Origin of the sequence: Arthrobacter ginkgonis (assembly GCF_039540195.1) — a bacterium.
Lineage (GTDB): Bacteria > Actinomycetota > Actinomycetes > Actinomycetales > Micrococcaceae > Zafaria > Zafaria ginkgonis.
In genome coordinates this window covers 1-56,453 of sequence record NZ_BAABEO010000036.1, presented here as the reverse complement: position 1 = coordinate 56,453, position 56,453 = coordinate 1, and the positions used below count along the sequence as shown (strand labels likewise).

Genomic DNA, 56,453 nt, shown 5'->3' with positions numbered 1-56,453 from the left:
CTGCCGCCGGAAATGGTGTGGCACACCCCCAGCAGCAACGCGTTGCTGCCGAGCGTGGCAATGAGCGGAGTGATTCCGAACCTCGTCACAGCGATGCCGGTCGCCCAGCCAATGAATGCCGCCCCCGCGAGGGCCAGGACGATGCTTCCGAGGATGCCGACACCCGGCCGGGACGGCATCACCGTCACGATGATGGTGGAGAGGGAGAAGACGCCGGCCACGGAGAAATCCAGTCCTCGTTGTTGGACGACCAGCGTCTGGCCCACCGCGGCCACCGCCAGGATGCTGGCGAAGGGCAGGAGGGAGAGCAAGGAGGCGGCCGTGAGGACCCCCGACGACATGGTGACCGCGAGCAGAGCCACGGTCGCCCAGAGGATCAGCGAATAATCCCCCATTGCCGCGCGCGGGGCGCGTACCCCACCGGCGCCTCGGTTCCAAATCTGCTTGGTTTCGGTGATCATGCCTTCGACCTCAGTCTTGAGTAGAAACCGGCGGCCAGGATGGTCAGCCCGCCCAGCAGGTAGTGTTGCCATGCTTCGTCCAGTGCGAGGAAAACCGTCACGGTGTTCAACTGCTGGATCAGCAGCGCGCCCGTCAACGCTCCAACGAACGAGCCCCGACCTCCGAAGACACTCGCTCCCGCGAGCACGACGGCGGTGATGCTCGGCAAGGTGTAGCTGATCCCCGCGCTGGCGTCTCCAGATCCTGTCTGTGTCATCAGGACCAGTGCCGCGAGCACGACGATGCCGGAAGCGGCGACATAGGCGGTGAGCAGGGTCCAGCGGATCCTGATGCCAAGGCGCTTCGCTCCCGCGGGACGTGAGCCGACCGCGCGGAGTCTGAGGCCCCATGCCGTCCGCCGCAAAGCGAACTCCAGCCCCAGTCCGAGGACCACGGCGGCGACGGCTGCCAGGGGAACGAAGCCTGCGGAGGCCTCCAGCCAGACCAGAAGATTTCCGTTGATGGCCCCACCCGGCTCCGGGCGGAGCACGAGCGAAATGCCTTGGAGCAGGGTAAAAGTGATGAGCGTGCCAATGACCGGAGGAATCTTCGTGAATTCGATTAGCGCCCAGTTGGCCGCGCCGGTCGCGAGGCCGATGAGGCACAGCACCAGGATGCCGACCGCCAGTCCTCCATAGCTGGACAGGCTGGCAGGCAGGACGAACGAGGCCACCACGACCATAAGACCGGCTAAGGGACCCACGGACAGGTCGATCCCGCCGGTCATCATGACCACCTGCTGCGCCATCGCCACGAAAGCGTAGCCTGCGAAGAGCATCAGCAAGGAGTTGAGGTTGAAGGCGGTGAGGTAGAACTCGTTCTGGGACGCGGCCACTGCGCCCAGGACGAGGGAGGCCACGGCCAGGATCGCGGCCGGGAAGTAGTCGCCCGTCAGGAACCGGCGGGCGCGTGACCGCTCCGTTGCGGCCGCAACGGACCGGGTGGTGGTGGATGTCAGGACCGCGTGCGTGATGGCCTTTTCCGTGAGTTCTTCGCCCTCGAGTTCTGCGGCCACCTGCCCTCGGGAGAAGACCACGACCCTGTCGCAGAGGCCGCTGAGTTCCATTGCGTCCGATGAGAGGACTAAGGCCGTTCCGCCGGAGTCCGCCGTCGAGCGGAGGATTTCGTAGATCTCCAGCCGGGCCCCGACGTCGACGCCTTGCGTCGGTTCGTCGGCCAAGAGGAGCGTGGGTTCGGAGGCCAGGCTGCGGGCCATCACGACCTTTTGCTGGTTTCCCCCGGACAGGCTCTCGATGGGCGCATCCAAGGAACTCATCTTGATGCCCAGCACCGCGCGCAGGTTCTGAGCGGCGGCGACCTCCTGCTTGAGGTCAACGATCGAGGCCCGCGAAAACTTGGGTAGTGTCCGCGCCGTGAGGTTGGCCAGGATGGGCATGGAGGTGAAGATTCCCTCGCCATGGCGGTCGTTCGGAACGAAGGCGATCCCGTGCTCGGCCGATTTCCAAGGCTTGCCGAGGGGTACCTCGCGTTCGCCGACCGAAAGCCGGCCGCGGGCTTTGCCGAGACCTGCCAATGCCCTCAAGAAGTCCCGTTGCCCCTGCCCCTCGATGCCGGCCAAACCGACGATTTCGCCCCGGTGCAGCGCGAGCTCCTGCACTGAGAAGTTCTCACCCACGAAATCTTGGACGACGACGGCGGTCTCGCTCTCGCCGGTAGGCTTCCTTTTCTCGGGAAACAGGGCGGCAAGATGTTTTCCGGCCACGAGGTTGACGATTTCCCGATCCGTCTTCTGATCGGCTGGGAACGTGTCCTTGATGGCCCCGTCGCGCAGGACGGCGATCCGGTGGGCGATCCTCTTGACCTCGTGGATGCGGTGGGAGATGTAGACGACCGCGCACCCCTGCTCGGCCAGCCGGCGTACGGTGGCCAACAGGATCTCGACGTCGTCCTTGCTCAGGTGCTCGGTGGGTTCATCCAGGATGACCACCTTGGGATTTCCGGCCAAGGCCTTGGAGATCTCCAGGACGAACCGTTTGTCCGGCTGAAGGTCACGCACCGGGACCGCCGGCGGCAGCGGATTCTCGGAGGAAAACGCTGCGGTCAGGCTGCGCGACCACGCGGCAAGTCCCGCGAACTTCGGCCGTTGTTTCTCGGGCACGCCGAGGTAGCAGTTTTCGTCGACCCGCAGGTCGGGGATCAGCGCCGGGTCCTGGTAGACGATGGCCAGGCCAGCACTGCGCGAAGCCTCCGGGTCGCTGCCGTCCATTCGCTGGCCGGCAATGGTGACGGTTCCGGCGTCGGGCAGCAGCGAGCCTGCCGCAACGGACATCAGCGTCGACTTCCCTGCTCCGTTCTCGCCGACGAGGCCCAGGATCTCGCCTGGGAAGAGTTCCAGGTTGACGGCTTTGAGCGCGTGGACGGGGCCGAAGTGCTTTTCGATCCCGGCAAGCTCGAGTACGGGCCGCCTCTCCTCCCCCGTTTCCTCCGGGCGGGTACCACCTTCCGGAGCCAGAGCAAGGTCAGCCAAGACAGTCTGGTCCGACTGGGCGTCACGCATGTTCGCCAGCCCCCACGCCCGCGCGGTCCGAGCTGGCCGTCTGCCGGTGCCAGGCGTCGGCCAGGCGCAGGAGCCTAGCGTCCTCCCAGTGCGGAGCAACGAGCATCATGCTGACCGGCAAGCCATCCGACAGGCCGAGGGGCACGGCGGTGGCCGGGTGTCCGGTGATGTTAAAGGCGCACGTGTTCTGCAGCATGTCCAAGGCGCTGCCGACGACGGTGCTGATGGAGGCGTCGCGTGGCGGGATGGTGGTCGCCTTCTTCGGCAACGTCGGCATGAGGAGCACGTCGTAGTCGTCAAAGGCCCGGTCGTAGGCTGCGCGCAGGCCGAGGGCCAGGTTCTGGGCCTTGGCGTAGTAGCGCGCCCCGTGGGTCCGAGACATGTAGTCGGCGATGTAGGAGTAGAGCTTGTGGGTCGGCGAGAGGCGGGACCCGCGGAGTTTCAGGGCCTCCCGCACGGCGTCCATCATGTCCGCCGGGTAGTGGCCGCGGAAGTTCAGGCCGACCCCTTCGCCGGTGGCCATGGCGTGGATGCCTCCTTCGATGAAGATCGGGAAGGCGATCGAGGGCGCGTCCCGATGGGCCGGGATGCTGACCTCCTCGACGACGCATCCGAGGGACCGCAGGCCAAAGGCCGTGTCGCGAACCAGTTCGTCGACGTCGTCCTCCGAGTGGCCGGGCCAGCCGAACCCCTCGGTGAGGACACCAACGCGCAGGTCCTCCACGTCGCCCGTCAGCGCTTCCCGGTATGCGTCGACCCGAAGATCCCACTGCTGGCGGGGATCCAGCCCGTCCGGTCCAGCGATGACGTCCAGCACCAGGGCCAAATCCTCGGGGGATCTCGCGATGGGGCCCAGGGTATCCACGGTGGCTTCGATGGTCATAGCCCCCGTGTAGGGAACCAGCCCCCACGTGGGCTTGTGCCCGTAAACGCCCGTCCATCCGGCGGGCATGCGGATCGAGCCGCCCTGGTCACTGCCGATGGCCAGGTCCGCCTCGCCCGTGGCCACGAGGACGGCCGAGCCGCTCGAGGATCCGCCGCTGGAACGGGAGGGGTCGTGGGGGTTCCGCACGGGACCCGGGTCCGACGTGTGGCTGGCTCCCGAAAGGCAGAAGCTCTCGCAGGTCGACTTGCCCACGATCGTCGCGCCGGCGTCCAAGAGCCGCCCGACCACGGTTGCGTCTTCCGCCGGGATGAAGCCTTCGAGCGCGGCGGAGCCGTTTCTCATGGGAATTCCGGCCACGCTGACCGAGTCCTTGATGACGACGGTTTTCCCCGTGAGGGGACCATCCTGCGCCCCGATGATCTTTGACTTCCAGGCCCAGGCGCCCAGCCGGTTCTCTTCCGGGTCCGGAAGTGAGCCGGACGGCCGAGGGTACTTCACGTCCGGGGAAGGGACGTCGAGCTCGTCGAGGCGTCGGTAGGCGTCGGCCATTCCTTCGATGATTTTCTTGAACTCGAGGATCTCCTCCTCGGAGTTCCCGAACCCCAGAACGGTATTGGTTCGCCGCAGTTGCTCGGCCGTTGGTATCTTCCTAGCCATTGTCATCTCCTTGCTCCGTGGCCCGGCTACTTCGCGAAAATCTCGCGCATCTCTTCCGGCGTCAGGTCTGCCGACATATCTGCGTCGGCCGGCAGGTCCGGATCGCAAACCGGCATCTTGCCGTTCAGGGTGTCGATGAACACCGGGATTTGGACCATTGACGCCTCCGTGTTTTCGATGCCCTGGGCGGCGGCGACCGCCTTGCGCAAAGCCACGACCGAAACATTGGTCGTGCCTTCCACGGAAAGGAGCTCGAAGCCAGGGTGGTCCTTCTTCAACTGGTCCCAGGCACAACCGACCTCATTGGTGCTCGCGGTGGCGGCCACGGGCACCAGTTCCTGGCCTGCGGCATCGTAGGCTCGAGCGAGGCTCTGAATTCCCGCGCCGAAGTCCGTCAGGATCAGCCCCGTGTCCGGGTACCGGGTCATCATGCCCGCCGCTGCCTGCTGCATCCCGGCAACGGTCCAATCGGTGTTGAGGGGTTCGTCCTGCGCCAGAGTGATGGACGGTGCGGCATTCGCCTTGTATCCGTCGAGGAACGCGGTGCTCAGCGGGTTTCCGGGAGTGCCGCCGAGCATGGCCACCGTTCCCTTCCCACCGAGGGCCTTCTCGGCCCACGAAGCCCATTCCTTGCCCACCTGATCCGTGTCTTCGGCGACGAACACCTCGTAGTCCTCCCCCGGCGTCCCGCCGGGGTTTGCGATGTACGGTACGACGACCACACCGGCCTTGGTGGCTTTACGCAGGGTGGGGAGCGCGGCGGGGCCGAAGTCGTCGAACGTGATGATGGCATCCACCCCTTGGGCGACGAGTCCGTTGATGTCCGATGCGTACTTCTGGGGGTCGGAATTGGCATTGGTGTAGATCGTCTTCGTGATGTTGGGGCACTTTGCGGCTTCCTTCTCGAATTGCCGCTTCACGATCTTGCGCCAGGCGTTCCCGCCGAACCCGTCGGCCAAGGCTACGGTGATTTCCTTGTCGCCGCAGAATTCGGTGATGTCCGGGCGGCCCTCGAGGGGGGCGCTGACGACGGCGGCCTCGGAAGCCGCTGCCCCGGACCCGGCCGCCGCGTTGGCGCCGTCCGTGGAAATGTCACCGCATCCGGTTGCCGCCAAGGCACCGGCAGCGAGGAAGGCGCTCCAGAGGACTCGCCGCGAACGATTTGATGATGTAGTCATGGATTCCCTCGAGCTTGGAGAGCGCTGTGGCCGCGTCTTGGCGCGGCCACAGCGTAGGACGGAACGGATGGTTAGCTGCGTGCGGAGAGATTTCCGGTTTCGCGCAGGGGGGCGCCCTCTTCGAGCGTCTTTTCGAGCTCGTCTTCCAGAGCGAGCCGGGCGTCGCCGGCGGCTTCGTGGGCTATTGTCTGCCGGGGAGTCACACTCGGCGCACCACCGTGGACCCACGGAGTGGGAGCGGAGTTGAAGTTCAGCGAAAGCACATCGGGACGCGAGTAATGGCCCACCGGGTCGGCGGCGAACTTGGTCAGGGCGATTGCCCCCAGGTCCAGCTCCGCGTAGAGGATGCCCTCTTCGTCCTCGGCAAGGGGCTCGACGAGATCCTTGCCGTCCGGGCCGATGATTCGCGCCCAACCGCCGCCGATCCCCATCTGCTGCCTCTTCAGTTCGGTGTCGCAGAAGAGCTCCTGCGCCGCCTCTCCCACCACGGACGTCGAACAGACCACGAAGGTCTGCCCCTCGACGGCATACATGCGGGTGGCCAGGTCTCCGACTTCGATCTGGAACGTGTGGACGTCGGGCTTGAACATCTGCAGGCTCGGCCAGGACGCGACGTGGATCTGCTCGTGTTGGCTGTACATGGCGTACTTGGTCAGGGTCTGGAAATGCTCCCAGCAGTTCAGCGCACCCACGCGGCCGATCGGCAGGTCAAGCACCACCAGGTCGGAACCGTTGCCCTCACCGAACATCGAACGCTCCACATGCGTAGGCTTGAGCTTGCGACGGTTCTTAATTAGCGTGCCATCCGGCCCGATCGTGGCCTGGGACATGAAGAGGCTGCCGCCGCCACGCTCGCTGTAACCCATGACAACCGTGATGTTGTTGTCCGCAGCCGCCTTCTGCAGGCGCTGCATGTGGGGACCGTCGACGGTGATCGAGTTCTCGTGGTAGCGCCGCTGGAACTGCATGACCCAGAACTGCGAGTCCAGCCAGATGTACCAGGGGTAGCCCGGGATGAAAAGCTCCGGGAAGGCGACCAGTTCCGCCCCGTTGCGGGCGGCCTCTTCGATATAGCCGATGGACTTCTCGATGCCGGCATCAACATCCAGCCAAGCGGGCTCGGCCTGGACCGCTGCCACCTTCGTGAGCGCCGTGTACTCAACCATGAGCTTCTCCTTCACATTGCCTAAACATCGTAGAAACAAACGTTCGCTTTAGTTAGGATGTACCATCCCGCCCACAGCATTGGTGGCGCGGATCACATGATTAGAGCGTAGGCCCAGGAATGGGGGGAAATCTTGCTTTTTCCGTTCAGGAAAGTTGTCAAGAACCGCCATCCAGCCTTGTCGCTAACCGCCACATCGAGTGGAGTCGCCATGCGAACAAGAAGCCATTCCGCCGCAGGGATCCGCAGCGCGCGGGCCACCTCGCACGACGAATGGGCCCACGTGGCCAGCCAACATTTCGTCCCCTTGGAACCCTCCCCACTGCGCCAGCATGCGGGCGGATTCCGTGCGGAAATCGCAACCGCCCCCTGCGGCGACCTGCAAATCTCCTCCCTACAGGCCAGCGGAGTGCACGTGCGTCGTGGAGCTAGGCAGATCCGGGAGTCCAGCCCGGAGCTCGTCCTGGCCGGGTTCCAATCCGCCGGCGTGGCCGCGGTGCAGCAAGCCAACCGGACCGCCGTCATCAGAGCCGGCGAATTCACCTTCTTTGACACATCACGCCCATACGAGATCGAGGCGTCCCAGGAATTCAGCCAAGTAGTCATCTCGTTCCCTCGGGACCGGTTCTTTCACCAAGTGCCGGCGTTCGATCGGCTTACCGCCATAACGCTCGACGCGTCCCGCAGCTCAAACGCCTTGCTGCTGCGCATGGTGGACCAGTTGGCCACGGACCGGCCCCGAGGGTTGGCCCACGAACTCGACGCCATCGCCTCCGCCCTGGAACATGTCGCGGTCGCCACTCTGCGCGCCCTCGTCGCGGACAACACCGACATGCCCCGGACGCACCAAACACGCGCACAAATCGTCCATTACGTCATGCGCAATCTCCGAGACCCCTCCCTGAACGTCGCCCGCATAGTGGCCGACCTGCACCTGTCTGAAAGCACGGTCTACCGGGCCTTCAAGGACTTCGACACTTCACTGCCCGATTTCATCTGGCAGAAGCGGCTGGAAGGCATCCGGGAGGATCTCCGCGCGGTCGGAACGCGCCCCGGCGGCTTGGGTCAGGTCGCTTCAGCGTGGGGTTACTGCGACTACTCGTTGTTCAGCAAGAAGTTCAAGGCCTCCACCGGCCTTTCCCCCCGTGAGTACGTGAAATCGTTCCGCTCCGAACCTTGCACCGACCGCGGGGCCAATTAGCTTCCCCCTTACTGATCGAATTTCTGTTGACAGCCCACACAAGCGCACCTGTACCGTAGAACAAACGAACGCTTGTTAGGAAGAAGGCAACAAACCATGTACTTCTATCTCCTTTTCGGCCGCCGGCTTGATCAGCGGCTGAATCGTCCGCACGCCGATTTGTCTTGGACCAGCCTGACGGAACGGCTCGCCGCAGGGCTGGCCGCCGACCAGAAGATCGACTACGGAACACCCGCGGAAGGAGTCCCCGAAAGCAAGCTCAGCATCTTCGGAAGCCACGTGACCGTGATGACCTTTAGCGAGCGGCGCATGGCCGAACGCGCCGAACGGCTGGTATGTGAGCATCTGGCCCATTCGGCAACGGGCAAAGGCGCGTCGTGGGACGTCCGCGGACGCCTCCTCAAACAGGTCGACCGATACGGCCCCTCTCCGTCGGGAAACGGTGCTTTCCCTGCCCATGCAGCTATGTTTCAAGTCAGCTGGAAGGTCCCGGAGGACCTGATGCCCGGTTTTTCCGCATGGTACGAGGAGCACCTGCGCTGGCACAGCCACACCTTCGGGACGCTGGACGCCCGCAGGCTGGTGGGCGTTGACGCTCCCGCACGGCTTATCTCCTACCCCTACGACATGACCGCCATGTACTGGTTCGAGCAGCCGCAGGAGGTCGTCGACATGTGCGTGGACCTGGTCGAGCGCGGCAAGCGGGGCTGGCCCGATGTCGCCCAGTGGAGTGCCCGGACGCTGAGCGATCGGTCACCCTTCATCCGGATCTCCGAGTGACGCACGCCGCCGTCCACTCACAGCCAGCTAAAGAAATGAGGAATCACATGACCCTGTTGTTCAGCCCGCTCACGCTACGGCGGACAAGCTTCAAGAATCGCGTGTGGGTGGCGGCCATGTGCCAATACTCGTCAGAGGAAGGCATGCCGACCGACTGGCACCTGGTCCACTACGGGGCCATGGCGCGGGGTGGCGCTGGACTGGTGATGACGGAAGCAACCGCCGTCCATCCGGAAGGCCGGATTTCCCAGGCCGACGCAGGCATCTGGACCGACGAACAGGCTGTCACCTACCGCAGGATCACCGATTTCATCCGCGCTCAGGGGGCCCAACCGGCGATTCAGCTGGCCCACGCGGGACGCAAGGCGTCGGTGACAAATACGTGGTCCGGCAACTCGTACGTAGGCCCCGCCGACGGCGGGTGGGAACCCGTGGCCCCTTCGCCCATCGCGTACCCTGACGGCGATAAGCCCGTGCCCCGCGAATTGACCGCAGCCGAGGTGCAGGAACTGGTCGAATCGTTTGCGTTCGCCGCCTCCCGTGCTGTCGGTCTCGCCGGATTCGAGGTGATCGAAATCCATGCCGCACACGGTTACCTCATCCACGAGTTCCTGTCCCCTCTGACCAACCGCCGCGACGATGCGTACGGGGGTTCCCTGGAGGGGCGGTGCAAGTTCCTGCTTGACATCGTCAAGGCTGTCCGTGAAGCCGTCGGACCCGAGATTCCCGTTCTGGTGCGATTCTCGGCCACCGACTGGATCGAGGGCGGATGGAGCGTGGAAGACACGGTGCAGTCGGCGCAGTGGGTCCGCCGTGAGGGCGCGGATCTGGCCGACATCTCCACGGCTGGCCTGTCCACCGAGCAGGACATCAGGATCGGTCCCGGCTATCAGGTCCCCTTTGCCCGCCAGGTCAAGCGGGCGGCGGGAATGGCCACGGCCGCCGTCGGATTGATCACGGACCCGCGCCAGGCCGAACAGATCCTCGTGGACCAGTCGGCCGACGTGATCATGCTGGGACGCGAACTGCTTCGGAACCCCCACTGGCCGCTGTGGGCGGCGCACCAGCTCGAGGCCGACGTGGCGTGGCCGAATCCGTATCACAAAGCCAAGTTCCGGCGGTCGGCAGCGCGGATCTGACACGCCAAACGGAAGGGGCCCCGTCCTGGGGAGATCGGTACCGAACCGAATCCTGGGACGGGGCCCCTTTATTGTGCAAGGAGACTGTTGGCTCACCAGCCCGCGACCGCGCGGAGCTTCCCCTTCACGATTTTTCCGCTCGGGTTGACGGGCATGACGCCGTGCTCCACGAACTTGAACACCTTGGGGATCTTGTAGCCGGCGAGGTGGTCGCGGAGGTAGGCGCGCAGTTCGTCCTCGGTGGCACTCTGGCCCGTCCGGAAGGCCACGACGACACGGACCTCCTCGTCCCATTCGGTGCTGGGAACCCCCAACACCCCGCACTCCATGACCGCCGGATGGGCATACAGGAGCTGCTCGATCTCCGCGGCGTAGACGTTTTCGCCGCCGGTCTTGATCATGTCCTTGGACCGGTCCCGGAAGAACAGGTACCCGTCGTCGTCGCGGACTCCCAGATCGCCGGTGTGCAGCCAGCCGTCTCGGATCGCGTCCGCTGTGGCCTCAGGCTGGTCGAAATAACCGAGCATTACGCCGGGGCCACGCACACAGATTTCGCCCAATTCGTTCGGAGGAAGCTCCACTCCGAACGGGTCAAGGATCCGGGCCTCGACGAACGTGTATTCCTTCCCGATGGAGCCGTCGAGTTCGGGCTTCAGGATGTCCTCGGGGAGCAGCCGGGAGACCATCGGCCCGGCCTCGGTCAGCCCGTACCGGAAGAACATCCTCAAGCCCGCCACCTTCTCCAGCACGGCCTTCTTGTCCGGCATCCGGAGCAGGCCGCCTCCGCTATGGAGCTGCTTCAGATGCTGCTGGACCCCTGGACGGTCGAAGATTCCGGCGTTGAGCAGCCGGCGGATCATGTTCGGGATGATGAACGTCGAGTTGACGCCTTCCGTTTCAACGACCCGGGCGAATTCCTCTTCCGAGAACTTGCGCATCATGACGTTGGTTCCGCCGGTGACGTAATGCGGGAGCACCACGCACAGCAGCGCGGCGGAATGGAAGACCGGGGTGATGCTGCAGCCGACGTTGTCCGGGGCCTGGCCCAGGCCACAGTCCACCAGTTCGTTGATGGCGTTGTTGATCGATCCGTGGTGTGAGAGCACCACGCCCTTCGAACGGCCCGTCGTCCCGCCGGTGAACAGGATCAGCAGGGGATCCTTGGGGGCGATGCGCACCTCGACAGGGGCACCTGAGTGCAGGAGCTGCTCGTACTTTGGTCCTTCGGTGAAGCATTCGGGCTCGCTGTCGACCGTCCAACTCGCCGAGGCGGCTTCAAGCAGCTGCCTGAACTCGTCTTCCACCAGGATGACCGCCGGTTTCGTCAGGCTGACACCGGCGGCAAGCTCCTGGGCCGCCCACCGCCAGTTGTAGGCGGTGTATACGCCGCCCACCAAGGAGATCCCCAGAAGGGTCTCGATCGCGAAATTGCTGTTCGCGCTGAGGACTCCGATCCGTTCGCCCGGCTTCACCCCCAGGGACTGGAGGCCCCGGGCCAACGACTCCGCCCGTTCGGACAGTTCACCGTGGGTGAGGCGGCCCTTTTCGTCGACGAGTGCCGTTCCCTGTGGATTCCGGCGGGCGTTGAGCCGGACAAAGTCAGCAAGTGTGAACACGTTTGCTCCTGTATATCGTCTGGTGGTGGATCCGTCCGGCCCGTCCACGGGGGGCGGCCCCTTCCGGGGCGTTCCGAACATGGTATGGCCGGCCCGTTTTTAAGCGAAGGCTGGTGCCGTGTGTCCTAATGGGACGTCGTCGCGGCGACCGCGGCTGCCGCGTGTCGCTTCATCAGGGCTGTGCGGCGCACCACGCAGACGAGTTCGTTGTTCTGGTTGTAGCCGCGGTGCTCGATGCCCACGATCCCGGTGTCCGGGCGGGACTTCGACTCGCGCTTGTCCAGCGCCTCGGTCTCCACCCGCAGGGTGTCGCCGAAAAAGACCGGCTTCGGGAACTCGATCTCGCGGAAGCCCAGGTTGCCGAGCGTGGTGCCCAAGGTGGTCTCCTGCACCGGGATGCCCGTGACGACGCCGAGGGTGAAGATGCTGTTGACGATCTGCCGCCCGAAGATGCTGTCCTTGGCAAACTCCGCGTCCAGGTGCAGGGGCTGGACGTTCATGGTGAGCGTCGTAATGAGCAGGTTGTCGGTTTCGGTGACTGTGCGGGTCACTTCGTGCTTGATGACCTCGCCGATGGTGAAGTCCTCGTAGTACATGCCGGCCATGGTCGGCCTCCTTTCGGTGGTGCTGTCAGTTGCGGGCCAGCGCCAGCGCCTCGCGGGCGTGGTTGGCGTGGGCCAGATCGATGTGGTCGCCGCGGTAGGACACCGCCCCGTGACCGTTGCGCTGGCCGTCTTCGAAGGCCTCGATGAGTCCGGCGTAGTAGTCGCGCAGCGTCTCGGTGAGCCCGTATTCCTCGTTGGCGACGGGGGCGTGGGACGGGTGGATCAGCACCTGGCCCGTGTAGCCGAGTCCGCTGTTGTCCTGCGCGAAGCGGCGCATGCCCTCCAGGTTCCGGACCTCCTGCCACAGGCCCAGCACGATGGTGCGAATCCCGGCGGCCCGGGCCGCGACGACCACCTTGCTGCGCAGGTAGAGGGTTTCCAGGCCTTCGGCGGTCCAGCGGAAGCCCACCTCGCGGGAGACATCGGCGTCCTTGGCCGCCGCTGCCATCACGCCGCCCACGCGGGGGCCGGCGAGGATCTCGTCGACCTTGCTGATGGACGCGGCTGTCTCCAGCGAGGGGACCAGTTCCACGGTTCCGCGGTCGAGGCCGTGGTCCAATTCGGCCGCGGTGACCAGGGCGTCGAAGCGGACCACGTCATCCCGGGAGAAGAGCTTGGGCAGCAGGAACGCGGTGAGGTTCCGGTGCGTCACCTCGGCGACGTCGCGGCCGAAGAACGCGGTGTCTAGGGCGTTGGGGCGGATGAGGATGCCCTTGGTGCCATCGTGGGCCTCCAGCGCGTCGCGGGCGTTGGCCCGAGCCAGTTCCTTCTCCTGCGGCGGAACGGAGTCCTCGAGGTCGATGATGACGGCGTCGGCGTCGGAGGCGAGGGCCTTGTCGATCCAGTCCCGCTTGTGGCCGGGAACGAACAGCAGCGAGCGGTAGGGTTTCATGCCGCGGCCTCCTCGGTGATCTTGGTGAGCAGGGTGCCGGCGGCCAGGGAGTGGCCGATGGTGGCGTCAATGTCGCCGACAACCCCGGAGACGGGGGCGGGGATGGGGTTCTCCATCTTCATGGCTTCCAGGACGAAGAGCACCTCGCCCTTCTCCACCCGCTGGCCGGGAGCAACGTTGATTTTCACGATGGTGCCCTGCATCGGCGCCTTGACGGTGCCGTCGCTGACGGCCTCGCGCTTGGCCCGTGCCTGCCGTGTACGGCCGCCGGCGGCGCTTGCGGTGTCCGCCGCCGGTGCCGCCGGCGCCGCTGCGCCGTACCCTGCGCCGGTGCCGTAGTCGCTAAACGTGGGGATGATATAGAAGCGTCCCCCCACCTCCACGGTGGAGCGGTCCGCGGGTTCTTCCTCGGTGAAGTCGACGGTTTCCTCCAGCCACAGGGTGCTGAAGCGCACCTGGCGGAAATCCGGGTGGGACACGATGGTTTTGGCGGCCGGGGCGGTGGTCGGGACACCCTCGATCTTGAGTCGGTCCAGCCCGTCCAGCAACCGCTCGATGGCGGTCTCCCGGTCCGGGCCGTAGGCGATGAGCTTGCCGATGAGGCTGTCGTAGTACGGAAGCACGATGTCTCCGGAGACGTAGCCGCCGTCGAACCGCAAGCCCTCGCCTTCAGGCGCCTCGAGCACGTCCACCGGGCCCGGCGCCGGGAGGAACTTCCCCTCGGCGACGTCCTCGGCGTTGATGCGGGCCTCGATGGCCGCGCCCTTGGGAGCCAGGTTGTCCAGGATGGAGAGCCTCTCTCCCGCGGCGACGCGGATCTGCTCCGCGATGAGGTCCACCCCGTGGACCATTTCCGTGACCGGGTGCTCCACCTGGATGCGCGTGTTCATCTCCAGGAAGTAGAACTTCTCGTCCTCGACGAGGAACTCGACGGTTCCGGCACCGACGTAGCCGACCTCGCGGGCGAGGCGGACGGCGGATTCGCCCATGGACCGGCGCAGCGCGTCGGACAACCCGGGTGCCGGGGACTCCTCCACGAGCTTCTGGTGGCGGCGCTGGACCGAGCAGTCGCGGTCGCCGACGTAGACGGTGTTGCCGTGGGAGTCGGCGAAGACCTGCACCTCGACGTGGCGGGCGTGGGTGAGATACCGCTCGAGGTAGACCTCGCCGTTGCCGAAGGCCGCGGTCGCCTCGCGCACCGCGGCGTCGAAGGCCTCCTGCGCCTGGTCGGCCGAATCGATGCGGCGCATGCCGCGTCCGCCGCCGCCGGCGGAGGCCTTCACCAGCACCGGGTAGCCGTGTTCGGCCCCGAAGGCCTCAACCACGGCAGCGCTGGCGATGGCCCCGTTGGACCCCGGAGCCAGCGGCACTTGAGCGTTCACGGCGACCTCGCGGGCGGCGACCTTGCCGCCCATCGTGGTTATGGCATGGGCCGAGGGACCGATGAACGCCAGCCCGGCAGCGGCCACGGCTTCGGCGAAGGCGGCGTTTTCCGAGAGGAAGCCGTAGCCCGGGTGGATAGCCTGGGCGCCGGACTCCACGGCCGCGGCGATGATCTTCCCGATGTTCAGGTAGTTCTCGCTGGCCGGCCCCTCCCCCAGGTCAACCGCGGCGTCGGCGACGCGCACGTGCAGGGATCCGGCGTCGGCGCTGGAATGGACCGCCACGGACTCGATGCCCAGGGAACGGCAGCTGCGGGCCACGCGCACGGCGATTTCGCCGCGGTTGGCAATGAGGATCTTAGTGAACATGGGTGTCCTTCGTGCTAGGCGCCGACGCTCAGCGCACGGTGCAGGTGTTGCGGCATGCGCCGATGCCGGAGATGGAGGTGGTGACGGTGCTGCCGTCACCCAGGAATTCCTTCGGGTCCCGCCCGTCGCCGACCCCACCCGGGGTTCCGGTGAGGATGACGTCGCCCGGGTGCAGGGTGGTAATGGCTGAGATGTAGCGGATGAGGTCCACGGGGCCGAAGACCAGGTCGGCGGTGCCGGACTTCTGCTTGGTGGCGCCGTCGACGGCGCATTCGAGCAGCAGGTCCGGGGCGGTGCCGGCCTGGTCCGCAGTGAGCAGGAACGGGCCCAGCGGCGTGGTTGCATCGAACGTCTTGCCCTGCAGCCACTCGGGCGTTCGGCGCTGGAAGTCGCGGGCGGAAATGTCGTTGGCGACGGTGAAGCCGGCGATAGCGGCGGAGGCCTCCTCCTCCGTGGCCCGGCGCACCGTGCGTCCGATGACGACGGCGAGTTCGGCCTCCCAGTCGACGGCATCGGATCCCGGCGGCAGCACAATCGAGTCGTTGGCCCCGACGAGGGCGTCGGCGAACTTGGCGAAGAGCGTCGGGTGGGTGGGCAATTCGCGCCCCATCTCCAAGATGTGCTCGCGGTAGTTCAGACCCACGCACACGATCTTTCCCGGGGCGGTGACCAGGGGCGCGAAGTCCGCATCCTCGAGCGGAAGCCGGTCGCTGCCGTCGTACAGCCCCGGTTCCGGCGAGCCGGCGCGCAGCCACTCCCCGACGTCCTCGAACGGCAGCAGCATCAGCTGTCCCTCCATCTCCACCGCCGCCGCTGTCCCGCCGTCGACGCGGACCGTTGCCAGCCTCATGCCGCCCGCCCCCTGCACATGATGTGGGTTTCTTCCGTGCCGCGGTGGTCGGGTTTCGTCCCCTCGCCAACTGTTCGCACTACTCACTCCTCAATCGGACGTTGGGACGGCGGATTGGCCGTCCAAACTGACATCAACACGTTACGAACAAGCGTTCGTTCGAAAGCTTAGTATGACGCGGATCATGGTGCAAGGGACTGCTTCAGGCGGCGGGCCGGCGCGAGGGGAAACCGGAAGCTTGGCCCGGCACGCGCAGCCGCCACCAGGGCACCTCCTGCGCCACACGCCGCAGAGCCGGCTTCTCCGCGTCCGTGCGTGGCGCGAAGGAGCCGGCTCTGCCGGTGGTTGAACCGCTACGGGGTGGCCGAAATGGCGGTGCCGGGGCTAGCTCTCTCGGGTTCCGGTTCCGCGGAGGCGCCAAGATAGACCTGCTGGACTATCTTGTCTGCCTTCAGCTCCGCCGAAGTGCCGGAGGCCAGCATCCTCCCGCCGCTCATGAGGTAGCCGCGGTCGGCCAGGCCCAGGGCCGCGTGCGCATTCTGCTCGACAAGGACGATCGTGAGCCCGGATTCGCGGCGCAGCTCGCCGAGAACGTCCATGATCCGCGCGGTCATCTGCGGCGCGAGGCCGAGACTGGGCTCGTCCAGCAGCATGACCTTAGGCCGGCTCAGCATGGCCCGCCCGATGGCCAGCATCTGCTGCTCGCCGCCACTCAGTGTTCCTGCCAACTGGTCCGACCGCTCCGCAAGGCGGGGAAAGATGTCGAAGACGCGCTCGACAGTGGCCTTGGCGGCGCCGTCGCGCCGGGTCACGTAGCCGCCGAGCACCAGGTTGTCCCGGACCGTCAGGGACGAGAAGACCTGGCGGCCCTCGGGAACCAGCACGCAGCCGATCTTCACAACGCCGGCCTGCGAGAGCCTGTCCGTCGCCTGGCCCCCAATCCTGATGGTGCCGCGCCGCAGCCTGTGGGAACGGGCTACGACGTTGAGCAGGGTGCTCTTGCCGGCACCATTTGGGCCGATGATGGTGACGATCTCTCCCTCGTCGGCGTCGAAGGAGACGTCGAAGAGCACCTGTGCGCGCCCGTAGGAGTAGTCGAGGTTGGCCACTTCCAGCATCCGGCTCATCGCACAGCCTCCGTTTCAAGGGCCTGGACCGCGGTCGGAGCCTGGGCGCGTTGGGTCGTTTCGCTAGCAGGGACGCCCAGATAGGCGTCGATCACGGACTGGTCGGCTTGGACCTCGGCGGGCGCGCCCACCTTGAGGGTGGCGCCGAAGTTGACGACGTGGACCCGGTCGGCGGCGGCCATGACGAACTCCATGTCGTGTTCGATCACCAGGACGGCAATGCCTTCCCGGCCGAGCTGGCGCAGCAGGACCAGCAGCGACTTCTTCTCCGCCTTGTTCAGACCCGCGCACGGCTCGTCGAGCAGCAACACCTTAGGGTTCGCGACCAGGGCCCGGGCGATCTCGATCTTCTTCTGCTGACCCAGCGAGAGGTTTTTTGCGTCCTCGGCGGCCAAATGGCCCAGGCTCAGGCGCTCCAGCACCGCATGGGCCAGCCGGTCGAGCTCGCGTTCCTCGCGCAAGGCCCCCCGGGTCGGGACCGAGGAACGGAGCATTCCCACGCGGCCGCGCAGGTGCGCTCCGACCTTGACGGTGGACAGGACGTCCATGCCCTCGAACAGGCAAGGGGTCTGGAACGAGCGGCTGAGGCCGTGCCGGGCGACCACGTGGGCGGGTTTTCCGGTGAAGTCCTCGTTTTCGATGGACACCGCCCCGGCCGTGGGCAGCAGGTTGCCCGAGAGCAGGTTCACCAGAGTGGACTTGCCGGCGCCGTTGGGGCCGATGACCGCCAGGACCTCGCCCGCGTGGATGTCCAGGGTGATGTCGTTGACCGCCGTCACGCCGCCGAAGCGCTTGACCAGTCCGCGGGCGGAGAGCACGACGCCCCCGGCTTCGTGTCCTTGCTCGGCCCGCTCGGCGTCGTCCCGGGCGCGGGCCTGGGTCATCGTGACATACTCCGCTTCGGCCTCTGGCGGGGCCCCCAGTTCGGTGGGCCGGCCGTTCCGGCGCAGCCGCCGGGCGGCGGCCTCGACGACCCCGACGATGCCGTCGGGGCGGAGAATGAGGATCACGACGAGCAGGAAGCCCAGGACGAGCGTCTGGCCAGCACCGACCGCGGCCGAACCGAGCAACTGGGTGAGCACGCCCTCGATGCCCTGGTGGAGGAACTCCAGGACAACGGCGCCGATGATCGCCCCCCACGGCGACCGCATACCGCCTAGCACGGCGATCACCAGGACGTCGATCGCCGTCACGACGCCGAAGGGCGGCGGGTTCACGTACATGACCTGGTGCGCGTAGAGGGATCCGGCCAAGCTGCTGATCACGGCCGAGGCGATGAAGACCCGGGTCTTGGACGAGCCGATGTCGATCCCGGCGGAGGCGGCGGCAGCCTCGTGGCCACGGATGGCCTTCAGTGCGCGGCCTTCGCGGCCCACGGCGAGCCGGAGGCAGCCCCAGAGGACCAGGCCGACGATCAGCCAGTTCAGGATGAAGTGCTGGCCGGTGTCGAAGAGGTCGACCCCGAAAACGTTCAAGGCGGACAGCGGAAGCCCGGACGAGCCGCCGGTAATTTCCAGGTTGTTGACGAGCAGGAAGAACACCTCGCTCAGCGCGAGGGTGGCCATGGCCAGGAAGTGTCCACGCAGGCGAAAGATCGGCCTGCCTAGAAGGTAGGCGGCCACCGCGGCGACCGCGGCGCTGGCCACGATGGCCAGGAGGCCGGCCCAGCCGAAGTTCATAGTCAGGAGGGCGCTGCCATAGGCCCCGATTCCGTAGAAGGCGCCGACCGCCAGAGAGAACTGTCCGGCATATCCGGTCACCAGGATCATGCCCAGAGCCAGCAGTGCCATCAGGCCCACGCTGGCGCCGATCCCCTGCCAGTAGGGGGCCAGGCAGAGTCCGGCCGCGATCACGGCCAGGATCCAGATGAGGGCACCTGCTCCATGGCGCCATCCGAGTCCGTGGGCTCGGGGGCGGGCCCTGTCGGCTGCGCGCTGGGCGGGTCCGGTCGTTTCAGCACTCGGGGTCTTGGCAAACCTAGACACGGTCGGCCACCACCTTTCGGGTCAGGCCCTGGGGGCGCAGGACGAGCACGGCGATGAGCAGCGCGAAGACGATGGTCTCGGCGTGGGCCGTCGAGATACCGCGGGCGGCGACGTTCTCCACCAGTGCGATGAGGAATCCGCCGGCAAGGGTCAGGCCAAGCTTGTCGAAGCCGCCCAGGATGGCGGCGATGAAGCCCTTGAGGCCCAGTGTGAACCCCGCCCCGACGGTGATGAACGACGTCGGGACCTGGGTGGCGAGCACTCCCCCGGCGACCGCGCCGGAGACGGCGAAGGCGATGGTTGCCATTACGGTGAGATTGATGCCCACGACGCCGGCGGCGTAGTTGTTGACGGCGCAGGCACTGAGCGCCTTGCCGGTCAGGGTGCGGTCGAAGAACAGCACGAGTGCGATAAAGGCCACGACCGTGATGCCGATGACCCATAGGGCTTGTTGCGGCAGGGCGGCCCCGAGGACGCTGACCGGTTCACCGGAGGTGATCGGTGCGAACTGGCGCGGTCCGGTGCCGAAGATCAGCTGGAGGATGGAGCGGATGACGATGCCAACGCCCAGCGTCACGATCGTCTGGACCAGCAGTCCCTGCTTACGGAGCGGGAAGATCGCGAAGTGGTACATGAGGACGCTCGCAACGGCACCGGTGACAGCGCCGACGGCGATGGCGGCCAGCGGGGGCATCACCGCCGAGGCGACGACGGCTCCGAAGGCGCCGGCCACGGCGATGTCGCCCTGGGCGAAGTTGACCATTCCGGTCATTCGGTGGATCACCACGTAGCCGATTCCCATGGAGCCATAGATGGCGCCCACTGCTAAGGCGGAGAGCACCAGCTGCAATCCAACGTCCATGACAATCCCTTCATTGAAAACTGATGACTTACTTGGGCCGCGAGAGAGACGAGACTTATACGAACAAGCGCTCGTTCGACAATGACCCTAGGTTATGACCTGGATCACGTCAACCGTTTCCGCCCGGCAGCGGGAGGACCCGCCGCGCCCCTTCCGCTGCCGCGACCCGGGCGGCAGCGGGCTCAACCCTCCTGGAGCCAGTCCGGATCGGGGAGGCCAAACTGCCGAACAGGAAGGAACATAGGCTCGCTCACCAGAAGTTCGACCCTCGTCCGCACGAGTCGCATCCGAGAGATGCGCCAAGCCTCGCCGACACGGCGGTATTCCTCCTCGTAGAGTCCGTAACCGCGGATTCCGTGAAGGCCTGGGATTTTGGCGCCCCGATACTCCCGGCTGTCGCGCGGCCAGACCAGGTAGTCGTGCATCGACCAGACGCCCCTGATCGAGTGGTCCCCCGTCGCGACCAGCCGCGGCATGAAACCCTGATGCACCGATTCGACGTCGCACAGGAACGCCGATACGCCCGCAACAAATCCATCGGCGTCGTTCGCCGCAAAGGGAAATCCGTCGAAGGTCGAGTCGTCCGCGAAAAGTGACCTGAGCCGCGCCCAGCGCTTTGCATCCAGATGCCGGAAGTAATCGCTCTTCAGGTTCCTGACCGCGTCAAAGTCGGCGGAGGTGAGACCCCTTCCGAGGGGATCCAAACCCGGTTCTCGCAGGGGATGCTCAGTAGGACTTTTCGACATGGAACTCGCCTTCCTTGACCCGCAGGACGGTCAGGCCGACCAAGTCGGACGGACCATGCACTTCCGGCGAGAACGAGTAGATCGCATTGACGCCCACGATCTTGTCCGTGGAGCCCTCTAGGGCATCGCGGATTCCCTCCCTAGCGGCCTGCACGTTGGAGGGATCCGGCGCGGCGGTCTCAAGGGCGTTCTCCAGCAGAATCGCCCCATCCCAGCCATTGGCCGCATACTGGCCCGGCATCTCCGAGTACGCCTCCTGATACTGGTCGACCAGGTTCTTCGTCACCTCATACTGGGGATCTGTCGCGTCCAGCGTGTCAGCGGCAAGCACCTTCGACCCCTGGAGCAGGGTCTCGTTGGTGGCGGCGCCGCCACTTTCGACATACACGGGAGAGCCGGCGCCCGGGGAATTGAACAGCGTAGGGGCGAAGTTCATGGCCGCAGCGCTCTTCGCAACAATGGCGTTGGCAGGGTTTGACGCCCAGACCAGCAACGAATCGGCGTTCGCCGGCTTGATCTTGGACAGCTGCGCGGTCACGTCCGTGGCGGTGGCATTGAACACCTCGCTGGCCACCAGTTCGATGCCAAACTTCTTAGCCACTTCCGGGGCGATGCTGGTGGCAGCCTGCCCATAGCCGTCATTGGTTGCCAGCAGAGCGATCTTGCTCCACCCCTGTTCCTTCGCGTAGGCGAACTGCCCTTCCAAGGACAGCGTCGTCCCTGTGTACTGCTTGAACATGTACTTTGCCTCATCGGCAGGCTGGATGATGTTGTCCCCGGAAGCCAGCGCGATCACGGGAACCTTCAGCGAGTTGGCAAAGGACCTGATGGCGACCGACTCGCCCGTGGAACTGGGACCAAGGACCGCGACGACCTGCTCCTGGGTGGCCAGCTTGCGCAGCTGGTTGACTGAGGTGGCCTCATCGGTAGCGCTGTCAAGTACGACGAGTTCGACCTTCTTGCCGTCGATGCCCCCGTCGGCGTTGACCTTGTCGAAGTAGAGCTCAATGGCCTTCTTCTCCGGCTCCCCCAGGGCGGCGTAGGCACCGGTCAGGCCCACCAGCACGCCGACCTTATAGGTTCCGGCCTCCGCGGCTCCGCTGGACGAACCGCAGGCGGACGCGGACAACGCCAGGGCGCCCGCCGCGACAACCGCTGCAGCCAGTCGCAATACCGACCTCGTAGATTTCATAGCCAAGGCGAACTTCCTTCCTTCGGACGTGGGATCGAGGGCGAGAATCGCTTGCACATGATCCGCATCACATTTGATGGACTTGATTCAAACGAACGAACGCTCGTATGTCAATTGCTCATGGAGTTCCCGGCGCTTCGATCCCCAGTAGTCCCACGCAAAGCGGCCCGCCCACCCCGTAGGGTGCGCGGGCCGCACGGCGATCCTGCGGGATCGCCAAGGCTTCGCTGAATCACTTACGCCGACAAGCTGGAACGGCGTGAATGGATGGATCAGCGCTTGGATGCCGCCGTGGTGTCGGCGGGGATGCCAGTGAGCATCAGGTCATGCAAGCCCGGGTGGTCCTGGCTGACCGCGCCCAGCGTGTCGATCAGCCGGGCAACGGCTGGGGTTCGGACGCCCGCCCGGGTGATCTGTCCTCCCTGCACCATGTCATTGCGCTCACGGCGCCGGTAGGCGTGGGCGGAGGCCAACACCTGAAGGTCCTCCTCGTTCACTGGCAGCAGGTCCAGGACCCTGGAGAGGGCGGATCGGTCTGATGCTGCGATTTCCACCACGGCATCCAGCGCCTCATCCGGGAAAACCGTGTGCCGCATGCCGACCGGCAGGCCCGGGTCCAACGCGTCGTTGTCGTACGGTTCGAAGGTGTGCCGGCGGACCCGCACCGACTCTTCCGCAGCGGCGGCACGGTCGGCAAAACGCCGAACCCATTCATGGCCCTGCGAACGCTCGACGGAATCCTTGTATTGGAAAGCCAGCAGCACAGTCTCCGCCGGTTCCCGACCGTCCGTGTTGTCCTTGAGCGTGCGGGAGCCCTTGTTGGACTGATAGAACAGGCCCACCCAGAAGGCGTTCTGAGCGTCGGTGTGGGTGTATCCGCCAGGTCCGTCACTGAGCCGGTAGGCTTCCATGGCCTCGTCCTGATCGAGATATAGCAGTTCCGCGACGCCTTCAAGAGCGTAGTCCTCGGGCGCCAAGCGCTGGATGCTGAGGGGGAGCCGCCAGTAGGGCAGCTGCACCGCTTCCACATGGTGCAGGGTGTAGGCCCAAATTCCCGGCATACGAGCCATGATCGGGGCGTGGACGTTGGCCCAGTAGGAGTCGAACTGCTCCCTTGTCAGCCCCTTCGGTCGCTTGAGAGTGATCAGGGAGGCGACGGTTGCCTCGTTCTCCATCGTCGCGCGGTCAGTCATGAGTCGGTCTCCTAAATAGAGGGGGGTAGGGGCTAGAAGCTGGTGCTGAGACCGCCATCGACATCCAGGATTTCTCCCGTGATGTAGGCGGCGGCATCACTGAGGAGGAACAGCGCTGCGTTGGCTACTTCAGTCGGTCCGGCATAGCGGGAGAGCGGAATCTTTCCCTCAAGGGCAGCCTGGGCCCGTGCCGGGTCCGACGGAGAGACGGCAGCGTGGAAGGCATCATTCATTGGAGTGTCGATCAGGCCAGGGGCAATGGCATTCACCCGCACTCCATAGTGGGCTCCTTCAAGCGCCGCCACCTTTGTCAGGGCATGGATGGCGGCCTTTGATGCGCAGTAGGCGGCGTAGTTGGGCACTCCCCGACTGCCTAGGATTGAGCCGGTGTTGACGACGGCTCCATGGCCCGCCTGCCGCATATGGCTCATGACGTGCTTGAGGATGATGAACGATCCTTGGGCATTGACCTGCATGATGCGTGCGAAGTCGTGGACGGCAAGCTCGGTGATGCCCACCAGAGGAGCACCAATGCCGGCATTGTTGAGGCAGGCGTCGAGGGAACCGAACGCCTCCATCGACTCCTGGACTGCGACACTGACGTCCGCTTCATCGGTGACGTCAACGACCCTGCGGATGAGGCGGTCTCCTGCGAAAGGGGCCAAGGCCTCATCGAGAGCCCGTGCATTGATGTCCAGTGCGGTGACCCGCGCGCCGGCCGCGAACGCTTGTTGAACCATGGCCAGGCCCAACCCACTAGCCGCTCCGGTGATAAGGACGTTTCGGTCCAGCAACTGCTGGTGGGCTTCCTGACCGACTGGGTTCACGAGGGGAATCCTCACAGTGTCTCTCCTGACATGCTGGGAACGGTGGAGCGGGCGCTGCCCCTTCGTCGTTCGGTGATCCGGGGAGCGGTCTCGATGAGCAACAGCCCGAGGAGGGCGATGGCGCCCACGCAGAGGGCGGCGATGAGCGGGGCGGTTGCAAGGCCTGCCGATGCCACGAAGTTGCCAATGAGCGCAGCTGCGATACCGCTGCCGATGATTTCGCCTGCGCCGACCACCAGGCCGTTCGAGGTCCCGAGGAAGCCACGGGGGGCTGCCTCCGCGACGATGGGGCCGCCGACCAGGCTCAGTATGGCGAAGCAGAAAAACGCTGCGCCAAAGAGGATTGCGAACAATGCTGCCGGGGAATTACCCACCTGTGTGATGAACAAAAGGCATACGGCAGCGCCGATGCCCTCCACGACCAGCATGAGCCGGCGTCCCCAGAGGTCGGACAGCCCGGCCAAGGCGACCTGCCCGGCGAAACCGCCGAAGCCGATGGCAGAGGCAATGAGTCCCATGTCGGTCACCGAGACGCCCACCACGCTCGTCAGGTAGGAAGGGATCAACCCTCCCAGGACAAACATGGCTGCCAAGGCCAGGATGGTCGACGCGACGGCGATCGCCATGTTTCTCCGACGGAGGACACGGAGCAGGGAGCTGAACTGAAAGGCTTCTCGAGCGGTGGCCTTTGGCCCCGCGTCCGTGGCCTGCATAGGGTAGTTCGGGACGTCCTTTTGGCGCTTGGCAAGCAGGAGCGCAAACAGCAGGCCGGGGACGGCAGAGAGGAAAAAGACCCAGTGCCAGCTAGGCACGACCGTGAGCAGTTGCGTTGCAATGATGGGTCCAATACCCAAGCCAAACAGCGGAAAGGCACTAATCAACAGCCCCATATTGAGACCGCGCCGCCGGGGGTGTGAGGCCTCCACAGTGGCGGAATAGAGGGCGGGCACGAAGGCGCCCTCGGCCATTCCCAGGATCACACGGACAGCCATGATGACGATCAAACCGGTGAAGACGCCGGTAAGTGCGCTGCAGGCGCTGAAGATCAGGAGGGCGGGAATCATGATTCGACGCCGACCCCACCTGTCGGAGGCCGTCCCTGCGATGAGTGCAAACACTCCAAAGACGATCCCAAAGGCAGCGGAAATGTTGCCCAGGTCGCCAACGTCCAGCCCCAGGTCCGCACTCATCACCGGGAACAGGGTCGGGAGCAGCCAGCGGTCAAAACTGGTTGTGCCGTAGGCCAGCGCCAACAGCAGAAGCAGAGTCCATTCGTGATGCCGCCCATGGAGGGGCGTGAGTTGCTTAACGGTGCTCATTGGACGCTTTCTTGAAGGTATGCCGACGAATAGTTGGAGGTCTGCGGGGAGTGGGTGTCCGTCTCGGGCTCAACGGCAGACCGATCGGCCGGTCCTTCGCTGATGATGGGAAGGCGGGGACGGTCGTTGAAGACAAGCCGAAGGACGTCTGCCCGGGCATAGTGGCCCGTCGGATCGACCATGTTGCGCGCGAGATCGGTGTCCGCAAGCCGGATCTCGGCGTAGACAATCCCTTCTTCGTCCCCCGGAAGTGGAGAGGTCAACTCCGCGGAGTCCGGCCCGAAAACGGCGGCGATGCCGCCTCCCCCCGTGTAGATGGGGCAAGGCGAACCGTCGGAGGCGGGAAATGCGAGGGCTCCCTGGTCAGACATGATTTGGGACGACGTCACGACGAAAACGCCGCCCTCAAGGGCATATGTCCTGGAAGCGCCCTTGAGGGTTTCAGGACTCATGGCAGGGGCATTGCCCATAATGCCGAGGCAGGGCCAACCTGCCACGTGGATGCGCTCGTCCTGCCCGAACAGCGCGTACTTCGTTAGCGGCTGGATGTGCTCGAAGCAGTTGAGCGCTCCTACCCGTCCCACGGCCGTATCAACAACGCGCAGGCCCGACCCGTCACTCTCCCCGAAGAGAGAACGTTCGACATGGGTTGGCTTGAGCTTCCGCCGGTGCAAGGCGATCTCCCCATCGGCGTCTATCACCACTTGGGACATGTAGAGGGTGCCAGCGACCTTTTCGCTAAAGCCCAACACCACCACCAAGGAGCATTCACGCGCTGCGGCTGCGACGAGGCGAATCTCCGGGCCGTCGACGGCGATGGAGGCAGCGTGATACCGGGCAACAAATGAAGATTGTTCGTACACCGGGTGCGAGAACAAGAAGACAGGAAACCCAGGGATCCAAGTCTCAGGGAAGGCAACCAGATCGGCACCCTGGGAGGATGCCTCACGGATGAGGTTTAGCGTCTTTTGAACCGTTGCATCGGCATCCAGCCAGACCGGTTCGGCCTGAACCGCTGCGATTTTGATGGTTTCCATGGATGTTTTTACCTGCTTTTGGCATTCGTGGAGGCGCTGGGAGTGCGCTCCGTCACTCTTTGATAGTGCGAAATGCTATCCTCGGCTCGGAGGCCCCAGTCGACTATTCCTGCGCCCCGATCGACGATCTCTGCGGGAAGAATGAAACATGTTTGTCACCTGCGGCGTTGTCCACGGCAATCTGCCGGTCCCATACTTGTATCCATGAGCCCCTTGAAGGTGGCCACCGTGGAGGAGTGGGAGGCGGCCAGCAGCCTCAGCTTCGCGCCCCTGAATTGCCGAGAGGCCAGTCCTGGTTTCACCGGCCAGATGGATACCCGGGAGCTGAGTCCCCGCTTGTCCATCTCAAGTACCTCTAGCGGTGGCATACGAATCAGTCGAACGGCTTCCTTGGTGCGGAGCCATCCCTCCGATGATCTGCTGATGACACTGCAACTCGCGTCGGAGGGACAACTTACCCAGAACGGCCGGTCCTCGAGCGTGCCCGCGGGCGCCGGCGTTTTCTACGAGACGCGGCGCCCCTACGAGATCGACAACCGGCAGGACGGGCAACGCCAGTTCACAGTGCGAGTGGCCAGAGCCGCCCTGGATGTCGCCGACTCCGCCGTGTCACGCACCTGCGGCGAAGTCATCAGCCCACGCTCCCCCGAACTGCGGGTGCTCCGAACCACCATCGCATCGCTTCACGAGGAATGCGAGGAACTCAGCATCGAGGCGAGGGAAGACCTGGGCGACCATGTCCTCGACATGATTGCCTCGCTCATCCGGCGCCAGGCACGGCCGTCCATGAGCACTCCCCGACTGATGCGCGGCTTGATGGCACACATCGAGGAAAACATCCACTCGCCCGAACTGAATGTCACCAGTCTGGCGGCCGCGTGTTTCGTCTCCGAACGATCCGTCTACGAGGCGTTCGCCGGCATGGGTTACGCGCCGGCCGCCTACATCACAAACCTGCGCATGCAGCAGGCCGAGCGGTACCTGATGGAAGGGAGGTCGGTCCAGGTGACGGCAGGGCTATGCGGCTATTCAGACCCTTCCACCTTCATCCGTGCCTTCCGGCGCGTCCACCACACCACCCCCAAAGCCTGGGTGGACGGCAAGCGGGGTCGGTAAGGCCGGGCACCCAGCCGCCGGCCCCTTACCAGCCGGCCGCCATCGGCGCAGCCCGAGTGGCCGGCTTCGGCGTCCTCGCCGGCTCAACCTGCCCGGCCTACACGCCGTCCCAGACGGAAGGCTGCGGCCTCAGGCCTGCGGCATGCCGTTTGCGCCGCTAAGCATGTCGACGTTGCTGAGGGCACGGCCGAGGAGATCCCGGAACCACGTGTGCGCTGTGGAGCGGGTTACGGTGTCCTGCCAGTAGAGACTGACGTCGAAGCCGTCGACCTCCACCGGCAGCTCCTTGATGGCCACCGGCCACAACTGGCGGAACAGGACGGCGACCCGCAAGGGGACGATCGCCACCAGATCGGTGTTGGCCAGCACCCCGGGAAGCACGGAGAAGTGATGGACCCGGAGGCTCCCCCGCCGCTCCACGCCCCGTGCGGCCAGCGCGGCATCGGCCTGGGAATGTCCGCTCGACTGGTCGATGAGGACGTGCCGCAAGGCACAAAACTCCTCGATCGTCAGGACTTCGCCGCCGCGGTCCAACCGCGTTGGCAGCAGGCAGACGTACCGCTCCCGGAAAATCACCTTCTGCCGGGCTTGTCCGGGCAGAGCCACGCTGGCGATCGCCGCGTCGACTTCGCCCCGTTCCAGCCACTCGGCGACGCGGTCGATCTGCATGGGAACCACGTCCAGGGCAACCCCTGGCGCCTCGGCTTCCAGGCGGCTCATGACCGAAGGCAGAAATGCCAGCTCGCCCAGATCGGACAGGCACAACCGGAAGGTGCGGGTGGACGTCGAGGGGTCGAACGATTCCCAGCCTTCCACCGCTCGATCGATCTGATTGACGGACCGGCTGAAGACCTCGAACAACTCGGTGGCCTTGGCAGTGGGGACCATGCCCTCCGGCCCCCTGACGAACAAGGGGTCATCGAGTTGACGCCGCAGCTGGGACAGCGCATAACTGACTGACGGCTGGGTCACCGAAAGCAGGGAGGCTGCCCCGGTCAGGCTTCGGGTCTTGTAGATGACGTTGAAAATCCGGACAAGCCGCAGGTCGAGGTTGGCCATCCGCCGATCATATCCCTCGACCCACTCCCCGAATGCGACTTCTCAGGCCCGGCCCTCTCATCGCCCGCGGAGGCGCCGGCCGCACCGCGGACTTTCTATTCATCAAATCTGTCTATGATCGAAAACAAAAATATCAATTGGTTCAATTTAATCACTGTCTTTAGGGTTGGAGAAAGATGCCATTCCGTGGATGGAGAAGCCATGACCAGAACACTGCCAACACCCTCGACCCCCAGCGCCGGCCAGCGCGCCCGCATCAACCCAACGCTTGAATTGGGACCCTTCCCGCACGGGCATATGGGAGGAACGAAGTGAGGACGGCAATCGTTGGCTCCGGCGCGATGGGACAACTCTTCGGCGCGCGCCTCTCGATGGCTGGCACCGAAGTGGTCTTTCTCGACACCAATCCAGGGACCCTCGAGGCGCTCAATAGCCGTGGCGTGACGCTCCATACGGATCTCGGCGTTGAGCGAACCCCCGCGAAGGCGGCACGCGCCTCTGAACTGGAGGGGGAGTTTGGCCTCTTCATCGTCTTCACGAAGGGATTCCACACGCAGGCCGCCGTCGACTCGGTGAGTCACCTCATCGGTGCCGAAAGTATTGGTCTGACGCTTCAGAACGGTCTGGGCAACGCAGAGGTCCTGCAGCAGGCCTTCGGAGCAGAACGGACCCTATTGGGCATGACCGACTTCCCTGCCGATATGGAGGAACCGGGGATAATCTCCAGCAACAGCCGGGGCAAGGTGCGCTTGGGATCGATGAGCCAGAACTCGCCAGCGGAAGAAATCGCTCAGCTGCTGGACACGGCCGGGCTGCACGCAACCGTTGATCAGGACATCCGCGTGCCGATCTGGGAGAAGGTCACGTTCAACGCGGCGCTGAACACCCTCAGCGCCGTAACCGGAATGACTGTGGGACAGATTGGGCACGATCCCCACGCTCGGAACCTGGTCCGCTCGGTGGTGGACGAGTGCACGGCGGTCGCGCAACACGAGGGCATCGGTGTGTCCCGGGAGCGGATCGAGAGGTCCTTGGCTAATGCCTTCGCCCACCATACTCACCACAAGACGTCGATGCTGCTGGACCGCGAGGCTGGCCGCCTGACGGAAGTGGACACCATCGGCGGAGCCGTCGTCCGACTCGGCCGGAAAGCCGGTATTGACGCACCGGTGCTGAGCACCCTGTGCGAACTCGTCCGGGCCATCACTGCCCCTCCGGCAGGCAACTGAAACGCAGGTGGACGCTCGCACGCGATGATGCATCGGGGTCCCGGCCAAACGGCCGGAACCCCGATGCATCATCGCGTGCTACCGAACCGCGCGCTCGACGCGCCGGTCGGCGTCAACCACTCCGAGCTCGCGTAGGGCGAACCGGGTGTAGATGCGGACGATCTCATCCAGTCCGAGCCGGCCTCCGGGCCGGTACCAGCCGGCAATGTGGGTGGCCTGGGCGACGAAGCTGTAGACGTGGAGCCGCGCATCGATCACGTCGGCCAAGCCCGCAGCACCCGCTTCGATGACAAGCTTGCCGAGGAATGCTTCGTACTCTGCGCGCTTGCTCACCACGACCAGACGGGCTTCCTCTGGCAGGGAGCGCAATTCCGCGTTGCCGATGAAAACCTCTTGGGCCCGCTCCGCGTGGAAGGTGAGGTGTTCGGCGAGAGCCGCCTGCAGAACGTCCACAGCATCCCCCTCCGCACCTTCGACGGTAGCGCGCACACGCGCCAGCAGGTCGTCGATGATTCCACCCATGATCTGCAGCAGGAGGTGCTCCTTGCTGTCGATGTGGTTGTAAAGGCTGCCAACCTTTAGTCCGGCGGACGCCGCGACCTGGCGCAGGGTGGTGGCGTCGTAACCGCGTTCGAAGAACAGCTTCGCGGCGCCTTCCCGGATGGCTTGAGCGCTATTCCGCTCGGTTCGCACGGTCACTTCTGCTCCCTTGATGGTCGGCTAGGGGAAAACTTAGTTTAACAAGTCGAGTGGTCGACTCGACGCGGCCGTGGCATTGACAGCGAAAATCGCGTCCGCAAGACTTAGATTAGCGTACAAGCGTTCGTAAGTCTTGAGGAGATCCCGTGAATTCCAGTGTTGGGCTTTTCGATTCGGTGATTCTGGGCGGCCAACCGCTCACCAACCGAATCGTTTTGCCACCCCTGACCCGCAGCCGCGCCACTGATGAAGGCCTCCCGACTCCACTGATGGAGGAATACTATGCCCAGCGGGCCGGTGCTGGTCTGGTGATCAGCGAAGGAGTCGTCGTGACTCCCCAGGCCTCCGCCTACCCCCGGGTCCCGGGGCTGTATTCGGCCGAGCAGACCGCAGCTTGGTGTCCGGTCGTCGAGGCGGCGAAGCGTGAGGGCGCCGTGGTCTACGCCCAGCTCTGGCACGTAGGGCGCCAGTCCCACTCCTCGGTGCAGCCCGACGGCCAGCCGCCCAAGGCGCCATCCCCGATCGCCATCACCGGCTACCAGTACCGGAGCCTCAACGGCAGGATCCCCTACGAAACGCCGCGGGAACTCACCTCCGCGGAAATCGCTGACATTGTCCGGGCCTACGGAATCGCAGCTCGGAACGCCGCCCGCGCAGGCTTCGACGGAGTCGAATTGCACGCCGCGAACGGTTACCTGATCGACCAGTTCCTCAACGACGGTTCCAATCAGCGCACCGACAGCTACGGAGGCTCGCTTGAGAACAGAATGCGGTTCCTTTGCGACGTTATCGCGGAGATCACCAAGTACCTGCCCAGTAACCGGATCGGCGTCCGGCTCTCGCCGTCGTCGGAATGGATGGACGCCCACGACTCGGACAAGCGCGCTCTCTACTCCGCAGTGATCCGCCAGCTCAACGACTTCGGTCTGTCCTATCTCCACCTGGTCGAGCCGGAAATCGCCGGTTCAACCACGGTCGACAGGCCGGCACAGTACATCCCCACCGCAGAACTCGCTTCGCTGTTCGAGGGCGTCGTCATCGTCGCCGGTGGCCACAACAGGGCCTCGGCCGAGGCCCTGTTGGCAGCGGGAACGGCCGACCTGGTCGGATTCGGCCGGCTCTTCATCGCCAATCCGGACCTTCCGCATCGATTCCTCATTGGCGCGCCGCTGGAACCGCTGCGGCCCACCGGCCTGTACAGCGGTGGACCCGAGGGCTACACGGACTACCCGACCCTGGCCACCGCGGCGCCGTAACCGCCTGCTACCCCGCCGCCAAGCCCATCACCGGACCGTAACCATAGGAGCCAACCCCGTGAGCAACACATCCCTCAACGTCCTCGTCACCGGAGCCGGTGGCGGTATGTGCCGTGGTATCAATGCGCGCCTGGCCGCCGCCGGACACACCATCATCTGCGTTGACATGAACCTTGAGCTCAGCGAGAAAGCCGCCATGGCCGTGCGGAACGCCGGAGGGAAGGCCGCGGCGTTCGCCGCAGATGTCGCCGACGAAGCCGCCGTCGAACAACTCCGAGCGGACGTCGAGGCCACGGTGGGCCCCGTCCAGGCGCTGGTCAACGCCGCCGGGATCCTTGATCGCAAGTACCTCGCCGACAGCACCGCCGAGTCCTTCCGAAAGGCGTTGGACGTTAACCTGGTGGGGCCGTTCCTCCTGATCAAGGCCTTCGCCCCGGCCATGGTCGATGCCGGATGGGGGCGCATCGTCAACATCGCCTCGATCGCCGGCACCACGGGCTACCCCTACCCCAGCTACGCCGCCTCCAAGGCCGGACTGGCCAACATGACGCGCTCCCTGCTCGAGGACTTCTGGGGAACCGGCATCACCATCAACTCCATCTGCCCCGGCGTGGTGGACACACCCATGGTGATCCAGGAGGTCCGGGACCAGGTCCGCCGCCGCGTGCCCACCCAGTCCATCATCGACCCCGAGGAGATCGGAGCCCTGACGGCGTTCCTGCTCACCGAGGATGCCCGCAACATCAACGGGGCCGACCTCCTGATCGATGGCGGGGCCACCCAGCTCTTCAGCCTGGTCAACAACCATGCGGACTGACTCCATCGCCGTGACCGGCCACGCCCAGCGGGAGGCCTGGCAGCGCCGGGTGCTTCCGCCCGTGGAGCGGGTCTCCCCCGGCGTGCACAGCGTCCCCGTCGTCTTTCCGGGAAATCCGATGCGCTACACCCTGAGCTACGTGCTGCTCAGCGGCGACGAGTGCGTTGTCGTCGATCCGGGGTTCGACAGCGACGAGGGACACGCCCAGCTCCTGGCGGCGCTGGCCCGCCTTGACGTGGGCCCCTCCGAGATCTCCGGAATCGTGGCCACCCACTTCCATACCGATCACTTGGGCATGGCGGCGCGCCTGGCCCGGGGCTCGGGCGCTTGGATCGCCTTGGGCGAGCACGAGCGCCGCCACATCTCCGCGTTCGACGACGCGGCCGCGGAAACCCGGAGAGACCAGGAGCGCATGCGCACCTGGGGCGTTCCCGAGCACCGGGTGGCGGAGGCGGCTATGGACCCCGGCCGTCTGAACGAGCTCCGCCGGTTGGCGGACGCGGACTGCCGCCTCGCCGACGGGGAAATTCTCACGGCGGCGGGCCACATCCTCCGGGTCATGGCCACCCCCGGGCACACGCCGGGGCACGTCTGCCTCTGGGACGACGCCGGAGAGCTGGTCCTGGCGGGGGACCACGTCCTGCCGCGCATCTCCCCCAACGTTTCCCTGGAAATCCGCGGCGACACCGATCCGCTGCGCCACAACATCGCATCGCTGCGCCGGATCGCGGAGAACGACCACTACGAGGTCTGCCCCGCCCACGAATACCGCTTCCGTGGCGCCGCGGCCCGGGCGAGGGAGCTCGAGGGTCACATCGCCGAGCGTTCGCGCGAGGTCCTGGCCGTGCTGGACGCCGGGGCGCCGACGGTGCACGAGGTCGCGCGGCAGCTGACGTGGTCGCGCGGCTGGGACTCGTTGGGTCGGCTGCAGTTCCGGCTGGCGCTGAGCGAGACCGCGGCGCATGTCCAGTACCTGGTCACCTCGGGAATCCACCAGGGTGTCCCGGGTTTGCCGCCGGCCGGGAACCTCCCCGGCTGACGGGCTCACTCCCGAGCGGCAGGTTCCGCAGGATCCGCCGACGAGCCCGGCGTCTGCTGGGGCGGGACCACGCGCGCCTGGCCCAGGACGATTCCGGCAATGGCCACCGCGGCGCCCATCACTTGGTTCCAGGTGATGTCTTCATGCAGGACGATGGCCCCCACCACGGGCGTCACGTACGCGACGGTCGAGGCGGGAGTGGCACCCATTCGGCGATGATCCTGAAGTTCCAGACGTAGGCCAGGCCGGTGCCGACGACGCCGAGCAGGATTATGCTGGCCGCCACGGGCGCCGTGAGCCGCATTTCGCCCAGGGCGACGAAGGGGGCGAGGACCAGCATGGCGGCGGTGGCCAGCAGCATCTGCGTGGCCGGCACGGCGATCGGGTCGGCCCCGTAGGGCGAGACGTATTTCCTGGTGTAGGAAAAGGCGACGCCGAAGCACAGGACCGCCACCAGGCAGGCGAGTTGGCCCCACAGGTCGACGCCGCCCCCCGCGTAGAAGCGCCACGGCGAGAGCACCAGCAGTATTCCCAGCGCCCCGACGCACAGGCCGAGGATCCTCCGGAGTCCCACCTTCTCCTGGCGCGTGGCTGCCAGGGTGACCGCGGCGGTAGCAAGCGGGGTGGCGGCGTTGAGGACGCTCGATAGTCCGCTGGGGATGCGTCCGGCCGCCCACGCGAAGAGCAGGAAGGGCACGACGCATCCGATGATCCCCGTCACCGCCAGATGCATCCACAGCTTTCGCTGCCGGGGCCACGGACGCCTCATTAGGACCAGCAGGAGGTTGAGCACCAGCCCTCCGAGGGCCAGGCGGGAGAGGACCACCTGCCCGGGGGACAACCCCTGGACAGCGACGCGCATGAACAGGAAACTCGTTCCCCACGCGGCCCCCAGGGCCAAGAACCTGACGGTCGTGCCCCATGCGGCCACGCTGGCTTCCCTTCCGCTCACCCTTCCCTGTCTGCTTTTCAGGGCCCTCAGACGATGACAAGCTCCTCGGCGACGTAGACGTGGATACGCCGCAGCACTTGCCGTAGCCCATCCACGCGCTCACCGGCGCGCGCGGCGGCCGCGGCGGCCGCGTCCGCGTCCTCGAACCCCAGGACGACCGCGACCTCGGGGATCTCGTCCTCGTGCCGCAAGGCGTCGCGCAACAGCAGTTCCGCCCCCGGCCCCAGGGTGTTGACGGCCGCATCCGGCGCTCCTTGCAGATCCGCGGCGAGCCCCGCGGCCCAGGCCTCGACTCCGGGGCGATCCGCGGTCTCCGCGTCCCGCCACCGGGCCAGCAGCCACACCTTGTGGGGCCGCGGATCGGGGATACCCGGCGCGGCCACCGGCCCGCCGGAGAGCCCACTCAGGAAGCGCGGCTCATCAAGCACCAGCCGGTCCGCGACCTCCGAGCCGTAGCCCGCTCGGGCCGCACCCTCGTCCTCGAACCACAGTTCCACGATGCCGTCGACCCGGTAGGGCGTGCCTTCCTCGGGCACGGAAACAGCCGCCGCCACGTGGTTCTGCCGGTAGGCCGCGACCCCCGGCAACTCCCGCGCGATGTCGGCGTGGACGGTGGACCAATGTGTCCGGAAGTCCTCCCGCGCCATCCCGTCGCGCTTCTCGAGGTAGGTGATGCGCTTGGGCAGCATTAGGCCTCCTTGGCGAGCTGAGCCGCCGGTTCTCCGGCGAGGGGGACCTCGAGCTCGTCGGCCAGGAACCACTCGACGCTCTCGAGGAACTCGTGCTCGTGGGCGAACAGTTCCTCGGCTTCCGGGCCCGCGTAGGCGGCCTTGACGGCTTCGACCGAATCGAACCATAGCTCCGCCATGCCGCTAAAGGGCCAGGCCTTGCGGTGTTCAACGGCGGGATTCTGCCGGTATCGGCGGATGCCCGGCAGCTTGCGGACGTAGGCCGGATGCTCGACGTTCCAGTGGTGGAGGAACTGTTCCCGGTCCAGACCTTCCTTGACCTTGATGACTGCAACGACCTTGATCATTGTGTTCCTCCCTTAGGCCGGGGTTACGGCCTGGCGCCGCTCCACCGGGATCATCTTGCGCTTCGAATACAGGCCCAACCGGCGGGTGAGGTCCGCGCGGAGGTCGTTAGCCGGAACCACGGCCTCCACCGCATTGGCGTTGGCGATCTTGAAGACATCGATTCCTTCGGCGTACTCGGCGTGCTTCTCCGCGATGAAGGCCCGGCGCTCGTCCGGGTCCTCGATTTCGTGGATCTGGTTGTAGTAGATGCCGTTGACCGCCGCGTCCGGGCCCATCAGTGCCGGGCGCGCGGTCGGCAGCGCAATGACGGCGTCCGGATTCATCGGCGCGCCGGACATCGCCAGGTAACCTCCGCCATAGGCCTTGCGGACCAGGACCGTGATGCGAGGCACGCGGCATTCGGAGACCGCGAAGATCATCTTCGCGCCGTGGCGGATGATCCCCTCGCGCTCGACCTGGGATCCGATCATGTAGCCGGCGATGTCCACCAGGAACACGATCGGAATGTTGTAGGCGTTGCAGATCCAGATGAAGCGCGCGGCCTTGTCCGAGGAGTTCGGGAAGATCGATCCGCCCATGTGTCGGGGCTGGTTGCCGACCAGTCCGACCGGGCGTCCGTTGATGCGGGCGAAGCCGGTCAGCATCTCCGGGGCGAACAGTTCCTTGTAGGGGAACCAGGAGCCCTCGTCCACGAGGGACTCCACGAACTCCTCCATGTCGAAGACCTCGGCCTCCCGCAAAGGGACGATGTCTTGAAGCGAACGGCCCGGACGAGGTTCGATGGCCGGAGCCACGGGTGCCGGCGTCTCCCAGTTCGCCGGGAGGAAGGAAAGCCACACGCGGATGGCGTTGAGGGCCTCTTCGTCATCCTCCACCAGCACGTCGCCGAGGCCCGAGACGGTGCAGTGCATTTCGGCGCCGCCCATTTCCTCGAGGGTGACCTTTTCGCCCGTGACCATTTCGGCCAGTCGCGGGGAGCCGAGGTAGGCGGTGGCGTGGCCCCGAACCATGATGGTCATGTCGCAGAGCGCCGGCACGTAGGCAGATCCAGCCGGGGAGGGGCCGAAGAGTGCGCAGACCTGCGGGACGCGGCCAGAGATCTGGACCTGGTTGTAGAAGATGTTGCCCCAGGCGTGGCGTCCGGCGAAGCTCTCGAACTGCTCATCGATGCGCGCGCCCGCAGAGTCGAAGAGGTACACGATCGGGATGCCGGCCGCGTTGGCCTTTTCCTGCGCCTGGATGATCTTCTCGAAGGTGCGGTTGCCCCACGTTCCGGCCTTGACGGAGAAGTCGTTGGCGATGACGCAGACCTCGCGTCCGTCGATCCGGCCGAAGGCGATGACGACGGCGTCGCCGGGAAGGCCCTCCTCGTAGCGGGCCAGCAATCCGTCCTCGATGTAGTTCTCGTCGTCGAAGAGGATCTCCAGCCGCTGGCGCACCAGCAGCTTGCCGGAAGCGAGGATCTTCTTCCGGTTCTTCTCGGAGCCGCCCAGCCGCGCCGAGGCCAGCTTCTCCGCCAGCTGTTCGTGGACCGTGGGGTCCGGCGCCGCGCCCTCGACAGCCAGATCCTCCACCTCGACGATCGTCGCTTCACTCATGATGGGCCTCCAAAACCTGGGTTGATGTACTTGCACCAGTATACGAACAAGCGTTCGCTAGTCTAGTCTTCTTCTAGAGTTGGACTCCACGGCTCCGGCAGCGGGAGTCCGTCCGCACGGAAAAGGGAGACACATGTACGGCAATGATCCGGAATCCGCTGGCGTAGCGACCTCCGCCCCCAAGGGGCGCCCCGACCACCATTGGGAGGACCTGATCGAAGGGGACCTGATCCACAGTGCCGGAATGACCATCACCGATGCGCACCTGGTCCAGTGGGCCGGCCTCACCGGCGACCTGGTGTCGCTGCACCTGGACGAGACGTACGCGGCGCAGACACAGTTCGGCCAGCGCATTGCGCACGGCCCGCTGACGCTCTCGCTGGGCCTGGGCCTCATGACCCAGACCGGATACTTCAGCAACGTGGTGGCCTGGCTGGGTCTGGACTCGGTGCGGGCCGTTGCCCCGGTCTTCATCGGCGACACCATCCATGTGGAGGCGCGCGTAGCGACCGCCCGCGAGTCCAAGAAACTAGGCGTGGGGATCTGGACGATCGACTACACCGTGCTCAAGCAGGACGGAACTGTCGTGATGACCTTCAGTAGCAGCTTCATGATCAAGAGGAAGTAGGACCATGACCACGCAGGCAACCACGACGCCGGCGGCCGAGATCACCGAGCCGGCGGAGTTCGCGGATCTCCGTGCCCGTGTCAGGGAGGAGTTGGCCCGCCACGTGACTCCGGAGAGGCTCAACCGCTTCGACGAAGCCGAGGAATACGACCTGGAGCTCTACCGCGAACTCGCCCGGGCAGGCTTCGTGAAGCTCGACGGAGAACTGCACGGCCCCGGCCCCAAGCACCAGGCGCAGGCCGTCGTGCTGGAGGAGCTGGGCGCCGGACCCACCTCCATCGGGGTCAGCATGGTGGTCCAGTACATGGGCGTCCAGCTACTGCATTCATACGGAAACCACGCGCAGCAGGAGCGGTTCCTGGCGCCGCTGCACTCCGGCGACGCCCGCATGTCCTTCGCGCTGAGCGAGCCGGGTGGCGGCACCGACGTTGCTCGGGCGATGGCCACCCGAGGCAGCCGCTTGGATGACGGCAGCTACTCCATCTCCGGGCAGAAGAAATGGATCGGCGGGGCCATGGAGGCTGACTTCCTGATCCTGCTGGCCCGGACCAGCGACATCACCGGTTCCGCGATCGACGGAATCACGATGTTCATCGTGCCGCGCTCGACCCCCGGCATCCGTACCGAGGTGATCGACACCGTCGGCATCCGCGGGCTTGAACAGTGCGATGTCTACCTCGAAGATGTGCGCGTTCCGGCGGAGAACGTCCTGGGCGAAGTCGACCGCGGATTCCGCCAGGTCCTCGACACGCTTAACGGAGAGCGGCTCAACGGCGCGGCCGTGGCCCTGGGCATCGCGCGGGGAGCCCTGGAGACTGCGGTCGGCTGGGCGCGGGAACGCCAGGCTTTCGGCCGGCCCGTTGGCTCCTTCCAGGCCCTGCAGCACGGCCTGGTCGATGCCAGCGTGAAGATCGAGTCCGCGCGGCTCTTCCTTCGGCAGGCGGCCTCGGCGTCGGACGCCGGCCCCGGCACCAACGAGACCTGGTCCGCGATGGCGAAGCTCGCAGCCTCCGACGCCGCCACCACAACGACCGACGTCGGCATGCGCGTCATGGCCGGCTGGGGCTTCTTCCGCGGCCTACCGATGCAGCGCTACTTCCGCGACGCCCGGCTCTATACGTTCGCACCGCTCACGGACGAGATGATCCGGAACTACATTGGCGAGAAGCACCTGGGGCTGCCGCGGTCTTTCTGAGCCGGTTCACTGCGACGGGTGGAGGGGCGACCAGCAGGCCCCTTCACCCGCTCCCGTCTCGACACCCCGGAACACAAACATCTGGAAACACGAAGAAGCGGGACGGCATGGGTGCCGCCCCGCTTCTTACATCCTTCCGGCTAGGAGCGGTAGTCGATTTCGAGGTCGATGATCTCTTGGTCCTCCAGATTGACCACGATGTTGTCGGGGGTCCGAGTGGTCATCCAAACAAGCTCTTCCGTCTTGCTGGCGTTGCCCTCGATGTGCGGCATGTAGGGCGGGACGAAGACGAAGTCGCCTTCCTCCATGTAGACGATCTGGCCGTAGCCCTCACCGTAGCGAATGAAGCCGCGGCCTTTGAGCACGTATCCCCCGGTCTGCGCCTCGCCATGGTGGTGCGGGTCGGAAACCTCACCTGGGCCCGTATGGACCTTGCCGAACCAGATCCGGTCCGCGGCACTGTTCTCCTTGCTGACGCCCGAGATTCGGCGGGCATTCAGAGTCTGGCCCGGAGCGGCCTTGAGGTCCGCAGCCTTGTGGACGCGGAAGATGTCAACGTTCTGGTTGATGTCGAACTCTTGAACCGTCATCGCAGATTCCCTTCTTTTGCACAGTACGGACGATGGACAGCACGCCCATTCCCACTGGGATTCAGTATCTCGGTGGCGCGCAGGACAGTCAAGACGTACGCTCGTTCGTTAATAGATACTTAGACGATCCTTTGGCCTACTGAAGGAGCAAGCGTCGCGGGCCCCACCAAGAAGGACGGCCAGTGGGGCGGGGCCACCTCACGGCCAGCTAGTAAACCCCTATAAGAAACGCGGAGAACAGCATGTACACAATGAAAGAGAAAGTAGCGCTCGTTACGGGTGCGGGCTCGGGTATCGGGCGGACGACAGCACATAAACTTGCCAGCAATGGCGCCAACGTCGTCGTGGCGGACATGGACCTGGAGGCCGCCGAAGCCACCGTCGGGGAAATCGCCGCCGCGGGCGGAGCCGCAACGGCCCAGCGCTGCGACGTCGCCCAACCGTCCGACGTGGCGGCGCTCTTCGCCTATATTGAAGACGATCTGGGAGGATTGGACTACGCGGTGAACAACGCCGGGATCGCCCCGCGGGCCACGCCGATCGCCGACTACGATCTGGCACTATTGCGCAGGGTGATGGCCGTCAACGTCTTCGGCGTTTTCAACTGTCTGCAGCACGAGGTGAGGTTGATGCGCCGCAAGGGCGCAGGATCCATCGTTAATCTCAGTTCCATCTACGGCCAGGTGGCCAAACCCGGGTATGCGGCCTACGCCGCCTCCAAGCATGCTGTCGAGGGCCTCACCAAGTCCGTAGCGTTGGAAAACGCGGAGCACGGCATCCGGGTCAATTGCGTCCGGCCCGCGGTCGTGCAGACGCCGCTCATGACAGCCAAGGACCTGAAGGTGACCCCGGGAACGCCTGAGTGGGTCGCCTATGAGCAGGCCAATCCCTCGAAAAGGGCGGCGCAGCCTGGGGAAATCGCCGCAGGCATCCTTTGGCTCCTGTCCGACGAAGCCTCGTTTGTCTCCGGGGGCGGAGTCAACCTCGACGGCGCCTATCTGGCCCGTTGAACCCAATGGACCCCTGGGAAAGACCTGGACGAAGATCGACCCTGCAACCGGCGGCGGACCCTGATCCGGGCACGACTGCCGTCTTCCTGTCGACACCACGTCGTCCCCGACATGGACCAGAAGAACGCGGAGAAGGTGACCCGGGAGAACTGGAACGCCAGCTTTCAGGTGAGCTCTCTGCGGATCAACGGACGGGACGAATACAAGGCGGCCGTTCTCTTCGCCGGCATCAGCAAGGAGGTCGGAAGACTCGACGGCTCTTCGGACAACGTGGGGATCCCCGGGCTCATCGGTCCGCTCTAGGAGTTCGATCTGGACGCTGCCAACTCGGGTCTCGACGTCCCTCCACCGTCGCGGACCCCTCTCTGGGAGCAATTGAAGCCGCGGTGGGTAGGGCGCGACGCAGGTTCCGCGTGACATGATCGGCCTCGTTGGGTTCGCGAAAGTCGGTGTGCCGCATCCGTTGCTCCGTGAGTGCATATCTACGCAGTAGGGTTCACGGGTGACCTAACGGCGCTTTTGTTTCGCCACCCCCCTCGTCACACGCTAGAAACCAGATGAAGGAGGCCATCCATGGTGGATTTGAACCTCATCCGGGTATTTTCTGCCGTCATCGAGGAGGGATCGGTGACGGCGGCGGCGGAGCGCCTGAAGATGTCTCAGCCTTCCGTCACTCAGGGTTTGAACAGACTGCGCCGGGCAACCGGAAGCGATCTCTTCCGGCGCGAAGGGCGTGGAATTGCCCCCACCCGTGCGGCACTGCAGCTTTATGAGGAGATTGGTCGGCTTCCCCTGATGGCCGATGCGGCCATCGACAGGCTCTCGCGGTTCGACCCTCCGACGGCGCTGAATACTTTTCGCATCGCGTTGACTGACCTGGGGCAGACCGTGTTCCTTCCAGCGCTAGTGTCCGGCCTCGCGGAGACTGCCCCTCACTGCAGTCTGGATGTGGTTAACCTAGACACCGAGACGGCAAGTGAGGGCCTTGCGTCGGGGCACTTGGACCTCGCCGTCTCGTCCACGCTGCTTGCAGGGGCGCTGCGCACTTCCGTCATTCGTTGGGACCGGTACTGCTGTGTGTCGAAGCGCGATCGGTTCGGAGACGAAAATCCCACCCTGGAAGAAATGACCTCGCTACCTCGGGTAGTGGTCCGAGGAACGACTGGCCACGCCCTTATGCAGTCCCTCCTACCGCCTCCCGCAGCGGGCTCCGTTCATCTCTCGGGGTTCGCGGCAATTCCCGGGATCTTGGCGGCATCGGACCTAGTCGCTTTCGTCCCGGAGGTGGTCACCGCAGAGTGGGTCGCTCGATGGGGCTTCGAAGTCAGACCCTTGCCGCGTGAGGAGTTCGCGGCCCCCGTTCGCGCCCACGCAGCTCTCGACACCTCGTCGTCAGCAACAGCTTGGTTCGTCGAGTGGGCGATCCAGACAATGCGGTCCCTATAACGAAGCCCAACTGAGCATTCCCAGCCTCTCGACCTTTGGATCGTTCCGGGCGCGGGGAGGTTACGGAATCCGCGCGGGCGAGACCCACTCATAAGACCCGCCTATGGAATTGGCATCCATTCTTTATTAGACCTCGGTGATCAGTGTCACCTAGCCTCAATATGTCTCTGCGGAACCGCGGTTCCGGAGACTACTTCGATTACCGAAAGAGGCTTTCATGACTGCCACGGCTACCACTTCCTCCGACGTCCGCACTGCCGCCACCTCCGTTATTGACGGCCTTCAGGCCGGAGGCTTCATTGGCGGTGTGTGGAGGGACGGCTCCTCCAATCGACAGATCACCGTGACCGCTGCGGTGGACGGTACGGCACTGCGCAGCTTCGCTGGCGCGTCCGCCCAAGATGTAGACCAGGCGTACGAAGCTGCCGCCGCGGCTCAGAAGGAATGGGCCAACGTTCCCCCTAACGAACGCGCCGCCGTCATCAGTCGGGCCGCTGACATCCTGGAGCGCCGCCGTCCGGAGCTCACCGCACTGCTGCGCATCGAGTCAGGGTCGTCGGCTCTCAAGGCCAACATCGAGGTCAGCGCCGCCGTGGGCATCACGCGCGAGTCTGCAACATTCCCGAACCGGTCCCACGGCACCCTGCACCCGTCTGCCTTCCCGGGCAAGGAGAACCGCGTCTACCGCGAGGCCCTCGGCGTCATCGGCGTGATCTCCCCCTGGAACTTCCCGCTGCACCTGTCCATTCGTTCCGCTGCCCCGGCCCTTGCCCTGGGCAATGCGGTCGTCCTGAAGCCGGCTTCGGACACCCCTGTCTCGGGCGGGTTGGTCCTTGCCGAGATCTTCGAGGAAGCCGGCCTGCCCCAGGGCCTGCTGTCCGTCGTCGCGGGAGCCGGCTCGGAGATCGGAGATCACTTCGTCCAGCATCCGATCCCCTCGATGATTTCCTTCACCGGATCGACCCCGGTGGGACAGCGCGTGGCGTCTCTGGCCGCCCAAGGCCACCTGAAAAAGGTCGCCCTCGAGCTGGGCGGGAACGCCCCACTGGTCGTCCTGGACGACGCCGACCTCGACGGAGCCGTCAATGGCGCCTTGATGGCCAAGTTCCTGCACCAGGGCCAGATCTGCATGGCCGCGAACCGCATCATCGTGGACGCGTCCGTCTACGACGAGTTCGTTGACCGCTTCGCCGCCCGAGCACGGGAACTCGTGGCCGGTGATACTACCGACGACAGCGTCATCATCGGGCCGGTCATCAACGACGAACAGGTCGCCACCGTGGCCGGCCTGATCGATGCGGCCCGCCGGCAGGGTGCCCGTGAGGTTGTGGGGGGCCAGCTCGACGGGCGCCTGGTGGGCCCCCACGTCTTCGCCGACGTGACCGAGGACATGGACATCGCCCGGGACGAAATCTTCGGTCCCGCCGTCGGGATCATCAAGGCCCAGGGCGAAGAAGACGCCCTGCGTATCGCCAACAACACCGAATTCGGGTTGTCCTCGGCCGTTTTCACCCGGGACGTCGAACGCGGTGTGCGCTTTGCCCGCGGCATCAAGGCAGGCATGACCCATATCAACGACTCGACGGTCAACGACGAACCGCACGTCATGTTCGGCGGCGAGAAGAACTCCGGCCTCGGCCGGTTCAACGGCGAGCAGGCCATCGAGGATTTCACGACCCTGCACTGGGTGGGTGTGCGCTCCGCCATGGGACCCGTCCCGTTCTAACCAGCCGGGGGCCGGATCGGTGATCGCCGATCTGGCCGAGAACGTGTGGGGCATGGTCTGGTCCAGCAACAAGCCGCTACCCAGACCATGCCCAACACCCACCTTCGCAACGAATATTTGAAAGAAGAACACGCATGACCACCAAGAAGACCGTTCTGGAATCGAGCTTGGACGTGTTTCGTGCCCACGGCATGACCACCATCTTCGGGAACCCCGGATCCAACGAACTCCCGTTCCTCGCGGGCCTAAACGAAGACTTCGATTTCGTCCTGGGCCTGCACGAGCAGGTGGTCGTGGGCATGGCCGAGGGCTACGCCCGCGCCACGGGGCGGCCGGCCCTGGTGAATCTTCATGCGGCGTCCGGTTCCGGCAATGCCATGGGAGCCCTGACCAACGCCCACTACGGCCACATTCCCATGGTCATCCTGGCCGGGCAGCAGGTTCGGCGCACCGTCGGCCAAGAGACGATGCTCGCTAGCGCGGATGCCGCGACACTGCCGACGCCGCTCGTGAAATACTCGCACGAACCCCTCTCCCCTGCCGACGTCCCACGAACCTTGGCCCAAGCCATTTTCGAGACCTCCACCCAGCCGTGCGGGCCCGTCTACGTCTCGGTCCCCCTCGACGACTGGGCCGAACCGGCCCTTGAGGACGACTTCCTGCTGAACGAGCGCTCGGTGTCCGCCGCCGGGGACCTGCCTGCGGCGTTGGCGCAGGAACTCCTCTCCGTCATTGATGGCGCAACGAGCCTCGCCCTTGTCGTCGGCCCACAAGTGGACGCCGCCGCCGTCCGGGACCCTGCCGTGTTCGAGGCGGTCGTTTCCCTGGCGGAGAAAGCCGACGCCTCGGTCTACATCGCCCCGTCGCCGTCGCGTTGCCCCTTCCCGACCACGCACCCGAACTTCGAGGGTGTCCTCGTCCCGGGCATCACCTCGGTGCGGGAGCGCCTGGCCAGCCACGACGTCGTCCTCGTCCTGGGCGCTGCGGTCTTCCGCTACCACCGCTGGGAGCCGGGCAACTACCTCGAGGCCGGAACGCAGGTCGTGCACCTCACCCAGGACCCCCGCGAAGCAACACGGGCACCCTATGGGCGCGCCGTCGTCGTCGACGTCGCCAGCGCGGCACGGACCCTGTCCGAGAGCGTCAAGGACCGCGGCCAGCGGCGTGGGGCACGCGGCACGCGAGCCCTCCCCGCGGCCAAGACCTCCACGGAAGGCATGACGGGCACCGAGGTCCTCGAAGTGCTCAACGCCCACGCCAACGACACCGTGGCGTACGTGAACGAAACGACCACCCTGGACTTGGAATACCTCGAGCGCATCGCCATCGAGCGGCCGAGCATGTACCACTTCCCGGCCTCAGGCGGTCTCGGTTTCGGCCTGCCGGCAGCCGTCGGGATGTCGCTGGGCGATCCGGACAAGACCATCGTCGCGACGGTGGGAGACGGGTCCGCCAACTACGGAATCACGGCCCTGTACACCGCGGCCCAGCGCCAGACCCGGACCGTGTTCGTCATCGTCAACAACTCCAGCTACGGGGCTCTCGCCGCCTTCGCCCAGCGCATGGGCGTGCCGGACGTACCGGGGCTTCAGCTCGGCAGCATCGATTTCGTTGCCATTGCCGAAGGCTACGGGGTACCGGCCCGGCGGACGGAGACCCGCGAGGAATTCGAGCTGGTCTACAAGAAGGCCTTGGAAGGAAATGGCCCATTCCTCATCGATGCACGGGTCGTTGCCAACTGAGCTTCCGCGATGAGCCCACGTGAAAACGGTCAAGCCCCATCCACCAGTACGGGCAAGGCTTCGGATTGTCCGAAGTCTCCAGCCTGTCCGCCGCCCAAGCTAACGAATACGCCGGCCGTCCTCATCGCACCCACACGGGAGCTCGCGATCTCCACCTATCCTCCAGGGGCTGTAGGAGCGCACTGTGCCTCTGCCGCCCCTGGGGCCGGCGGGTGGCGGCCGCTCTTTCCTGCGGGGCCGCGTGCCGAGCATATGGGATGCAGCAGGCTGCTCATCGGCGCCTGCGCCACCTCGATAGATACGCAATACGAAAGGCATCGTCATGGCAAACCCTGCCGAGTGGAATGACTTCGTCGGTCAGCTGGTGCGGATTCAGCACCACGGGCGCACCATCCGGACCGGTTACGTCGAGGAAGTGACCGGGACTGCGGACGCACTATGGATTGCGGCCCACGGAATCGACCAGCGAGCCCTGTATGAGAAGGCACAGGGCCACACGGTCCAGCCCGTCACCGAACACGAAGGGACAGATCATGCATACCGCAGCTGACACCGTCATCGAAGTCAGGGTCGGCAGCAGGGTTGCGATGGACGACTGTCTTAACGACGCGGTCGCCCGCATGATCGAGGTCGCCCTGCGGGGCTGCCGGCGCGGCATCCGGGTCACCCGCCTGGGGACCGGACACTTCACCGTCGGGCTCAGCGAGGAGGTCCCTTTCGGCCGCACCGAAGAATGCGACGCTTGGGACAGGTCTTCCTGACCACTTACCGGTGCCGTTTCGGCTTGTTCAGGCGCGCCGTCCGGCGACGCATTTAGTCAGGTGAGGTCCGCTGGGGCATGCTGCAAACCTGTTTGGCATGTATCTCCTGGGCTTGAGGTACGACTGAGCGTGATCCGGTGTGGGAGGAGATCAGTCCCGGTCTTTCCTGCGTGGGGAGGGCGGCGTGCAAGTTTCCTTGCCAAAGCGGATTCCTTGGCGAAATGCCGCAGGCGTGACCCCTTGGCGCTGAGTGAAGTACTTGACGAAGTTGCTGGCATCATCAAAACCGAGCTGGGCGGCGACTTGCCCAACGGCATCGTTGGAGTGGACAAGCATCCGTTTTGCCTCCAGGACCACCCGCTGATCAATGAACTCCTTAGCCCCCATGCCTGCCGAGGCCATGGTGGTCCGAGTAAGGGTGCGAGGGGAGTACCCCAGTGTTCGCGCATAGTCGTTGACGTTGCGTGTGCGGGTGAAGCCGGTCTCCACTGCGTCACGGAACCGCACAAAAGCCTCCGCGGGACTGAGGATCGCGGTCCCGGTCTGCGACGTTTCTTGAACCAAGCGAAGCAAGAGCACGGCCAGCAGATGGCGCAGGATGGGGGCCCTGACCGCCTCGGGTACGGGGGCGCGGGGACGGAATTCGGCAGCGAGGTGATCCAAGGCTAGCCGCACAGCAGCTGCGCCCTCTCGGGACAGTTGCCAATAGGTGCGGCCGAAGGGGTCATCCACCCGGGTTTCAGCCACCGTCGCAGGGTCCAAGAACCCCGGCTGGAAAAGGACTATCTGCCCGGTGGCGGCCCTGAGATCCCTGAATTGCTGGATCTGCCCGGGTCGAACCCACAGCCACGTCTCGGGGCCTACCGCATAGTCGGTGAAATCCACCATGTGCCGCAGTAGCCCCGTTTCCACGCTGATCAGCAGGTGGAAATCCGTCCGTTGTGCTGTATCGGCTTGCGGATGCTGCCTCATGCGCCGGCGCAACTCCTCCAGCAAGAGCAGCTCCACGCCGGCCGTGGATTTAGCCGCCGGCCGGTAAGACACCTGACGGACATCAAAGTGTCTCATTTTTACCATTTTCAGTCCCCAGTCTACCTAGTTAGCGCGCACGCTTCTCCCTAGATTGGATCGTAGGAAAAGGATGCAGAGGACTGATCGCCCTTTCGGTCAATTGTCCCTGTCCTCGAAACACCATTCCAAGGAGTCTTCAATGCCGCGTGTCCGGCTCACATATGCCTTCGACGCCTACTGCGGCTGGTGCTACGGCTGTGGCCCTGCCCTACACCGCTTCACCACGGCCAATGCCAGCCGTATTGAACTGCAGGTAATGTCCGGTGGTCTGTTCTCCGGTGCCACCGCTGGACCCACCGGTGCGTACCCGCACATCCCGGCCGCCAATGAACGCATCACCGGCCTAACCGGCGTCATTTTCGGCGAGCCGTACCAACGGGTACTGGCTGAAGGCACCATGATGATGGATTCCGCAGCTGCGGCAGCCGGGCTGGTGGCCCTGCGCCGGCAGGCCCCGGAGCGAGCCCTGGAATTCGCTGCGGCGATCCAGTCAGCTTGGTACCTGCAAGGCAGGGACCTGCGGGACCCGGCCCTCTACCGCGAGATCGCCGCCGCGCACGGCATTGATGCCGATGAGGTATCCGAGGTTTACGCGACTCCGGCCGTCCGGGCCGAAGCAGAGGAGGACTTCCGCCGGTTGCGGCGGCTGGGCGTGTCCCAGTACCCCGCCCTGCTGCTGCACACCGCCACCGGCGTGCACCGCTTAGGCGGCCCCGTCTCGAACGCCGAAGCCCTCACCGCGGCCTTGGACGCCCACCTTCTTCCCTCCACCCCCTGAATTCTCCGGCCCCCCTATACCAATAGATTGGTCACCTCGAAAGGAAACCCCATGGTCAACATCGCTGTTTTCGGCGCCACCGGCAACATCGGCTCCCGCATCATTGACGAGGCCCTGCGCCGCGGGCACACCGTCACCGCTGTGGTCCGCGACCCCGCCAAGTTCACTGCCACCGCCCCCGGCCTGACCGTCAGCACCGGCGACGTCCTGGACCCGGCCGCGGTCACCGCCGTGGCCAAGGGCCAGGACGTGGTGGTTAGTGCCGTCGGCGGTGGAGATGGACCCGGCCACCAGGCCACCATCGAACCGGCCGCCCGCGCCCTGGTCGAGGGGCTGCGCGCCTTGGTTGATCAGGCCCCGCGCCTGGTCACCGTCGGTGGCGCCGGCTCACTGCGCACGCCCGGCGGTCAGCAGGTGTGGGACACCCCGGGCCTTCCCGAGCCCCTGCTGCAGATCATGCACGCCCACGGCGAGGCCCTGGACTACTACCGCACCGTCACCGACCTGGACTGGACGAACATTAGCCCCGCCGCGCTCATTCAGCCCGGAACGCGCACCGGCGGCTACCGCACCGCCGGCGAGGACTTGATCACCGACGAGGCCGGCAACAGCACCATCTCTATCGAGGACTATGCCGTGGCGGTCCTGGATGAAATCGAGAACCCCCGGCATTCCCGCCAGCGCTTTACCGTCGCCTACTAATCCCGAAACCGTGGAACGGGGTGGGCACGCACGGAATCAGTGCCGCTTGCCCCGTTCCGCGCCGCAACCGCCTGCATGGCATATATCGACTGTCGGGCAGTAAACCCATGGCCAACCACCAGGCCGGCCCCTGCATCGACGAATTGTCCCTGGCGTTTTCCGTCCACTATCGCGGACCGGATCTTGGACCGGACAGAAAAGAGAGAGCCCCTCATCGCCGTTCCGCATGAGGCCCTGATGCGTGATGTCCTCGAACACGGTGCCCTCAAGTTCTACCGCATCGGTTTCGGTACGCGCAGCCTATTCGGCCGATAACCCCATTTCGTCCTCGCTCTCCAAGGCCTGCTCCACGGAACGCCTTTCATCGGCCACGAGCATTCCAGAAAATCCCGCCTCAACACACTAAGGAGCAACCATGGCAACGATCGGACTCATCGGAGCAGGCCTCATCGGCAGCACCCTGGCCCGTCTGGCCATCGCCGGCGGCCACGACGTCATCCTCAGCAACAGCCGAGGACCCCACACCCTCGGGGCGCTCACCGCCGCCCTCGGCGACTCGGCCCGCGCTGCAACCCCCGAAGAGGCGGCCCAGCAAGGGGACCTCGTCGTCGTGACCATCCCGCTGAAGGACTACCGCAGCGTGCCCGTCGAGCCGCTGCGCGGGAAGGTCGTCATCGACACGAATAACTACTACCCCGAGCGCGACGGCCGCATCCCTGAACTCGACGACGAGTCCATCACCACCAGCGAACTCCTCCAGGCCCATCTGCCCGGCTCCCACGTGGTGAAGGCCTTCAACAACATTTACTACCTGTACCTGGGACGGCTCGGCCGCCCCCACAACCACCGAGAACGCTCTGTGCTGGCCATTGCCGGGAACAACCATGCCGCCAAGGACACCGTTGCCGCGTTTATTGACTCGATCGGCTACGACACCCTCGACGCCGGCCCCTTGGCCGAGGGGTGGCGCTTCCAGCGCGACCTGCCGGCCTACAACATTCCCTACTTCGGCGACAGCGCCCAGGCGCCGCCCCTCGACGTCCGCTTCAATCCCGGCCATCCCGCCACCCGTGAGCAACTCGCCGCCGCGCTGGCTCAAGCAAAGCGCTACCGCGACCTTTAACCTTTTCAGTTCCGGGTTCTCCGACGCATGGTGCAAACGGATTGAATCGGCTGTATGCCTTGTCCTGCAACCGTGGATTGCAGGATGCATTGTCAGGCCAATGCTGACGAAACATTTTCCGCGCGTCGGGCACGCTGCCTGCGGCTTCTCGCACCTCCCATAAAACATGCCGGCCCCGCGCCCGCAGGAGCACAGCAAAAGCCCACCCATTTCGCTGTTTTCCCGCACATACGATAGACATCGGGCCCCACCGACAGCCTGCCCACCGCCGACAAGTCACCAAAGGCTCAGGCGGTTTGTCGAGACACTCTGGCATGCAATCGGAAACCTCTTTCTAGAAGCTGGGTGGAGGGGCGGTTTCGGTGAGGATGGGCTGCACAAGGACCTCGAGTTCGGTCTGGTATGCCTGGGCTTAGTGCTCAAAAAGGGCAGCCAGGACCGCGTGGCCGACTACGCCGACCTTCCGGAAGACGCCGTCTGCTCCCATCTGGTCGGGATGTTCGTCCACCCCAACCGCCGTGGACAGGAAACCGGTAGTGCACTCGTCAGCGCGTTCCTCAACGAAGTCGCGGCAGCCGGCAACACGCTCTGCGTCGTGAGCCCCGACGAGCGGGATCTGGAACACCTCACCGGCTACTACCAGCGGTTCGGGTTCGCCCTGACCGAGCCCGCCCTCACCCACGGCACCCTCGACCCGTGGCTGATGGCCCGGGAAGCCGCCGCCTAGTCCGAAACAGTGGGCACTGCCCATCGGGCAGTGCCCTTTCCGTGCCTCGGTTCAAAGGGTTCAAAGCGACCAGAACAGTCTCGAAGCGGTCCCGTGTCGCTTGTTAGCTCATTGAAGCAATGCCCCAACGGAGCAATGCAGCAATACGCCAATGATGCAACGCGTCAATGCAGCAATGTGTCGATGCGTCAATGCACCAATGAAGCAACGCCCTGCAGTCGCGGGGGGCGTCGCCCCCTGCCGGGCGGAGCGGTCTTTCATGCTCCGGAGTTCTTGGCCAAACCTGCGTCCCCTTTCCACCGCCACCGGCGGGCGTCAGCGGCCTCCCAGACTGTCGCGCGCATGGGATGGGATACGGGTGCTCATTCGTTTGTGGTGACTGTGCAAGAAGGCCTGTCGTCCCAGGTATCCAACCGGGTCGGCGGGCCTTCGCACGTCCGGGAGGCTGTCCGTGAGCGAGAAGGCTGCGCCACCACTCTGGGTAGGCATGAGGACCCTCTGCCTCGACACCGCTGCGCTCGATCGCCTGGATGACCGGGCGGAGGAGGCACGGCGAGAACGGGCCGCAGCACGCTAGGCCGAGGTGGAGGCGGTCCGCGCCGCGAAGGAGGCCGCCGCCAAGAAGTGCCGGGAGCGGAGCGTGGCGAAGGCGCGGACGAAGGCCGGGGCGGCAGCCGTCGCGCAGGCACAGGCCATCCCCGTCGTGCGGCCGGCGCCGGTCGTGCAGGTGCAGCCGGTGGCTCCCGCGCTGGGATTTGGAGGTCCGGGCGGGGAATCGGTTCCGGGACCGTTCGCACCACAGGCCTCCGCGGTGCAGACGGAATACTTGGCCAAGGCCGCCGGACTGGTTGGGAAGATCGTGACAACGATCGGAGCGGTCCCCGGGACGGGCCCCGAAGCGCTTGAGTGGCTGGGCCGGGCGGAATCCTACCTGGACCGGTGCACGGCGCCGGGGCAACGGGCGCTGGTTGCCCAGGCGCTCACCGACCACGTGCGCACCGGCGGATGGGATGAGCGGCTGGCTGCCAAGTTCGTGGCGCTGGCCGCGTCACTCCCCCAAGACTGGGCGCAACGGCGGGCAGCCTAGCTCGACCAGCGGCCGCCTCCGGGGATGACCCGGAGGCGGCCATTGTTGGGTCCGGAGGCCATGCAGTCGATTCCCGGCTCGGGACACGAACACCTCCCGCCTAGCTGCCCCTCCAGTGCAGGGGCTCCACCGTCCACGTCGTCGTGTCGATCAGCACCAGGGCCCCCTCCCGGTCACCGTCGCGGCCCAGGACCTCGACGACCCCGCCGTCGGGCACCGGCAGCGTCGCGCGAATGTGGTGGTGGCCAGCCACGTGGGTGCGCGGACGGACGGCTGCGCGGGCCCGCGCGACCAGGCCGCGGTCACGGTCAACCTGCTGTGAGTACCCCTCGAAGGGCTCCGCCTCCGTCTCGCGGTGCGGGTATGGTACGACCACTCCCGTTGGCACCTCGTGCGTGAGCAGGAGATCCACCGGACCACCGGCAGCCAGGCGCTCCGCGGCGGCCTCCTGCACCGGTTCCTCCGGCCACCAGAGGGTTCGCGGCTTGCGTTTGCGCCACTCTTCCTCGCGCCTCCACTCCCGGTCCCAACTGGTGGCTCCGCCGAGGCCGCCGACCGTCACTCCGTCGACCGTGAAGCGGTGGCCATCGGGCAGGTGGAAAATGTACTCCCCCTGGCGGAGCAGCCCTCGCCCGTCCGGCTCGCCGGGCACCGGGGCCACGTCGTGGTTCCCGCGGATCCACACCATCTCGACACCGCACCGCCCCGCCCAGGCGTCCAGCTTGAGCCAGTCGCGGACCCGGCCGGGTCCGGGCCACCCGAAGCCGAGGTCTCCAACCTGCAAGAGCAACCGTGCACCGGCGGCGGCTGCGGCCCGTATCGACCCGTTCGTCCAGCCCAAATCCCCGTGTGTGTCGCCGAGAGCCGCGATCAGCACGGGACTTCCGGTTCGTCTGGCACGGACGCAGACCCGTCGCCTGCCGCGTCGACGACGTCGGGGAAGGCCCAATCACGGTCCATCGCCATCCGGAACCGCTCCTGCACGAGGGCGGTCAAACGGATGTCGGCGTCATCGTACCCGCCGGCTTCCAGCCGCTCGCGGATGGCCGCCTTCGAGTCCCCCAGGTCGATCTCGGGTGGGAGCCCCGAAGGGAGCTCGAGCCCAGTCAGCAGCACCGGAACCGCGACTTGGGCGACGTACCGGCGCATGGCGGTGAGTTCCTTGGCCGGGTTCACCCACGCAGCCCACGGCTCCGGCCTCTGCACCATGGCGGCGGTGTTGGTCTCCATGAGCACCGGAGTCCCCCACGTGGCGCGGGCCAGCACCTCGCTGACCCGCAACTCGCGGTGGGCAAGGTCCTGGCTCAGCAGGGGCGACGAGCTGTGGTTGCTGATCGTCCGGGCGACCGCGATGCGGACCGCGCGGTGTTTGTCTGCGTTGGAGTAGGCCTGCAGGAGCTGGAGCGGGTGGGCGGTCTCCACCTCGATCCCCATGACAGAGGCCAGGGTGGCGCCCACTGAGGGCACCTGCTGCCGGTCGGCGAACGGCTGCAGCGTATGCAGCCGGGTGGCCAGCGCCGAGTCTCCGCCGAAGACTGCGAGCCCCGCTTTCGTCCTGGCCTTACACCAGCGCTCGAAGGCCTCCGGCGTCTCAGTGATCGGCATGGCGACCAGCAGGGCCGCCCGCCCCTCCAGGGGCCCATGTTCCGCCTCGACCAGATGCCAGACCATGTTGTCGAGCGCGGCCCGGATGTGGTTGACCGCTTCACTGAAGAGCAGCGACGCCCGTGGCGGGACCGGGCGGATTGCCGTCAGGACCGTCTCCACCTGGTCGCCCCTCCGGACCTGTTTCATCTCCAAGGGGCTCTCGTAGGACCAAGCCGAAATCAGGTCGCCGATCTGGAAGGCCAACTCATCAGCGCGGGCCAGCCGCAGCGCGACAGGCTCGAGGGCGGCAGGCAGCCAGCTGAAGGATGAGGCAGTGGAAGACATGTCGCCAAGATACCGAAGGACACCCCCATTTGATCGGGGTCGCAACGACGAGGACGACCTGGTCCGCGCCGCAGACGCACACGATGCGCAGGTAGGAACGCATCGTCCCGCCGGTCTTCAGGACGATCACGTCGGCGTGGTCCTTGGGCCCGAGCGGGGTGGCCAGGCCAGAGACGGCGGCGATGAACCGGGAGGGGTCAATCGAGGAGCCCGGCTGCCGAACGAAGTGGAAGACGTGTGCGTTCATGCCCTGAACCATGCGCACCGCCGGTCCCCAGAGGTGGCGGCACCACACCGGTGATCCATGCGGTTTTATATTCGCTCCACCACAAAATGAAAGGGCCTGGATCGCCAGTTCCGTGCACCCGGGCCCGTTCCGTGCTTCCCCATCATTTTCCCTTCCTCCGTCTGTGGACGTCCGGCTTCGCCGTTCCGGGTGGGTCAGCCCCTCAGCCGGGGCGGGCTGGACGTGCTGCGCCCTCGGTGCAGGCTCGGCCCACCGGGCACGGGATTCGGTTTTCGGGTCTGGTGCCCGTGGTGGTTTGGTCCCGGCCGGTGACCGCGTCTCGATGTCCGCGCTGCTCCACTAGCCGGGAGTCGAACCGAACACCATGCAGGATCCCGGAGTGCCAACGGCGCTGGCTGCCGGGCGGGCCGCCCATCCTGCGGCTAAGAAGCCGCACCCGGCCCACGGACGTAACAAATAAGGGCGGCGCAAAAGCGCGGATAGAGGCGACTGCATGTCCCACGGCAGGACGGCGGGCACCGCGCGTTAACTGCCGAACCGCAGCGGGACCAGCACCGTAGACGTCGTACCGCACGACACGAGGCACGGTGCATCCGCAGGCCGGAACGTGGACGGCACACTGGTGGTGAAACCTAGCCCGGAGAAGTGTCTGATCGTGGCGCCCGGGCGTGGTGGTCCAGCTGCCGGTGGATGTCGACGAGGCCGCGGAAGGCAGGACGCACCGGGCGTGACGGGGCTCGTGGTTCAGGACGACCCGACGGCTGGTTGAGCGCGAGCGGAACCACGACGCGGTGGACGCGACCGTGGTGGAGAAGTCGGACGGACTGCACGGATCGGAGCCGCCTAGCGGCCCCTCGCTCCCCATCGCAGCCCCGTGCCGGTTCGCCCCGGGCCCCGGGGCTCCATCTCTCCCGTGTCTTCGTCTATGCGGTTCAACGGTTAGGAGACCAGCCCCTCGACGGCCCTGCCGGGCGGGGGGCTCGGGCTGCGTAGGCAAGCCCGCTGTCGGGTACCGGCGGCAAGCTCAGGCCTCCAACGACAGGTTAAGGTCCTAACCCGTCGTTAGGACGCTGCAGCTAAAGGTTAGGGACCGTCCCGGATGCGAGAGGCTACAAGACGTCCGCACCACGGCGCTGGCAGGGTATGCAGCAGGTTCGTCTCGGTTGGCGGCGCGTGTGCGGGGCGCCGCATGTCGAATCGCTCGGCAGCGAGGCGCGCAACGGGCGTCGCGCGGACATCGACCAAGTGCTCGGCGGGCCTCTGCGAGTGCGGGCGTGACGGCGGGTCAATGCCAAGGTAAACGGGCCTTTCGCCGGAACGGATCCCGCCACGGCATTGCGTCATTGCTCCAATGCAGCAATGCGTCGTTACGTCGTTGCGTCAACGTTCCAATGCATCAACGAGTCATTGCGTCAATGCGTCAATGCGTCAATGCGTCAATGCGTCAATGCGTCAACGTTCCCACGTGCACAGTACGCCCCGCCCTCTCATCGCGGACGTGTCGGTTGGCGGCTTTGAGTTATTGGTGCACTGCTCAGATGTCACGACCCCACGAGGGCGTCATGCTTACCGCCGGGCCTCGGGACCACGCTGCTTGCGCGCGCCGACCACCCTGGCGAGCAAATGCCGGTCGCCGTACACGTGGACGCCTTCCCGGACGATGGACGTGAGGACGTCAGCAGGCCTTACTTCCGACATTTCGTAGACCAGCGGACGCACGTCGTTGCCCGTGACGCGGTAAGCGTCGACGGCCAGGTCGCCAATAGCCTCGTGCAGTTCGTCCGATGCCCCGTCGGGCAGGATGAATAGGACGTCGATGTCCGAATCCGGTCGCATCGTCCCCCTAGCCGCCGACCCGAAAAGAGTGACCTGGACGGGTTTCAGCTCCCAGCGGCCGATGACTCGGGACAGGTGGCGGAGGAACCTGTTGCGGCCTTCCGCCGTAGCCGGCATACAGCCCGGGGCCGGGTGCGGCTCCACGATTACCGGCCCCCTCGGGGCCTGCGCTGGGCGCGCTCGATAGTGGCGGGGTCGGTAGGCCGGCCGAGCCGCCTGTTGAGCTTCACGATGAGCCCGGCGCGGCCGCGGTCTGCTTCTTCGATGAGCAGTTCCTGGAAGATCTCCTCGAACCGGCGCTGGCGCTCGGGCCGAAGCGGCGGCGGCATTTCGCCCGCGGCGCGGGCAACGATCGACGGGTCGGTGGGCCGGCCAAGCTGCCTGTTGAGCTTCACGATGAGCTCGGCGCGGCCGCGTTCTGCTTCCTCGGCCATCAACCGATCCTCGATCTCCCGCAGCCGGCGGTCGCGGGCGGACCGGAGCGGCTCGTCCTGCGGTGTGCCCATTGCTGAATCCTTTCCCCTGTGGCCTCCAGCCTATCGGGGCACCTGCCGCTCGCCCATGGAGTGCAGCAGTCCTCGGGATCTGGGCAGGGGACGGCGGCGAGAGCGCCAAAGTACCGGCTCGGTGTCTCGACCGGGCCAGGAACCGCGGCGTGGAGGACGTGTGAATCGCCGTCTGCGACGGTCTTAAGGGCCTCCCGGAGGCGATCACGATGGCCTGGGGCCGGGTGATGTGCAGACCTCCGTGATGATGCCCGCCGTAATACGACCTGCATACGCTCCCTGCCAGCATTGAGACGAACTCGCCAAGGATCTCAAACTCGTCTGCACAGCTGCGACCGAGGCCGCGGCGCGAGATTGGTTCGCCAGCTAGGGCCCCACCGGGACCGGGCCTGCGCCCGGGAGTAAGCCGGAAGGCCCTAAACAGGGCGCTGAACGCGTCTGCAGCCCCGGTTTTGCCCCAGCGTGGCCGGCTCTGTCCCGCTTTTGGGGCAGCTTCTGGGGCAATGAAAACCGCGCC

55 protein-coding genes (1 of these 55 running past the window's edge) are annotated in these 56,453 nt (G+C 65.7%); 23 read left to right on the top strand and 32 right to left on the bottom strand.

Annotated elements, in window-relative coordinates; genetic code table 11:
• The 5 genes from ABD912_RS22990 to ABD912_RS22970 form a co-directional block, all read right to left on the bottom strand.
• Window positions 1-461 carry the 5' end (the start) of an ABC transporter permease gene (locus tag ABD912_RS22990; RefSeq protein ID WP_345154736.1) on the bottom strand. Its footprint begins 547 nt before the window's first position, so the window shows 461 of its 1,008 coding nt (coding positions 1-461); its start codon is at window positions 459-461; the stop codon falls past the left edge of the window.
• Window positions 458-2,989: an ATP-binding cassette domain-containing protein gene (locus ABD912_RS22985; protein WP_345154735.1), complete on the bottom strand. Its 2,532-nt coding sequence runs from the start codon at window positions 2,987-2,989 to the stop codon at window positions 458-460. Before ABD912_RS22985 ends, ABD912_RS22990 begins: the two co-directional genes overlap by 4 nt.
• Window positions 2,990-3,011: 22 nt before the next feature.
• Window positions 3,012-4,562, bottom strand: a complete 1,551-nt coding sequence (locus ABD912_RS22980; RefSeq protein ID WP_345154734.1) for an amidase — start codon at window positions 4,560-4,562, stop codon at window positions 3,012-3,014.
• Between the two features lie 26 nt (window positions 4,563-4,588).
• Entirely contained in the window at window positions 4,589-5,677 is a 1,089-nt protein-coding gene (locus ABD912_RS22975) for a substrate-binding domain-containing protein (RefSeq protein ID WP_345154733.1), read from the bottom strand.
• A gap of 134 nt (window positions 5,678-5,811) precedes the next feature.
• On the bottom strand, window positions 5,812-6,906 hold the full coding sequence (locus ABD912_RS22970; RefSeq protein WP_345154731.1) for a carbon-nitrogen hydrolase family protein: 1,095 nt from the start codon (window positions 6,904-6,906) through the stop codon (window positions 5,812-5,814).
• 210 nt (window positions 6,907-7,116) lie between these two features.
• Here ABD912_RS22970 and ABD912_RS22965 point away from each other — a divergent pair, with 210 nt between their 5' ends.
• The 3 genes from ABD912_RS22965 to ABD912_RS22955 all read left to right on the top strand — a co-directional run bounded on the left by ABD912_RS22965 (window position 7,117) and on the right by ABD912_RS22955 (window position 10,025).
• On the top strand, window positions 7,117-8,106 hold the full coding sequence (locus ABD912_RS22965; RefSeq protein ID WP_345154730.1) for an AraC-like ligand-binding domain-containing protein: 990 nt from the start codon (window positions 7,117-7,119) through the stop codon (window positions 8,104-8,106).
• A gap of 96 nt (window positions 8,107-8,202) precedes the next feature.
• The gene (locus ABD912_RS22960) at window positions 8,203-8,886 is read left to right on the top strand and encodes a hypothetical protein (protein WP_345154728.1); all 684 of its coding nucleotides are present in this window, start codon (window positions 8,203-8,205) and stop codon (window positions 8,884-8,886) included.
• 47 nt (window positions 8,887-8,933) lie between these two features.
• A complete protein-coding gene (locus tag ABD912_RS22955; RefSeq protein ID WP_345154726.1) occupies window positions 8,934-10,025 on the top strand; it encodes an NADH:flavin oxidoreductase/NADH oxidase in 1,092 nt (363 codons plus the stop codon).
• Between the two features lie 92 nt (window positions 10,026-10,117).
• On the opposite strand, the gene ABD912_RS22950 is transcribed toward ABD912_RS22955, so the two are convergent.
• From ABD912_RS22950 to ABD912_RS22885, 14 genes are all read right to left on the bottom strand, one after another.
• The gene (locus ABD912_RS22950; RefSeq protein WP_345154725.1) at window positions 10,118-11,641 is read right to left on the bottom strand and encodes a class I adenylate-forming enzyme family protein; all 1,524 of its coding nucleotides are present in this window, start codon (window positions 11,639-11,641) and stop codon (window positions 10,118-10,120) included.
• A gap of 125 nt (window positions 11,642-11,766) precedes the next feature.
• Complete coding sequence (locus ABD912_RS22945) at window positions 11,767-12,246, bottom strand: MaoC family dehydratase (RefSeq protein WP_345154723.1); 480 nt, start codon at window positions 12,244-12,246, stop codon at window positions 11,767-11,769.
• A 25-nt stretch (window positions 12,247-12,271) separates the two neighbouring features.
• Window positions 12,272-13,138, bottom strand: coding sequence for an HpcH/HpaI aldolase/citrate lyase family protein (locus ABD912_RS22940; RefSeq protein ID WP_345154722.1), 867 nt, complete (start codon window positions 13,136-13,138; stop codon window positions 12,272-12,274).
• Window positions 13,135-14,889: an acetyl/propionyl/methylcrotonyl-CoA carboxylase subunit alpha gene (locus tag ABD912_RS22935; RefSeq protein WP_345154720.1), complete on the bottom strand. Its 1,755-nt coding sequence runs from the start codon at window positions 14,887-14,889 to the stop codon at window positions 13,135-13,137. The genes ABD912_RS22940 and ABD912_RS22935 overlap by 4 nt, the downstream gene beginning before the upstream one ends.
• Window positions 14,890-14,917: 28 nt before the next feature.
• The gene (locus tag ABD912_RS22930; protein WP_345154718.1) at window positions 14,918-15,739 is read right to left on the bottom strand and encodes a fumarylacetoacetate hydrolase family protein; all 822 of its coding nucleotides are present in this window, start codon (window positions 15,737-15,739) and stop codon (window positions 14,918-14,920) included.
• Window positions 15,740-16,092: 353 nt separating this feature from the next.
• A complete protein-coding gene (locus tag ABD912_RS22925) occupies window positions 16,093-16,866 on the bottom strand; it encodes an ABC transporter ATP-binding protein (protein ID WP_345154716.1) in 774 nt (257 codons plus the stop codon).
• The gene (locus ABD912_RS22920) at window positions 16,863-18,851 is read right to left on the bottom strand and encodes a branched-chain amino acid ABC transporter ATP-binding protein/permease (RefSeq protein ID WP_345154714.1); all 1,989 of its coding nucleotides are present in this window, start codon (window positions 18,849-18,851) and stop codon (window positions 16,863-16,865) included. The genes ABD912_RS22925 and ABD912_RS22920 overlap by 4 nt, the downstream gene beginning before the upstream one ends.
• Complete coding sequence (locus ABD912_RS22915; RefSeq protein WP_345154712.1) at window positions 18,844-19,713, bottom strand: branched-chain amino acid ABC transporter permease; 870 nt, start codon at window positions 19,711-19,713, stop codon at window positions 18,844-18,846. Before ABD912_RS22915 ends, ABD912_RS22920 begins: the two co-directional genes overlap by 8 nt.
• Before the next feature lie 182 nt (window positions 19,714-19,895).
• Window positions 19,896-20,417 carry a nuclear transport factor 2 family protein gene (locus ABD912_RS22910; RefSeq protein ID WP_345154710.1) on the bottom strand — a complete coding sequence of 174 codons (522 nt, stop codon included), beginning with the start codon at window positions 20,415-20,417 and terminating at the stop codon, window positions 19,896-19,898.
• A gap of 22 nt (window positions 20,418-20,439) precedes the next feature.
• The gene (locus ABD912_RS22905; RefSeq protein WP_345154708.1) at window positions 20,440-21,651 is read right to left on the bottom strand and encodes an ABC transporter substrate-binding protein; all 1,212 of its coding nucleotides are present in this window, start codon (window positions 21,649-21,651) and stop codon (window positions 20,440-20,442) included.
• Window positions 21,652-21,923: 272 nt separating this feature from the next.
• A complete protein-coding gene (locus ABD912_RS22900) occupies window positions 21,924-22,844 on the bottom strand; it encodes an EthD domain-containing protein (RefSeq protein ID WP_345154705.1) in 921 nt (306 codons plus the stop codon).
• 32 nt (window positions 22,845-22,876) lie between these two features.
• Window positions 22,877-23,671 (bottom strand): SDR family NAD(P)-dependent oxidoreductase, encoded by a 795-nt coding sequence (locus tag ABD912_RS22895; RefSeq protein ID WP_345154703.1) that lies wholly within the window; start codon window positions 23,669-23,671, stop codon window positions 22,877-22,879.
• A gap of 11 nt (window positions 23,672-23,682) precedes the next feature.
• The gene (locus ABD912_RS22890; RefSeq protein WP_345154701.1) at window positions 23,683-24,990 is read right to left on the bottom strand and encodes an MFS transporter; all 1,308 of its coding nucleotides are present in this window, start codon (window positions 24,988-24,990) and stop codon (window positions 23,683-23,685) included.
• Window positions 24,987-26,027: a carbon-nitrogen hydrolase family protein gene (locus tag ABD912_RS22885; RefSeq protein ID WP_345154699.1), complete on the bottom strand. Its 1,041-nt coding sequence runs from the start codon at window positions 26,025-26,027 to the stop codon at window positions 24,987-24,989. Before ABD912_RS22885 ends, ABD912_RS22890 begins: the two co-directional genes overlap by 4 nt.
• A 72-nt stretch (window positions 26,028-26,099) precedes the next feature.
• Between ABD912_RS22885 and ABD912_RS22880 the strand changes: the two genes are divergently transcribed.
• Entirely contained in the window at window positions 26,100-27,143 is a 1,044-nt protein-coding gene (locus ABD912_RS22880) for an AraC family transcriptional regulator (RefSeq protein WP_345154697.1), read from the top strand.
• A 129-nt stretch (window positions 27,144-27,272) separates the two neighbouring features.
• Here ABD912_RS22880 and ABD912_RS22875 read toward each other — a convergent pair whose 3' ends face one another.
• The gene (locus tag ABD912_RS22875; RefSeq protein WP_345154695.1) at window positions 27,273-28,202 is read right to left on the bottom strand and encodes a LysR family transcriptional regulator; all 930 of its coding nucleotides are present in this window, start codon (window positions 28,200-28,202) and stop codon (window positions 27,273-27,275) included.
• A 114-nt stretch (window positions 28,203-28,316) separates the two neighbouring features.
• On the opposite strand from ABD912_RS22875, the gene ABD912_RS22870 reads away from it, so the two are divergent.
• Window positions 28,317-28,517, top strand: coding sequence for a hypothetical protein (locus tag ABD912_RS22870; RefSeq protein ID WP_345154692.1), 201 nt, complete (start codon window positions 28,317-28,319; stop codon window positions 28,515-28,517).
• Entirely contained in the window at window positions 28,514-29,431 is a 918-nt protein-coding gene (locus ABD912_RS22865) for a ketopantoate reductase family protein (RefSeq protein WP_345154691.1), read from the top strand. Before ABD912_RS22870 ends, ABD912_RS22865 begins: the two co-directional genes overlap by 4 nt.
• A gap of 78 nt (window positions 29,432-29,509) precedes the next feature.
• Here the strand turns inward: ABD912_RS22865 and ABD912_RS22860 are convergent, their stop codons facing one another.
• Window positions 29,510-30,130 (bottom strand): TetR/AcrR family transcriptional regulator, encoded by a 621-nt coding sequence (locus ABD912_RS22860; protein ID WP_345154689.1) that lies wholly within the window; start codon window positions 30,128-30,130, stop codon window positions 29,510-29,512.
• A gap of 146 nt (window positions 30,131-30,276) precedes the next feature.
• On the opposite strand from ABD912_RS22860, the gene ABD912_RS22855 reads away from it, so the two are divergent.
• Genes ABD912_RS22855 through ABD912_RS22845 form a run of 3 tightly spaced genes read left to right on the top strand, consistent with a single transcriptional unit; the run spans window position 30,277 to window position 33,242 of the window.
• Entirely contained in the window at window positions 30,277-31,386 is a 1,110-nt protein-coding gene (locus ABD912_RS22855) for an alkene reductase (RefSeq protein WP_345154688.1), read from the top strand.
• A gap of 58 nt (window positions 31,387-31,444) precedes the next feature.
• Complete coding sequence (locus ABD912_RS22850; RefSeq protein WP_345154686.1) at window positions 31,445-32,203, top strand: SDR family NAD(P)-dependent oxidoreductase; 759 nt, start codon at window positions 31,445-31,447, stop codon at window positions 32,201-32,203.
• Entirely contained in the window at window positions 32,193-33,242 is a 1,050-nt protein-coding gene (locus ABD912_RS22845) for an MBL fold metallo-hydrolase (RefSeq protein WP_345154684.1), read from the top strand. The genes ABD912_RS22850 and ABD912_RS22845 overlap by 11 nt, the downstream gene beginning before the upstream one ends.
• A 5-nt stretch (window positions 33,243-33,247) precedes the next feature.
• On the opposite strand, the gene ABD912_RS22840 is transcribed toward ABD912_RS22845, so the two are convergent.
• The 5 genes from ABD912_RS22840 to ABD912_RS22820 are packed head-to-tail and all read right to left on the bottom strand — an operon-like array spanning window position 33,248 to window position 36,829.
• Window positions 33,248-33,451, bottom strand: coding sequence for a hypothetical protein (locus tag ABD912_RS22840; protein ID WP_345154683.1), 204 nt, complete (start codon window positions 33,449-33,451; stop codon window positions 33,248-33,250).
• Window positions 33,415-34,194 (bottom strand): DMT family transporter, encoded by a 780-nt coding sequence (locus ABD912_RS22835; protein ID WP_345154682.1) that lies wholly within the window; start codon window positions 34,192-34,194, stop codon window positions 33,415-33,417. The genes ABD912_RS22840 and ABD912_RS22835 overlap by 37 nt, the downstream gene beginning before the upstream one ends.
• 26 nt (window positions 34,195-34,220) lie before the next feature.
• Window positions 34,221-34,883 carry an EthD domain-containing protein gene (locus ABD912_RS22830; protein ID WP_345154681.1) on the bottom strand — a complete coding sequence of 221 codons (663 nt, stop codon included), beginning with the start codon at window positions 34,881-34,883 and terminating at the stop codon, window positions 34,221-34,223.
• Window positions 34,883-35,230, bottom strand: coding sequence for an EthD family reductase (locus ABD912_RS22825; RefSeq protein WP_345154680.1), 348 nt, complete (start codon window positions 35,228-35,230; stop codon window positions 34,883-34,885). The genes ABD912_RS22830 and ABD912_RS22825 overlap by 1 nt, the downstream gene beginning before the upstream one ends.
• Window positions 35,231-35,242: 12 nt before the next feature.
• On the bottom strand, window positions 35,243-36,829 hold the full coding sequence (locus ABD912_RS22820) for an acyl-CoA carboxylase subunit beta (RefSeq protein WP_345154679.1): 1,587 nt from the start codon (window positions 36,827-36,829) through the stop codon (window positions 35,243-35,245).
• Window positions 36,830-36,962: 133 nt separating this feature from the next.
• Between ABD912_RS22820 and ABD912_RS22815 the strand changes: the two genes are divergently transcribed.
• Window positions 36,963-37,457, top strand: coding sequence for a MaoC/PaaZ C-terminal domain-containing protein (locus ABD912_RS22815; RefSeq protein WP_345154677.1), 495 nt, complete (start codon window positions 36,963-36,965; stop codon window positions 37,455-37,457).
• Between the two features lie 4 nt (window positions 37,458-37,461).
• Complete coding sequence (locus ABD912_RS22810) at window positions 37,462-38,652, top strand: acyl-CoA dehydrogenase family protein (protein WP_345154675.1); 1,191 nt, start codon at window positions 37,462-37,464, stop codon at window positions 38,650-38,652.
• 140 nt (window positions 38,653-38,792) lie between these two features.
• Here ABD912_RS22810 and ABD912_RS22805 read toward each other — a convergent pair whose 3' ends face one another.
• Window positions 38,793-39,242, bottom strand: a complete 450-nt coding sequence (locus tag ABD912_RS22805) for a cupin domain-containing protein (RefSeq protein WP_345154673.1) — start codon at window positions 39,240-39,242, stop codon at window positions 38,793-38,795.
• Window positions 39,243-39,493: 251 nt separating this feature from the next.
• On the opposite strand from ABD912_RS22805, the gene ABD912_RS22800 reads away from it, so the two are divergent.
• From ABD912_RS22800 to ABD912_RS22770, 7 genes are all read left to right on the top strand, one after another.
• The gene (locus tag ABD912_RS22800; RefSeq protein WP_345154672.1) at window positions 39,494-40,252 is read left to right on the top strand and encodes an SDR family NAD(P)-dependent oxidoreductase; all 759 of its coding nucleotides are present in this window, start codon (window positions 39,494-39,496) and stop codon (window positions 40,250-40,252) included.
• A 111-nt stretch (window positions 40,253-40,363) separates the two neighbouring features.
• A complete protein-coding gene (locus tag ABD912_RS22795) occupies window positions 40,364-40,555 on the top strand; it encodes a hypothetical protein (protein ID WP_345154670.1) in 192 nt (63 codons plus the stop codon).
• 270 nt (window positions 40,556-40,825) lie between these two features.
• Window positions 40,826-41,698 (top strand): LysR family transcriptional regulator, encoded by an 873-nt coding sequence (locus ABD912_RS22790; RefSeq protein ID WP_345154667.1) that lies wholly within the window; start codon window positions 40,826-40,828, stop codon window positions 41,696-41,698.
• 217 nt (window positions 41,699-41,915) lie between these two features.
• Window positions 41,916-43,424: an aldehyde dehydrogenase family protein gene (locus tag ABD912_RS22785; RefSeq protein WP_345154665.1), complete on the top strand. Its 1,509-nt coding sequence runs from the start codon at window positions 41,916-41,918 to the stop codon at window positions 43,422-43,424.
• Window positions 43,425-43,558: 134 nt separating this feature from the next.
• Window positions 43,559-45,166 (top strand): benzoylformate decarboxylase, encoded by a 1,608-nt coding sequence (mdlC, locus tag ABD912_RS22780; RefSeq protein WP_345154663.1) that lies wholly within the window; start codon window positions 43,559-43,561, stop codon window positions 45,164-45,166.
• A gap of 322 nt (window positions 45,167-45,488) precedes the next feature.
• Window positions 45,489-45,716, top strand: a complete 228-nt coding sequence (locus ABD912_RS22775; RefSeq protein ID WP_345154661.1) for a hypothetical protein — start codon at window positions 45,489-45,491, stop codon at window positions 45,714-45,716.
• Window positions 45,700-45,927 carry a hypothetical protein gene (locus ABD912_RS22770; protein WP_345154659.1) on the top strand — a complete coding sequence of 76 codons (228 nt, stop codon included), beginning with the start codon at window positions 45,700-45,702 and terminating at the stop codon, window positions 45,925-45,927. Before ABD912_RS22775 ends, ABD912_RS22770 begins: the two co-directional genes overlap by 17 nt.
• Before the next feature lie 150 nt (window positions 45,928-46,077).
• Here the strand turns inward: ABD912_RS22770 and ABD912_RS22765 are convergent, their stop codons facing one another.
• Window positions 46,078-46,995, bottom strand: coding sequence for a helix-turn-helix domain-containing protein (locus tag ABD912_RS22765; RefSeq protein WP_345154658.1), 918 nt, complete (start codon window positions 46,993-46,995; stop codon window positions 46,078-46,080).
• Window positions 46,996-47,137: 142 nt separating this feature from the next.
• Between ABD912_RS22765 and ABD912_RS22760 the strand changes: the two genes are divergently transcribed.
• The 5 genes from ABD912_RS22760 to ABD912_RS22740 all read left to right on the top strand — a co-directional run bounded on the left by ABD912_RS22760 (window position 47,138) and on the right by ABD912_RS22740 (window position 51,415).
• Window positions 47,138-47,776 carry a DsbA family protein gene (locus ABD912_RS22760; protein ID WP_345154656.1) on the top strand — a complete coding sequence of 213 codons (639 nt, stop codon included), beginning with the start codon at window positions 47,138-47,140 and terminating at the stop codon, window positions 47,774-47,776.
• A 51-nt stretch (window positions 47,777-47,827) separates the two neighbouring features.
• Window positions 47,828-48,478, top strand: a complete 651-nt coding sequence (locus ABD912_RS22755) for an NAD(P)-dependent oxidoreductase (protein WP_345154654.1) — start codon at window positions 47,828-47,830, stop codon at window positions 48,476-48,478.
• A 415-nt stretch (window positions 48,479-48,893) separates the two neighbouring features.
• Window positions 48,894-49,601 (top strand): NADPH-dependent F420 reductase, encoded by a 708-nt coding sequence (locus tag ABD912_RS22750; protein WP_345154653.1) that lies wholly within the window; start codon window positions 48,894-48,896, stop codon window positions 49,599-49,601.
• A gap of 442 nt (window positions 49,602-50,043) precedes the next feature.
• Window positions 50,044-50,328 carry a GNAT family N-acetyltransferase gene (locus ABD912_RS22745; protein WP_345154650.1) on the top strand — a complete coding sequence of 95 codons (285 nt, stop codon included), beginning with the start codon at window positions 50,044-50,046 and terminating at the stop codon, window positions 50,326-50,328.
• A 583-nt stretch (window positions 50,329-50,911) separates the two neighbouring features.
• Window positions 50,912-51,415, top strand: a complete 504-nt coding sequence (locus ABD912_RS22740; RefSeq protein WP_345154648.1) for a hypothetical protein — start codon at window positions 50,912-50,914, stop codon at window positions 51,413-51,415.
• A gap of 100 nt (window positions 51,416-51,515) precedes the next feature.
• On the opposite strand, the gene ABD912_RS22735 is transcribed toward ABD912_RS22740, so the two are convergent.
• The 4 genes from ABD912_RS22735 to ABD912_RS22720 form a co-directional block, all read right to left on the bottom strand.
• Window positions 51,516-52,292: a metallophosphoesterase gene (locus tag ABD912_RS22735; protein WP_345154647.1), complete on the bottom strand. Its 777-nt coding sequence runs from the start codon at window positions 52,290-52,292 to the stop codon at window positions 51,516-51,518.
• Window positions 52,286-53,347, bottom strand: a complete 1,062-nt coding sequence (locus tag ABD912_RS22730; RefSeq protein WP_345154645.1) for a hypothetical protein — start codon at window positions 53,345-53,347, stop codon at window positions 52,286-52,288. The genes ABD912_RS22735 and ABD912_RS22730 overlap by 7 nt, the downstream gene beginning before the upstream one ends.
• Before the next feature lie 1,813 nt (window positions 53,348-55,160).
• Entirely contained in the window at window positions 55,161-55,547 is a 387-nt protein-coding gene (locus ABD912_RS22725; protein WP_345154795.1) for a nucleotidyltransferase domain-containing protein, read from the bottom strand.
• 29 nt (window positions 55,548-55,576) lie between these two features.
• Entirely contained in the window at window positions 55,577-55,936 is a 360-nt protein-coding gene (locus tag ABD912_RS22720; RefSeq protein ID WP_345154644.1) for a hypothetical protein, read from the bottom strand.
• Window positions 55,937-56,453: the final 517 nt, after the last annotated feature.

Coding starts and splice junctions, on each gene's coding strand:
- ABD912_RS22960 (WP_345154728.1), top strand. CDS start 8,203: ATGTACTTCTATCTCCTTTTCGGCCGCCGGCTTGATCAGCGGCTGAAT.
- ABD912_RS22795 (WP_345154670.1), top strand. CDS start 40,364: ATGGACCAGAAGAACGCGGAGAAGGTGACCCGGGAGAACTGGAACGCC.
- ABD912_RS22840 (WP_345154683.1), bottom strand. CDS start 33,451: ATGGGTGCCACTCCCGCCTCGACCGTCGCGTACGTGACGCCCGTGGTG.
- ABD912_RS22790 (WP_345154667.1), top strand. CDS start 40,826: ATGGTGGATTTGAACCTCATCCGGGTATTTTCTGCCGTCATCGAGGAG.
- ABD912_RS22805 (WP_345154673.1), bottom strand. CDS start 39,242: ATGACGGTTCAAGAGTTCGACATCAACCAGAACGTTGACATCTTCCGC.
- ABD912_RS22845 (WP_345154684.1), top strand. CDS start 32,193: ATGCGGACTGACTCCATCGCCGTGACCGGCCACGCCCAGCGGGAGGCC.
- ABD912_RS22930 (WP_345154718.1), bottom strand. CDS start 15,739: ATGAGGCTGGCAACGGTCCGCGTCGACGGCGGGACAGCGGCGGCGGTG.
- ABD912_RS22775 (WP_345154661.1), top strand. CDS start 45,489: ATGGCAAACCCTGCCGAGTGGAATGACTTCGTCGGTCAGCTGGTGCGG.
- ABD912_RS22955 (WP_345154726.1), top strand. CDS start 8,934: ATGACCCTGTTGTTCAGCCCGCTCACGCTACGGCGGACAAGCTTCAAG.
- ABD912_RS22820 (WP_345154679.1), bottom strand. CDS start 36,829: ATGAGTGAAGCGACGATCGTCGAGGTGGAGGATCTGGCTGTCGAGGGC.
- ABD912_RS22880 (WP_345154697.1), top strand. CDS start 26,100: ATGCTATCCTCGGCTCGGAGGCCCCAGTCGACTATTCCTGCGCCCCGA.
- ABD912_RS22720 (WP_345154644.1), bottom strand. CDS start 55,936: ATGGGCACACCGCAGGACGAGCCGCTCCGGTCCGCCCGCGACCGCCGG.
- ABD912_RS22750 (WP_345154653.1), top strand. CDS start 48,894: ATGGCAACGATCGGACTCATCGGAGCAGGCCTCATCGGCAGCACCCTG.
- ABD912_RS22965 (WP_345154730.1), top strand. CDS start 7,117: ATGCGAACAAGAAGCCATTCCGCCGCAGGGATCCGCAGCGCGCGGGCC.
- ABD912_RS22770 (WP_345154659.1), top strand. CDS start 45,700: ATGCATACCGCAGCTGACACCGTCATCGAAGTCAGGGTCGGCAGCAGG.
- mdlC (WP_345154663.1), top strand. CDS start 43,559: ATGACCACCAAGAAGACCGTTCTGGAATCGAGCTTGGACGTGTTTCGT.
- ABD912_RS22815 (WP_345154677.1), top strand. CDS start 36,963: ATGTACGGCAATGATCCGGAATCCGCTGGCGTAGCGACCTCCGCCCCC.
- ABD912_RS22945 (WP_345154723.1), bottom strand. CDS start 12,246: ATGGCCGGCATGTACTACGAGGACTTCACCATCGGCGAGGTCATCAAG.
- ABD912_RS22800 (WP_345154672.1), top strand. CDS start 39,494: ATGAAAGAGAAAGTAGCGCTCGTTACGGGTGCGGGCTCGGGTATCGGG.
- ABD912_RS22925 (WP_345154716.1), bottom strand. CDS start 16,866: ATGAGCCGGATGCTGGAAGTGGCCAACCTCGACTACTCCTACGGGCGC.
- ABD912_RS22905 (WP_345154708.1), bottom strand. CDS start 21,651: ATGAAATCTACGAGGTCGGTATTGCGACTGGCTGCAGCGGTTGTCGCG.
- ABD912_RS22765 (WP_345154658.1), bottom strand. CDS start 46,995: ATGAGACACTTTGATGTCCGTCAGGTGTCTTACCGGCCGGCGGCTAAA.
- ABD912_RS22970 (WP_345154731.1), bottom strand. CDS start 6,906: ATGGTTGAGTACACGGCGCTCACGAAGGTGGCAGCGGTCCAGGCCGAG.
- ABD912_RS22810 (WP_345154675.1), top strand. CDS start 37,462: ATGACCACGCAGGCAACCACGACGCCGGCGGCCGAGATCACCGAGCCG.
- ABD912_RS22755 (WP_345154654.1), top strand. CDS start 47,828: ATGGTCAACATCGCTGTTTTCGGCGCCACCGGCAACATCGGCTCCCGC.
- ABD912_RS22900 (WP_345154705.1), bottom strand. CDS start 22,844: ATGACTGACCGCGCGACGATGGAGAACGAGGCAACCGTCGCCTCCCTG.
- ABD912_RS22725 (WP_345154795.1), bottom strand. CDS start 55,547: ATGCCGGCTACGGCGGAAGGCCGCAACAGGTTCCTCCGCCACCTGTCC.
- ABD912_RS22890 (WP_345154701.1), bottom strand. CDS start 24,990: ATGAGCACCGTTAAGCAACTCACGCCCCTCCATGGGCGGCATCACGAA.
- ABD912_RS22760 (WP_345154656.1), top strand. CDS start 47,138: ATGCCGCGTGTCCGGCTCACATATGCCTTCGACGCCTACTGCGGCTGG.
- ABD912_RS22825 (WP_345154680.1), bottom strand. CDS start 35,230: ATGATCAAGGTCGTTGCAGTCATCAAGGTCAAGGAAGGTCTGGACCGG.
- ABD912_RS22980 (WP_345154734.1), bottom strand. CDS start 4,562: ATGGCTAGGAAGATACCAACGGCCGAGCAACTGCGGCGAACCAATACC.
- ABD912_RS22935 (WP_345154720.1), bottom strand. CDS start 14,889: ATGTTCACTAAGATCCTCATTGCCAACCGCGGCGAAATCGCCGTGCGC.
- ABD912_RS22885 (WP_345154699.1), bottom strand. CDS start 26,027: ATGGAAACCATCAAAATCGCAGCGGTTCAGGCCGAACCGGTCTGGCTG.
- ABD912_RS22940 (WP_345154722.1), bottom strand. CDS start 13,138: ATGAAACCCTACCGCTCGCTGCTGTTCGTTCCCGGCCACAAGCGGGAC.
- ABD912_RS22830 (WP_345154681.1), bottom strand. CDS start 34,883: ATGCTGCCCAAGCGCATCACCTACCTCGAGAAGCGCGACGGGATGGCG.
- ABD912_RS22785 (WP_345154665.1), top strand. CDS start 41,916: ATGACTGCCACGGCTACCACTTCCTCCGACGTCCGCACTGCCGCCACC.
- ABD912_RS22915 (WP_345154712.1), bottom strand. CDS start 19,713: ATGGACGTTGGATTGCAGCTGGTGCTCTCCGCCTTAGCAGTGGGCGCC.
- ABD912_RS22875 (WP_345154695.1), bottom strand. CDS start 28,202: ATGGCCAACCTCGACCTGCGGCTTGTCCGGATTTTCAACGTCATCTAC.
- ABD912_RS22870 (WP_345154692.1), top strand. CDS start 28,317: ATGATCGAAAACAAAAATATCAATTGGTTCAATTTAATCACTGTCTTT.
- ABD912_RS22730 (WP_345154645.1), bottom strand. CDS start 53,347: ATGTCTTCCACTGCCTCATCCTTCAGCTGGCTGCCTGCCGCCCTCGAG.